This window comes from Bradyrhizobium centrosematis, assembly GCF_045571495.1.
In the GTDB taxonomy this organism is placed as follows: Bacteria; Pseudomonadota; Alphaproteobacteria; order Rhizobiales; family Xanthobacteraceae; genus Bradyrhizobium; species Bradyrhizobium centrosematis.
In genome coordinates this window covers 5790798-5846103 of the sequence record NZ_CP120703.1, presented here as the reverse complement: position 1 = coordinate 5846103, position 55306 = coordinate 5790798, and the positions used below count along the sequence as shown (strand labels likewise).

Below are 55306 nucleotides of genomic sequence, written 5' to 3'. Positions count from 1 at the left end.
GCCGGGCCTCGTCATCGGCGCCACGCTGTCGCGAGATCCGCCGGGGGATGCGCTGGTGCTGCGCGATGGCGTGACATTGCAGGCGCTGCGCCAGTCCGGCGGCAAGGGGTTCAAGATCGGCACCAACGCGGTGCGCCGTGCCGCCTATGCGCGGCGGCTGTTCCCCGACGTCGAGGTGATCCACTTCCGCGGCGCGGCCGACACGCGCGTGCGAAAGCTCGACAATGGCGAGAAGCAGCGCCTGCCGGATGGCGGCGCCGTCGGCCCGGCCGATGCGCTGATCATGGCGCGGTCGGGCCTCGACCGCGTCGGTCTTGCAAGCCGCATCGCCTATGAATTCACCCCTGCCGAGATGCTTCCCGCCGCGGGGCAGGGCATCGTCGCGGTCGAATGCGCAGCGCAGGACTGGCAAACGCGACAAATCCTGTCATCGATCGACGATCCAGCCGCGCATGCCTCTGCGGATGCCGAGCGCGAGGTGTTGTGGGTGCTGAACGGCCACTGCAATTCGCCGGTGGCGGGCTTCTCGACCATCACCGGCGATCAGATGTCGCTCACCGCATCCGTGCTCGACCTCTCCGGCAACACCATCATCGAAGCCTCGCGTACGGGGCCCGCCGACCGCCCGCGCGAGCTCGGCCGGGCGGTGGGGTTGGATCTGCTGGGCAAGGGCGCCGCCGAGATCATCGAGCGCAGCCGGCCGCGCTAAGGCTTGTTGCGGGCACCACCTGTTTTGCCCGACACGTCAAACGCGCGTCTGAGCCGCGTCATGCCGGCCCAGCCTTTTCAATGACTTGTCTACTGTGCATGGGGTTGTTTTCGCGTTTTCTATTTCCGCCCCCTTCGAGGGCGGGACGAATCAGCCCCGCACGCGCTTGATCATCCGTTCGACATGGGCGATCGGCGTTTCCGGCTGGATGCCGTGGCCGAGGTTGAAGATCAGCCGTCCCTGCGCAAAATTGGCCAGCACGTTGTCGACCGCGCGGTCGAGCGCAGCGCCCCCCGTGATCAAGACCAGCGGATCGAGATTGCCCTGCACGGCGACCTTGCTCTGCACGCGCTCGCGGATGAAGGCCGGCTCCGCGGTCCAGTCGATGCTGACCGCATTGACGCCGGTCGCTTCGACATAGGCCGGCAGCAGCGCGCCGGCGCCGCGCGGAAAGCCGATGATCTTGGCATCCGGCACCCTGGCCCGCACGCCTTCGACGATGCGCCGCGTCGGCTCGACCGACCAGCGCGAAAATTCGGCCGGCGGCAGCACGCCGGCCCAGGTGTCGAAGATCTGCAAGGCATTGGCGCCGGCTTCGAGCTGCGCCAGCAGATATTGAATGGAGCTCTCGACCAGCACGTCGATGATTTTCGAAAACGCTTCCGGATCGCGGTAGGCCATCATCCGTGCCGGTGCCTGGTCGGGCGTGCCCTGGCCGGCGACCATGTAGGTCGCGACCGTCCACGGTGCGCCGCAGAAGCCGATCAGCGCGACCTTCGGATCGAGCGCCCCGCGCACGATCCGGAGCGCTTCGAACACCGGTTCGAGCTTGCCGAAATCGGCGTGCGCGGCGAGCGTCGCGACCTTGGCGGGATCATCCAGCGGATCCAGCCGCGGGCCCTCGCCGACCTCGAACCGCACCGAGCGCCCGAGCGCGTAGGGGACGACGAGAATGTCCGAGAAGATGATCGCGGCATCGAGGCCGAACCTGCGGATCGGCTGCAGCGTCACCTCGGCCGCAAGCTCCGGGTTGAAGCAGAGATCGAGGAAGCCGCCGGCCTTGGCGCGCACCTCGCGATATTCCGGCAGATAGCGGCCGGCCTGCCGCATCATCCACATGGGCGGGATGCTCTGGCGCTGGCCGGAGAGCACGTCGATGAAGGGCTTATTTGCAGATTGGGGCACGAACGGTCCTGACCAGGGTTATGGCTCCTGATACACCGCCTCGGCCCTCAGCGGAACAGGGGAACCAGCGCTATCGGGCCGCGTTGACCAGCCAATGGAGGAGATCATGGCTGAGACATTCAATCCCGCGCCGCACGACAAGCACGCCGACGATCTGCACGAGGCGCTCGCCGCCGATCGGCACTCCAAGCTCGACGCCGGGCTGAAGGACACCTTTCCGGCGTCTGATCCCGTGAGCGCGGCCCAGCCGACGCCCTCGAAGGCCGATGCGGATGCCGACCATCCTTCGCTCTGGGACAAGGTCAAGGCCATCTTCAGCTAGCGGAACGCGGCGCCGGATTCCGATCGGCTTGCTAATACCTTGTTAGCGATGCGCTGATCGCGGCGTCCGTAGGACTACTGGAAAACCGAGAGATCGCTGCGTATTGGGGTAGCGATTTCAGAGTTCACTAATAGAAGCGGCAGAGGTTCCGGGACATCGGAGAACTCTGCCGCATGAGCGCTGCTACCCAACGAGCCGGATGGAGCCGCCTGCCGCTGCGCGCGGCGGCGTTCGTCGTGTTGACCTGTGCGACCATTCTCGGCGTCAGTGGCTGGCGCGAATGGGCCGCGCGCGATGCGGTGCTCCGGGGCGCCGAGACCGAGATGGCGAACCTCGCCCGTTCGCTGACGCAGCATGCCGAGGACAGCTTCGATCTCCTGGATTCCGGCGTCGTCGGCGTCGTCAGCCGGCTCGAGATGGACGGCACCGACCCCATCACCGTCGCCAAGCTCGGCAAGGTCATGGAGGCGCGCAGGAAGGCCGTCCCGCGCATCAACAGCTTCGCCATCATCGACGATCAGGGCAACTGGCTGACCTCGCCCGGCACGATCGGCTCGACGCTCAGCGACGATGCGTTCTTCCGCTATCATCAGCTCTCCCCGAAACGGGAGGCCCATGTCGGCCGTCCCGTGAAGAGCCTCCTCGAAGGCGAGTGGGTGGTTACCTTGTCGCGCCGCTTCAACAAGCCGGACGGCAGCTTCGGTGGCGTCGTGCTCGCCACCATCAGCTCGAATTATCTTGCGCACTTCTACGAGCAGTTCGAGATCGGCCGCAACAGCTCGGTATCGCTCACACATGGCGACGGCCTGATCATCGCACGCAACCCAAGCAATGAGACATTCGTTGGACGCAGCGTTTCCGACAAGCCGTTGTTGCGCGACGCCGGCTTGCAACGGCCGAGCGGCGCCTATCATTTCAAGTCGTCGCTGGACGGGGTCGAGCGCGTCAGCTTCTTCAAGCGCAGCAGCCGCTTCCCCCTCCTTCTGCTCGCCACCGTCGACAAGGACGAGTTGCTCGCGCCTTGGCGCGCTGCGGCAATCTCCCGCATGCTTTACGTGCTCGCGCTGGTGATGCTGATTGCGGTCATCGGCGCCGTGCTGGTGCGGCAGTTGCAGCGCGGCCAGCACATGGCTGCGGCCCTGATCGAGAAGGAGGCGCATTTCCGCCTGCTCGCAGAAGGCTCCAGCGACATGGTAACCCGTATCGGGCTCGACGAGCGGCTGCGCTATGTCTCGCCTTCCTCCGTGCGCGTCGTCGGCTGGCGAGCCAACCAATTAATCGGCACGCCGGCGCTGGCAGGCATCAATCCGGAGGATCTGCCGGAGGTCCAGGCGATTGTCGACGCCATGAAGCGCGGCGAGCGTGAGGAGGCGCGTCTCACCTACCGCAACGCGCACCGGGAGAACGGCGAAGTCTGGCTGGAATCGACCATGCGGGTGACGCGCAAGGACAATGGCCGCGTCGACGGCGTCGTTGCAATCTCCCGCGACATCACCGAGCACAAGAAGCTGGAAACCAGGCTCGAGACGCTTGCGATCGAGGACAGCCTCACCGGCCTTGCCAATCGCCGCCGCTTCGACGACCGGCTCAGGGAAGAATGGGCGCGAGCCTATCGCGACCGCTCCAGCCTCGCTTTGCTGATGATCGATGTCGATCACTTCAAGGCCTATAACGACGAATACGGCCATCCCGCCGGCGATGCCTGCCTGCGCCTCGTGGCAAAGATCATCGCGGCCGAGACGCAGCGCGCCGGCGATCTCGCGGCGCGCTACGGCGGGGAGGAATTCGCCATGCTGCTGCCGAACACCGATGCCGCCGGCTGTGCCCTGGTCGGCGAGCGGATTCGCGCGGCCATTCACGCGGCGGGCCTCGTTCACAGCAGCAATCTGGCATCCGGGCGCGTCACCGTCTCGGTGGGCGGTGCGACTTGCCGGCCGGCGCTGGAGCGAACGGCCGGGGTCACCTCGCTGGTCGAAGCTGCCGACCGTGCGCTCTATGCCGCCAAGGATGCAGGCCGCGACCGCCTGATGATGTCCGGCGAGGTCATGAACCTGCTGCCCAAGGCGTCCGGCCAGTAGCAGCGCTCAGTAATGCGGTGGAGGCTCGTTGGCGGGGCCAGGCGCATTGGCCTCGGCCTCCCGCAGCCGCTCGCCGAGTTCTGCGATCTTCCGCGTCAGCAGATCGATCTGCTTCCACTGTGCGGTGATGGTCTGGTTCAGCGTCTCGATCGTGTCGTCCTGATAGGCGAGCCGCGTCTCCAGCGTGTCGATGCGCTCGCCCAACGTCTTGATCTCATTCGTCACGCGTTACGTCCTTGTTCCGCTCGCGCAAACCGTGGCCGAGCGCGACGCGCTCGTCGAACACGAAGCATTCGCCGCGCCAGCGGCTCTGCGCCTCCGGCACCTCTTCCAGATATCTAAGGATGCCGCCCTTGAGGTGATAGACCTCGGCAAAGCCGCGCGCGAGCAGATGCGCGCTCGCCTTCTCGCAGCGGATGCCGCCGGTGCAGAACATCGCGATCCTGCGGTGCTTGGCGGGATCGAGCGCGATTGCGGCAAAATCCTTGAACTGGCCAAAGCTCCTGATGCCGGGATCGACCGCGCCTTCGAATGTGCCCATCGCCACCTCGAAGGCATTGCGGGTGTCGAGCAGCAGCGTATCCGGTGCCGAGATCAGTGCGTTCCACTCGCTGGCATCGACATAGGTGCCGACCTGACGGGCCGGATCGGCCGCCGCATCACCGAGCGTGACAATCTCCTTCTTCAGCCGCACCTTGAGCCGTCCGAACGGCATTTTCTCGGCCGTCGAGAATTTCAATTCGAGATTGTTCAGCCTGCCGCCGAACATCTCGCCATGCGCCAGCTCACGGGCGAGGGCGTCGATCGCTGCCGGCGCTCCGGCGAGCGTGCCGTTGATGCCCTCCTGCGCCAGCAGCACGCTGCCCTTCAGCTCAAGGCCGGCGCAGAATGCGCGCAGCGGCTCGCGCAGCTCGCGGTAATCCGGGAGGGCGGCAAATTGGTAGAAGGCGGCGACCTTGGTGAGCGAATTCGGATCAGGCATGGCGGCTCGTTTAGCAGGCGACTGCCGCTCAGAAAACCCGCATGGCCGCGGGTCTCGAAAGGTCTATACGCTCCGCGGATGGCAGGCATTTTCCTGGTATGCCAGCATTGCCCCGGCGGGCGGGAATGTGCCATGTAGACCGGGTTTTTCCGAGATGGCGCAACATCTGCGTCCACGGCCAAGAGAGCAGAATTCGATGAGAAACTTCCATTTTCCCGGCAGGTCCACGGTCCACGCCACCAACGCAATGGTTGCGACCTCGCACCCGCTGGCCTCGCTCGCGGCGATCGAGGTGCTGCGCGAGGGCGGCACGGCGGTGGATGCCGCCGTGGCAGGCTCGGCCGTGCTCGGCGTGATCGAGCCGCAATCGACCGGCATCGGCGGCGACTGTTTCGCGCTGGTCCAGCCGCGCGGCGAAGGCAAGATCGTCGCCTATAACGGCTCCGGCCGCGCACCGAAGGCGGCGAATGCCGACTGGTATCTCGAGCGCAAGATCAACTCCGTGCCGTTGACTTCGGCGCATGCGGTCTCGATCCCCGGCGTGGTCGATGCCTTCGCGACCGTCTTGCGCGATCACGGCAAGTTCGGCTTCGACCGGCTGCTCCAGCCCGCGATCAAGGCGGCCGAAGAAGGCTATGTCGTCGCCCCCCGCATCGCCTTCGACTGGAAGAATCAGTTCGAGAAGCTGAAGGCCGGCACCAACACCGTGCGTTATCTGTTACCGGGCGGCAAGCCACCGGTGGCCGGCGACGTCATCCGCCAGGTCGAGCTCGGCAAGACCCTGCGCGCAATCGCCAAGGACGGCCGCGATGCCTTCTACAAGGGCCCGATCGCGGAAGACATGGTCGAGACTCTGCGCGGCATCGGCGGCCTGCATACGCTCGACGATTTCGCCGCGCACACCACCGAGACCACGACGCCGATCGGCACGATGTACAAAGGCTACGACGTCTGGCAGTGCCCGCCGAACGGGCCCGGCCTCACCATGCTGCTGATGCTGAACATCCTGTCGCGGTTCGACCTGACGAAATATGCGCCGCTCAGCGTCGAGCGCTTCCATCTTGAGGCGGAAGCCGCGCGCATCGCCTACATGCATCGCGAGCTGCATGTCGCCGATCCCGAGCACATGCAGATCGAGGTCGCCAAGATCCTCGCGAAGGAGTTCTGCGACGAGCACATCGCCAAGATCCGTATGGACGGGATGCTCGATCTGCCCAACGTGGCGCCGCCGATGAACCCATCGACGATCTACATCACCGTCGTGGACAAGGACCGTAACGTCTGCTCGTTCATCAACTCGATCGCTCATTCTTTCGGCTCGGCGATCGTCTCCAGCAAGACCGGCGTCTTGTTCCAGAACCGCGCCGGCGGCTTCCGCATCCAGCCGGGGCACCCCAACTGCATCGCCGGCGGCAAGCGTCCGCTGCACACGATCATGCCGAGCCTGCTCACCAAGGCCGGCCGCTCCGTGATGCCGTTCGCGGTGATGGGCGGACAGTATCAGCCGGTCGGTCAGACCCACGTGCTGACCAACATCCTCGATTACGGCTGCGACGTGCAGGAGGCGATCGACATGCCGCGCGGCCTGCACTACGAGGGCCAGTATCAGCTCGAGGACAGTGTGCCGGCCGCAATCGTCGAAGGCCTGAAGAAGCTCGGCCACAAGACCACCAGCGTGGTTGGCCCGCTCGGCGGCGCCCAGGCGATCTGGATCGATTGGGACAAGGGCACGCTCACCGGCGGTTCCGATCCGCGCAAGGATGGCTGCGCGTTGGGTTATTGATCGTAGCGCCAGTTCCCGGCGCCAGATCAGGAAAAGTTGACGAAGGGCGATGCGGCATTTGCTGCATCGCCCTTTTCTTTCGGAACGGAGCTCATTGCTTCAGGTTAAGGGGCGATGGGCGGTGCAGGCGTGCGCTGCTTTGAGGATCAGCGGCGGAGGCGTCGATGTCCGGCACATCAGGTTCCAAACAATCAGTATTCGATCGGCGTGCCTTCATGGCCGGGGCGGCCGGCAGCGCGCTCGTCCCGCTCACGGCGCGCGCGACTGCAGAGGAGGCCAGAGCGCCGGTTGCACAGGACGCGGCCCTTCCCGTCGATGTCACGTTGCGGGTCAACGGCAAGGACAAGCGCCTGCACATCGACGCGCGCACCACGGTGCTCGATGCGTTGCGTGAACATCTCAAGCTCACCGGCAGCAAGAAGGGCTGCGATCATGGCCAATGTGGCGCCTGCACGGTGCTGATTGGCGACCGGCGCGTGGTATCGTGCCTGACGCTCGCGCTCGCGACCGAGGGGCAGGAGATCACGACGATCGAGGGGCTTGCCACCGACGAACGCTTGCATCCGATGCAGCAGGCCTTCATCGATAACGACGCGTTCCAGTGCGGCTATTGCACGCCGGGCCAGATCATGTCGGCCGTCGGCTGCGTCAAGGAAGGCCATGCCAACAGCGAGGCCGACATCCGCGAATATATGAGCGGCAACATCTGCCGTTGTGCCGCCTATCCCAACATCGTCGCCGCGGTGAAGCAGGCCGCGCCCGAGATCATGAAAGGCTAGGCGCATGCGACCGTTTTCGTATCAAAGGGCAACAGACCCCGATATGGCCGTGCAGGCGCTCGGTGCCGCGGCGGCCGCGAACATTCCTCTACCACAGGCCCTCGCGCAGCCGCTGGCGGGCGGCACTACGCTGATCGACCTGATGAAGCTCGACGTGATGCGGCCTGCCGCGATCGTCGACATCAATCCGCTCGCGCGCGGCTGGTCGGCGATCGAGCCGAGCGGCGATGGCGTGCGCCTCGGCGCGCTCGCGAAGATGTCGGATGTCGCCGCGAATGAGGAAATCCAGCGCAACTATCCGGTGATCGCCAATTCCCTGAAGCTTGCGGCCAGCGCCCAATTGCGCAATATGGCGACGCTCGGCGGCAACGTGATGCAGCGAACGCGTTGCAGCTATTTCCGCGATGTGTCCTACGAGAATTGCAACAAGCGCAATCCCGGCTCCGGCTGCGCCGCCATGGACGGCGTCAACCGCATGCATGCGGTGCTCGGCGTCTCCGACCAGTGCATCGCGACCTATCCCGGCGATTTCGCGCAGGCGCTGATTGCGCTGGATGCAACGGTCGAAATCACCGGAAAATCCGGGGTCCGGAGCCTGCCGTTTGCCCAGCTGCACAAGGCGCCCGGCAACACGCCGGATATCGAGACCACGCTGCAGCCGGGTGAGCTGATCTCCGCGTTCTCCATTTCCGGACGCTGGCCCCGTTCGGTTTATCTCAAGGCGCGCGACCGGCAGTCCTATGAGTTTGCGCTGTCCTCGGCTGCGGTCGCGCTCGACCTGCAGGACGGCACGATCCGGGACGCGCGCGTCGCGCTCGGTGGTGTCGCCACTGTGCCCTGGCGGGCGCGCGAGGCGGAGGCGCTGTTGAAAGGACAGAAATTCGACGACGGCCTGGCGCAGAGCGTTGCCGACGCCGCTTTCGCAGGCGCCAAGGGGCGCCGGCACAACGGCTTCAAGATCGCGCTCGGCAAGCGCGTCGTGGCCCATGCGCTCCAACAGGCCGTAACGATGGAGGTCTGATCATGACCGCTGCTGCTCCCGAGCCGAAGACGAACATGGGCCAGCCTGTGCCGCGCTATGACGCGGTCGTAAAGGTGACGGGACGCGCGACCTATGCGTCCGACATGCCGCTCCCGGACCCCGCCTACGCGTTCCTCGTCACCAGCGCGATCGCCAAGGGACGGATCGACAGCTTCGATCTCGAGGACGCAAGGCGCGTGCGCGGCGTGATCGACATCGTCACCCATGAGAACGCGCCGAAGCTGAAGGACTCCAAGCTCTTCAGCAATGGCGGCTATGCGGGCACGACGATCCAGCCGCTGAAATCGGCCGACATCGCCCATGACGGCCAGATCATCGCGGTGGTCATTGCCGAAACCTACGAGGCGGCGCGCGAGGCCGCCAATCGCGTCAAGGTCAGCTACACCGCCACCACCCCAAGCGCGACCTTCGACTCGCCAGGGACGACCACGGCGCCCGCGAAGGGGCAGAATGCCCAGTTCAAGGAAGACCCGAACGTGGGCGATTTCACCAAGGCGTTCGACGAAGCCGAGGTCAAGCTGACCGCCTCCTACGAGACGCCGACGCAGCATCATAATCCGATGGAGCTGTTCTCCACGAGCTGCGCGTGGATGGGCGACAATCTCGTCATCTACGAGCCGAGCCAGTTCGTCCACGGCCTGAAGCACGGCGTTGCCGAGCAGCTCGGCATCGACGCCGACAAGGTGCGCGTGGTCAACCCCTATGTCGGCGGCGGCTTCGGCTCGCGCGGATCGATGACGCCGCGCACCGCCATCATCGCCGGCATTGCCAAGCGTTTGAACCGGCCGGTCAAGCTGGTCCCGACCCGCGATCAGGGCTTTACCATCGCCACCTATCGTGCGGAGACCCGCCACGAGATCAAGCTTGGTGCGCGTCGCGACGGCAAGCTGGTCGCGCTCAGACATGAGGGCGCCGAGGTCTCTTCACGGCCCGACGCCTATTGCGTCGGCGGCACCAAGACGACGACGCGGCTCTATGCCTGTCCCAATGTCGCCAGCCTCGTCTCGATCGTGCGCGCCGACCGCAACACGCCCGGCTTCATGCGCTCGCCACCGGAGGTGCCATACCTGTTCGCGCTGGAGAGTGCGATGGACGAGCTCGCGGTCAAGCTGAACATGGATCCGGTCGAGCTCCGCCGTATCAACGATACCACCAACGAGCCCATCAGTGGCAAGCCCTACACCTCGCGCGCGCTGATGGCCTGTTTCGACGAGGCCGCCAAGGCGTTCGGCTGGGCGCAGCGCTCGCCGCAGCCGAGGTCGATGTCGGACGGGGACTGGTTGATCGGCTATGGCTGTGCCGCCACCTGCTATCCGACCCAGATGGGACCCGCCGCAGCGCGCGTACGGCTGCAGCGCGATGGCCGCACCCGCGTCGAGATTGCCGGCCACGAGATCGGGACTGGCGCCTACACCGTTATTGCTCAAACGGCAGCCGAAAGGCTCGGCGTACCGCTCGAGAAGGTTGCCGTCTTCATCGGCGACAGCGACCTGCCGCCGGCGCCCGTCGCGGGAGGCTCGAACTCGACGGCCAGCACCTGCTCGGCCGTCATGATGGTGTGCGATCAGATCCGGCAGCGTCTGTTCAAGGCGGAGATGCCGGGGCAAAGCCTGACCGACAAGGCTAAGGAGACCGTTGGCATCGGCCAGACACCGGCCACGCAGGCGGCGAAGGGGGACCGTCCGCTCGACCTGCAGAAGGCGTTCGACGCACTCGGTGTCGGCGTCGTCGAGGAATATGGCGAGTGGAAGCCGGAAGACGCGCCGCTGGATTCTTTCCGGGCCCTGCATAGCGGGCAGGTGCGGCTCGTGGGCGGCCACGCGATGAAGGACCAGATCGCCTATGCGTTCGGCGCGGAATTCGTCGAGGTCCGCGTCAACCGCTTCACGCACGAGATCCGCTGCCCCCGCCTCGTCGGCGCCTTCGCTGCGGGCCGCATCATGAACCCGCGTACCGCGCGCAGCCAGCTGATGGGCGGACTGATCTGGGGCATGTCGTCGGCGCTGCTGGAGGCGACGGAGATCGACGAACGCAATGCGCGCTACGTCAACGACAATCTCGCCGACTACCTCGTGCCTGTGAATGCGGACGTGCCCGACGTCGAGGTCATTTTGCTGTCCGAGCAGGATGATCACATCAATCCCGTCGGCGCGAAGGGCATCGGCGAGCTCGCCAATGTCGGCACCAATGCGGCGATCTGCAATGCGATCTATCACGCCACGGGCCAGCGCATCCGCAAGCTCCCGGTCCGGCTGGAAAATATCGAAGCGTGAGGGGTGGAAACCTCTCTCGCGTTGCGCTAGACACCTTCCGCCCCAAACGGAAGGTGCCTTATGCAGCGTTTTCAGCGCGCGCTCCTCGCCCTGATGTCGGCGCTCGCGATTACCGTGATCGCCGGCGTGTCGCATTTCGTTTCCACCACGGCCTCGGCCCAGACCGCAGGAAAGACCATGACCACAGCTTCAGGCTTGCAGATCATCGATTCCACCGTCGGCACCGGTGCCTCGCCGCAGCCCGGCCAGATCTGCGTGATGCACTATACCGGCTGGCTTTACGAGAACGGCCAGAAGGGCAAGAAATTCGATAGCTCCGTCGATCGCAAGGAGCCGTTCGAATTCCCGATCGGCAAGGGTCGCGTCATCGCCGGCTGGGACGAGGGCGTTGCCACCATGAAGGTCGGCGGCAAGCGCACGCTCATCATCCCGCCGCAGCTCGGCTACGGCGCGCGCGGCGCCGGCGGTGTGATCCCGCCGAACGCGACGCTGATGTTCGATGTGGAATTGCTCGCGGTGAAGTGACGGCGCAGCCGTCATTCCGGGATGGTCCGAAGGACCAGACCCGGAATCTCGAGATTCCGGGTTCGGCTCTTCGCGCCCCGGACAAACAAAAAGACCGGCCTTTCGGCCGGTCTTTTGCTTTCAACTTGCCCCGCGTCATTCCGCCGCGCGCTTTGCGCCAGCAGCGGCGCGATCGATCGCATCCTTGGCGGCGTCCTTGGCATCGCCCATGGCCTGCTGGCCCTTGCCCTTCACTTCCTGGACCACGCCTTCGCCCTTCATGCGATCGGATCCGGTGGCCTCACCGATGCCCTGCTTGGCCTTGCCGATCGCCTCGTTGGTCGTGCCCTTGATCTTGTCGGTCGTGCTGCCCATGAAACTCTCCTTTCATCTTGCTCGCAAAGACAACGTCCCGCAGCTACGAGGGTTCCGAATTTGGTATGGCTCGCGGGCGCCGCTTCGGGTTAGTTTGCCGCGCAAGGAACCAACAGGAAGCAAGTCCCATGACCGGTCATGACCATTCGCACTCCCACCATGATCACGATCATCATCATGATGATCGCTGGAAACATGACGGCGTGCGCGTCATTCCCGGCAATCAGCTCGACACCAACGTGCCGTCGACGGCAGGCATGGACCGTGCCGCCGCCATCAATTTCGCCCGTGTCGGCGCGCAGAAATTGTGGGCCGGCACGGTCAGCATCAAGCCTGACGCCAAGACCGGCGCGCATCACCACGGCCATCTCGAGAGCGTTATCTATGTCGTCAAAGGCAAGGCGCGGATGCGCTGGGGCGAGAGCCTGCAATTCACCGCCGAGGCCGGCCCCGGCGATTTCATTTTCGTCCCGCCTTACGTGCCGCACCAGGAGATCAACGCCAGCCCGGACGAGGTGCTGGAATGCGTGCTGGTGCGCAGCGACGGCGAGGCGGTGGCGATCAACCTCGACATCGAGCCGGTCGAGAAGCCCGAAACCGTGCTGTGGATCGATCCGGTGCATCGGGACCCGAACGAGAAGAAGTAGGTTTGACGGCTCGCCAGGGCCGCCACGACAGACCCGGGCAAGCGAAGGGCTGAAAAAAATTTCGGAAGCCGTGTCGGATGGCCGCAAGGCCATCCGTCCTTGGGCAGAACCCCCAAGGAGCCTCCGATGCCCAGGATGATCTTCCTCACTCTGCCCGTGACCGAGCTCAGGCGTGCGACCGCCTTCTACGAGGCGATCGGCGCGACCCGGAATCCGCAATTCAGCGACGATACGGCGAGCTGCATGGTCTTCTCCGAGACCATCCACGTGATGCTGACGACCCACGACAAATTCCGCCAGTTCACGCCGAAGCCGATCGCCGATGCCAAGACCTCGAACCAGGCGCTGTTCTGCCTGTCCGCCGACAGCCGTAACGAGGTCGACGCCATGGTCGGCAAGGCCGAGGCGGCGGGCGGGGTCGCCGATCCCAGCCCCAAGGACGAATACAGCTTCATGTACGGTCGCAGCTTCGAGGATCCGGATGGTCACATGTGGGGTGTGAACTGGCTCGACATGGCGGCAGCCCCTCTGCAGCCTGCCATGGCGAATGCCTGATCGCCGTCACCGAACGCCAAATTCAAAGGAGCATTCACGATGTCCAAGGTCGTACCCTGCATGTGGTTCAACGGCGATGCCGAGGAAGCTGCGAAATTTTATACCTCGCTCGTGCCGAATTCGGCGATCACGCACGTTCAGCGCAATGTGTCCGATGGTCCGTCCGGCAAGGAAGGCTCCGTGCTCGTCGTCGAGTTCACCGTCGCCGGGCAGCCGCTGGTCGCGCTCAACGGCGGCATGAAGATGGAATATACCCACGCGATCTCGCTGATGATCCATTGCGACGACCAGGCCCAGGTCGACAGCGTCTGGGATGCATTCCTGGCCCATGGCGGCAAGGAGGAGCAGTGCGGCTGGCTCAGGGATCGCTGGGGCGTGGCCTGGCAGGTGGTGCCAAAGGTGATGTTCGAGTTCCTGTCGAGCCCCGACAAGGCGGCCGCCGCACGCGCGATGCAGGCGATGATGAAGATGGTCAAGCTGGATGTCGACGTCCTGCGCCGCGCGTTCGAAGGCAAGTCGGCGGCGTGACATCAGCACAGGCGCCATAGGGGGCAATGGCTCTTGCGTCGTGCCCAGCATCTGTCTCCGATTGAGAGAGGTGGTGGGCACGCTATCGCTTTGCCCACGCTACGGGACCCCGCCAGCCGCTAGTAATTGATCCTTAGCCCGACGCCGCCATGGATGGTGTTGCCGACCGGTTGCGGGCCCAGCGTGCCGTTGGCGAAGAGATCCACGATCCAGCCCTTCTGCACCCGAAATCCGAGCCGGCCGCCATATTCGAACCAGCCCTGGTTGCCCATGGTCGGCACCACCATGCCCTGGCCGGTCACGGTGGCGACAATGCCGCTATGGCCAGCAAACGACTGCACCCAGCCGCCATTGATGTTGGCCTCGATATTGCTGCCGTAGAGATGCGTCCACTGGCCGCCGATCTTGACGAGGCTGGTGCGGTCGGTGCCATCAGCGATGGCGGCGTCGAACGGATTGAAGGCCACCGCATTGTCGCTGTAACCGGACACGCGCTGCCAGAGCTGCCAGAGCTCGATCGACGCGGCCACCTCGTCGCGCGGTGACACGCGGCTGATCCAGCCGGCGCGGCCGTAGACCGCGTAGTTCGAGGCGTTGGTCGAGCTCGTCACGCTCACCCGGCCGAGGCTGGTGTCGTAGCTGCGGGTGTAGCGCGCCTTCTCCCAAGGCGTCAGGATCGTGCCGACGTCGAAGAACGGACGCGACGAGCCCCAGTCGGTGAAGTCATAACGCAGCGCGAAGGCGCCGATCGGCGCGCTGGTGATCTTGTAACCGCCCTCGTTGTATTGCGTGTAGGCGATGCCGGCGAGCAGCGACAGATTATTGGTGAGCTCCTTGCGGCCGTGAATGCCGGCCGAGAACGAGCCGGCCGAGCCGAACGCGCTGATGCAGTCGCTGCAATTGATCTGCTCGTTGACGCCGAGCAGCACCGTGCCCAGCACCCGGTTGGTGATCATCTGGTTGAAGCGCTGATTGGCGAGACCGCCGATCGAATTGCCGCTGGAATCCGCGCCGGTCGGCGTCGGGCTGGGCGAGGGCGAGGGATCGGGGCTCGGCGAAGGGGAGGGGTTGGGCGACGGAGAAGATGTCGGTGATGGTGACGGCGAATAGGTCGGCGTTGGCGACGGCGAATAGGTCGGATAGGGGGTCGGCTCGCCGCATTCGGTTTCGCAGGCGGCCTGGGCCGCTGCTCGACGAACATCGAGCGTGACAAAGGCAAGCGCAGCGGCCACGGCCAGCAGGCCCGTGAGGCAGAGCCGGAAAGTGACTTTCGCCATCGTCAGCGACCGCACAGCATGCCGTCATCATGGACGGCGGGCGTAATGGTTGGCGAGGCGTCGGCATACTGGTTCACCGCGCACAGACCGGCGCTTGCGGCGCAGTTGGCGGCGAAGGTCCAGGGCGGCGTGTTGGTCTTGGTGATGCTGACCTTGCCGCCGGTCGAGGTGATGACCGCGGTGTCGCCCGGCTGGGTCAGCTGCACGCATTGCAAGCTCTTCGTGCAGACGCTGGCCGCGCCGTCCTGAAGCACGACGACGGAGCGTCCGCGCTGCGAGAGGATATCGAGCGTGGTGCCGCGCACGCCGATGGTCGCGAGCGGCGTCGTGATCTTGTAGGCGGTCTTCTCCGAATGTCCGGTGACGAAACGAAATGCGCCTGTCGTCATGCGGATCGCGACGTCGCGATAGCTGTGCTCGTCGTTGAACACGGTGCGGTCGAGCTTCAGCGTGGCGCTGGGTCCGAGCGACAGATTGGTGCTGTCGGCCATCACGAAACGCGCCGCGCTGTCGGCGCCGGTGCGCACGGTCTCGTCGCGCAGCATGCTGTCGCCGACATTGATCGGCGTGGAGGTCGCGGCCACGCGCACAACTTCATTCTGGATCAACACGGCTTGGCCGACGCGCGTCTGCGCCATTGCGCAGGGCGCGCCGCAGAGTGCCGCCGACAACAGGGTGGGGAAAAGCAAGAAACGCAAATTCATTTCGCAACCGATCGATGTGTCCCTGATCGTACCGGATCGCGCATGCTTGCGATGTGGCGAAATTATCACAAGCGGCGCGGGACGTGCGTCATGCTTAGTGACAGTTGCGGCAGAATGCGTTCAATGAAAAACGAAGCTTCTATTTTTGTCCGCGGTGACGCAGATTTGCCACGCAAAACAGCCTCCCAGCAGCCGCTCGAATTGTCCGCGGTTCCGATGATGTCGCGAAGCGCAGTGATCGCTGTCGTGATTTTCCTGGTCGCGCATCTCGCGTTGCTGATCGGACTGGCGACGCCGGAGAAGTTCGTCTTCGACGAGGTGCACTACGTGCCTGCGGCGCGGCAGATGCTGGCGCCGGCGATGTCGCAGCCGATGCTCAATCCGATGCATCCGCCGCTGGCCAAGGAGCTGATCGCGGCCTCGATCGCGGCCTTCGGCGACAATGCGTTCGGCTGGCGCTACCCCGCGACACTGTTCGGCGCGTTGGCGATCGTCGCGATCTATCTGTGCGGCCTCGCGCTGTTCTCCGCACAAGGGCCCGCGGTCGCCGCGGCGCTGATCGCTGGCCTCAACCAGATGCTGTATGTGCAGGCGCGCATTGCCATGCTCGACATCTTTGCGCTCGGCCTCGGTCTGCTCGCGACCGCCGCTTTCATGCACGGTTTTCGAAGAGAGCGGCCGCACGCATTGTTCGCGCTCGCTGGCAGCCTGTTCGGCCTCGCTGCCGCCTGCAAATGGAGCGGCCTGTTTCCGCTCGGCGTCTGCATCGTCATCGTTGCGGTGATCCGCCTGATGCAGGGCTGGCGCACGCTGTTCGCCGACGCAAGGCCGCTCGACTGGTATCGGCCGGACCTCTGGCCGGGCTTGAGGCTGTATCATGTCGCGCTGTGCTTCGCGGTTCTGCCTGGGGTGGCCTATCTTGCCGCTTTCGTTCCGCTCTACGGAGTCTCGCTGCCTGACCTGATCGAGGCGCAGCGCCGGATCTTCGCCGACAACACCACGACTGCGATTGCCGGGCACACCTATATGAGTTCATGGCCGTCCTGGCCGCTGCTCGCGCGCCCGGTGTGGTTCCTGTTCGACAAGACCGCGGAGGACAACGTCTCCGCGGTCGTCTTCCTCGGCAATCCGCTGGTGTTGTGGCCGGCTCTGGTCGCGCTCGCCCTCGTGCTGCGCGATTTCGTCGTGGCGCGCCGCTGGGATGCGTTCCTGATCGCGGCGTTCTATTTCGGCCCCTGGCTCGCCTGGGCATTGCTGCCGCGCACGCTCGGTTTCATCTATTATTATCTGCCGGCCGCCACCGCAGCGTCGCTCGCACTGGTCTATGTGCTGCGCCGGGAGGGCCTGCCGCGCTGGCTGCTGTGGGCCTATGTCGGCGTTGCGGCGATCGGCTTTGCGCTCATGCTGCCGATCTCGGCGGCTTTCGTCGGCGTGTCGATGCAGACCTTTGGCCGGCTGATGCTGTTCCAGAGCTGGATATGACACCGCCGCCTGCCGGGCGCGCAGGCGGCGTGTTTGTGGTTGCGATCAGTTCGGCGTCACTTCGACACGGTCTTGGTGTCCATGTTCACGACCTGGACGCGTCGGTTGATCGGGTCGGCGCCGTTGGCGGTATCCTTCAGCTTGGTCTTGCCGTAGCCGACGGTAACCAGATCGGTGTCGTTGATGCCGTAGTTCTGCACCAGGTACTTCTTGATGGTGTCAGCGCGACGCTCGGAGAGCCCTTGATTGTACTCTTCGCCGCCGATCGCGTCGGTGTGGCCAGCGACCACGAAGGTCGAGCCCTTGAGCGCCGGATCGGACAGGGCCTTGCCGAGCGCCTGCACCGAGGGCACCGAGGTCTTGGCGATATCGGCCGAGTTGTAATCGAACTGGATCTCCAGATCGATCTTCGGCTTGGTCGCGGCGAGTTCGGCGATCTGCTCGCGCTCGCCCGTCGACAGCGACCGGGTCGCGCGGTTGCGCACCGTATTGAGGAACGCCGCTTCCTTGGCCTGCGCGGTGGTGTCGGCCTGCGGACTGACGGACAGGCCGCGGGTGGCCGGCTTCGGCTTCAATGCATCCAGGATCTGGCCGCTGGAGACGTTGTTGTCGCCGGCCAGAGCCAGGCCCGCCGTCATCGACAGCGCGGCGGAGAGAGTTATCGCCTTCAGTCCAAAGAACTTATCAAAACGGGTCATTGTCGTATCCTCGCTGTAACACCTGTTAGCGATTTGATGCTGCAAGCATAGGGCGGGTTCAAAGGCCCTGATGTGATCTTGGTCACGTCGCAAAGCCGACGCTGCGCGGCCCGGTCGTGAACAAGAAATCGGCAAGATGCGCGCCTAGCAGGGCATCTATCCCCCACCAACCGCAAAAGAAAGGAGCAGAGTTCCGTCCGGTGCCGAGGCCAAGCGACTATCAACGCGACTATCAGTTCTATCGCAGTGGCCCGCCGGATCGGACAGTGTCCCTGAGCTCAATGCCCATCTATATCGGTGCAGCCATGATCGCCGTGGCGATCCTGCTGTCGACGCTGATCGCGGGGCTGACCTCCCGCTATATCGGGCTGGAAGGGCCGACCGACGAGAATATGTGGCTGGTCGACCGCCTCACCGGCAACGTCTATCGCTGCCAGGCGGAGGGGCGCGGCAAGGCCTTGTGCGAGCCGGATGTTGCCACCGGAAGCCTCGGTGACCGGCCCAAGGGGCCGAAGGACGGCCACTGAGCCTCCCCTCATTGCATCGCAGCAAGAAAATTATCTTCTCCACGAAACGTCGGCGCGAGAGAATACGTAATTGCGAAGGCCGGCACGACGCCGGTTTCGTTTTACGGAGGAGACGTTTCGATGAAGACCTTGCTCACCGCCACTGCCTTTGTTGCGTTCGCGCTGTCGCTGTCGCCCGCATCCGCCGCGATGATGGCGTGCACCAAGGACAATATGATGAAGTCCGCCGCGATGATGGGCGGCACGCCCGACACGCCGGCCAAGATGGCGGCGAACAAGGAAATGGCCATGGCCAACGCCGACATGAGCAATGGCAAGATGAAGGGCGCCTGCATGCACTACATGAAGTCGCAGAAGGCCATGATGGCGAAGTAGTCCTCAGCCGCGTGATCAGGCCGCGTTGTCAGCAGATGGCAGTGCGGCCTTTTTCTTCTTCGGTACTGCTCAGGTTCTTTCTCCCGGCGCGAATCTCGCTACATTCCTCCTCGCAATGTCTCGCGCGCCCAAACCACTCCCGCTCACCACGACACAGGCCCGGCAGATCTGGTTGCATGCCCAGCGGCTGGATCAGCGCGCCCCGTTCGGCGCGGGAGCGCGGGCCGTGGCGGATGCGGTCGCTCATCTCGGCTATGTGCAGATCGACACCATCAATGTCATCGAGCGCTGCCATCACCACATCCTGTTCAGCCGCATCCCGTCCTACCGCCGCGCCGACCTGCGCCAGGCCCAGAGCGTTGACAAAAGCGTGTTCGAATACTGGACCCATGCGCTGTCCTACGTGCCGACGCGCGACTTCCGCTTGTTCCTGCCGGCGATGCGCGCGCATGGGCGCGAGGGGCACAAATGGTTCGCCTCGGTGAAGCCTGCCGACACGCGCAAGGTGATGCGGTTGCTGCGTGCCGGTCCGCTGACGATCCGCGACATCGAGGATGACGTGCTCGTCGAGAAGGAACATCTGTGGCAGAGCCGCAAGCCTTCGAAGCGGGCGCTGCAGCTCGCCTTCTATACCGGCGCCGTGACCATCAGCGAGCGGCAGGGCATGCTCAAGACCTATGAGCTGATGACGCGCCATTTCGGTTGGGACAAGCTGCCGAGGCCTGCCACGGCTCGGGAGATCACGGCCTATCTGCTCGATCGCGCAGTGCGGTCGCAGGGTCTCGTGAGCCTCGATTCCATCTGCCATCTCGACGCGCCGCGCAAGAAGGCGGTGGCCGGCCTGATCGCTTCTCGCGTTCGCCGCGGCGAGCTCGTGCCTGTCGCGATCGACGGCGCCGGCAAGCAGGAGCATTGGACGACGCCGGCCGCGCTCGAGGCGAACGGTGAGGCGGTCCCGCCCGATCTCGTCCACATCCTCTCGCCTTTCGACCCTCTCATCATCCAGCGCAAGCGCACTAACCTCATCTTCGGCTACAATCATCTGTTCGAAGCCTATGTGCCGAAGGCCAAGCGCAAGTTCGGCTATTTTGCGCTGCCCGTGCTGGTCGGCGACGAGATCGTCGCCGCGCTCGATCTGAAGACCGACCGGCAGGCGAAGAAGCTGTTGATGCAGAAATGGACCTGGGTCGGGCAGGGCAAGAAGACTGCGGGCCGCAAGGACCTCAAGCGTGCGATCGAGGAAGAGCTCGATCGCTTCGAGCAGTTTCAATTGGCGGAGTAAGACAAGGCGTCGGTCCCGCAGGGGGGACAAAGCGAAGCGTGCCCACCATAAGCAGATGGTGGGCACGGCGCTAACGTGCCCTTGCCCGCCTTACGAGACCGCGCTCCGCGGTCAGACCGTCGATCCAGACGCCGAACACGATCCCGATCGCGTAAGCCATCAGATTCCACGGCGAGAAGATGCGCCCGAGCAGCAGCGCGCCGGCGGTGGTCAGCCGGAATGCATCGAGCCATGGTGCGTGGACCAGGCGGGAGAATTCTACGACGACGGCGATGACCGCCGCGACGGCTGCAATCTGCGTCGGTGTGAGCCGCGGCAGCACGGCTCCGACCAGCAGAAACACCATCGTGGCCCACAACAGCGAGCCGCCATACTTGACCACGAAAGCCGGGAGGCCGAGCGGAAAGCCATACCAGCGCAGGGACAGCCCGCAGGTAATCACGACCAGCGAGAGGGCGGCGCGGGTCAGCGATGTCCGCAGCGGTGCAATCGAGTTGACTGCTTGCGTCCCGTGCATTGCTCGCTCCATTGACTCTTTGCCCGCGATGCTCAAAACCGCCACTCAGCCCTAAAAAACAACAACCCCGGGGGAAGCCATGAGCCAGACCACCACCTATGCCGGTTCCGCCGGCGGCGCGAGGAACGCCAAGAGCGACATCGAAACGTCAACGATCCGTGCCATCTCCTGGCGCCTGATCCCCTTCCTGGTGCTGGCCTACTTCTTCTCCTATCTCGACCGCGTCAATCTCGGCTTTGCCGCGCTGACCATGAACGCGGAGCTGAAGTTCACCCCGCTGATCTTCTCCTGGGGCGCCGGCATCTTCTTCATCGGCTATTTCATTTTCGAGGTGCCGAGCAATCTCGCGCTGGAGAAGTTCGGCGCCAGCCGCTGGATTGCCCGCATCATGGTGACCTGGGGCGTCATCTCGGCGCTGATGGCGATGGTCAGCGGCGTCACCAGCTTCTACGTCCTGCGCTTCCTGCTCGGGGTCGCCGAGGCCGGTTTTTTCCCCGGCATCATCCTCTATCTCACCTACTGGTACCCGGCCGAATATCGCGCCCGCTTCCTTGCGGCCTTCGCCATTGCGGTGCCGGTCTCGACCGTGATCGGCGCGCCGATCTCGGGCCTGCTGCTCGGGCTCGACGGCTTGATGGGGCTGAAGGGCTGGCAGTGGCTGTTCATCATCGAGGGCATCCCCTCGGTGCTGCTCGGCATCGTCACCTGGTTCTACCTCACCGACAAACCGGAGAAGGCGGACTGGCTCTCGGCCGAGCAGAAGGCATGGCTCAAGGCGAAGCTCGATTCGGAGATCGCGGCCAAGCAGGCGGTGAAGCATGTCTCGCTTGGCGAGGCGCTGTCCTCGCCCAAGGTGATTGCGCTCAGCCTGATCTATTTCGGCTTCGTCGGCGCGCTCTATGGCATGCAGTTCTGGCTGCCGCAGATCGTCAAGGCGTTCGGCCTCACCAACGCCCAGACCGGCTTCGTCACGGCGATCCCGTATCTGTTCGGCACCATCGCCATGATCCTGTGGGCGCGGCACTCCGATGCGACGCGCGAGCGCGTGATGCATGTCGGCGCGCCGCTGCTGCTCACCGCCGTCGCGCTCGGCGTCTCCTCCTATCTCACCGATCCCGCCATGACGATGGTGGTGCTGACGGTCGCGGCGATCGGCGTGTTCTGCTGCTTCGGCGTGTTCTGGACGCTGCCGACCGCCTGGCTCTCCGGCACCGCGGCCGCCGGCGCCATCGCGCTGATCAACTCGATCGGTAACCTCGCCGGTTTCGGCGGGCCTTATCTGATCGGCTGGGTCAAGGAAGCCACGGGCCAGACCTCGACCGGTCTACTGGTGCTCGCGGTGCTGCCGCTGCTGGCCGGCATCCTGGTGTTCGTCGGCGGCCACGACAGCAAGCACGAGTTCGCTGACCAGGGGCGGTAGGAATTGGCTGCTATTCCGGGGTGGCCTTTCTGGACCATCCCGGAAGGACGATGCTGCTGTTGCATAAGGGCTGCTAATCTGCGCCACGGGCTTTTTGTGAACCGGCTAGTCCGAGAAACACCAGCAAGGCGCGATTGAGGCGTAAGAGATCCTCGTCATCGAGCCGCCCGATCGACGTCCCCATCTTGGATTTCGGCACTGTGGTGATCTTGTCGACCATCAGGCGGCATGCCAGCCGGAGGCCATTACGATCGTTCGGTTCAAGCAGCAGGCGGAAGATCGGCGCCTCCGTTTCGGATGTTGTTATTGGGCAAACCGTGATCGACTCTGTTGCGTCGAAATCGTCGTCCTGCACGATGACAACCGGACGTGGTTTCCCTGCATAGTCCTTTCCGCCGGCTGCTGTCCAAACTTCGCCTCTGCGCATTGCTCGATGAACCGCCATCTTGGGCGTGCTCCGTTGCTGGACGTCCGTCCGCGCGTGGACGGGTTTATTGGGGGCGAGTTTTGGACAAAGCTTCCTGCGAAAATGTTGGTACCTGAGACCCTGCCGACTGGATTCTGGGATCTGTCTACAGGTCATTCCGGTTCGCCAGGCCAATCGGATATCGCATCAACGAAGGCCTGATCCTCTTGCTCGTGGGGGCTGGTCGCGACCGCCAGTGACTGGCGGTGCGCCTCCGCCTTGAAGGACGCTGAACGGACATCTGGAACCCAGATCTGGATCGGACGCAGTCCCTGAGCGCGCAGTCGCTCTCGATGCTCGCGAACCTTCGCTCGAGATGACTTTGGCTTAGACGAGGACGGCATGGATTTCCCTCCCATCGGTTACATGTAACCATATCAAGATAGGAGAGCTCTGCCAATCCGGTATGAGCCTCACCCCCTCTTAACGATCACGCTTTCCTGATGACTGACGATTATTGACTTTTATCAGTGATTATTCGACATTCCTCTCATCCGAGATGCAGGAGTGCCCTTCGATGTTCGTCCGGTCGGTTTTGTCGAGCTATTCCAGGCTGTTGGCAGGTGTGTCGCTGGCCCTGATGGCCGTGAGCCTGGCTGGGTGCAACGATACCGTCGCTGAAAAGGCCGAGCCGCCGCGGCCGGTTCTGGTCGCGACCGCGCATTATGATGCCGAGACCCCGGAGCGTAGCTTCGTCGGCACCATCAGGCCCCGGATCGAGAGCGACCTCGGCTTTCGCGTCGCCGGCAAGGTCGCCAAGCGGCTCGTGGAAGTCGGCCAGACCGTCGACATCGGCCAGCCGCTCGCCACCCTCGACGAGGTCGACTTGAAGCTCCAGGCCGAGCAGGCCGTTGCCGAGCAGACCGCCGCAACCGGCGTGCTGGCCCAGGCCGCCGCCGCCGAGCAGCGCGCCAAGGACCTCAAGGCCAAGGGCTGGACCACGGACGCCCAGCTCGACCAGAGCCGCGCCGCCGCCGATGAAGCCCGCGCCCGCCTGAACCGGGCCGAGCGCTCGGTCGAGCTGACCAAGAATTCCCTTTCCTACGCGACGCTCGTTGCCGACGCCCGCGGCGTCGTCACCGCAACGCTGATCGAGCCCGGCCAGGTGGTTGCCGCGGGCCAGGCTTCGATCCGTGTCGCCCGCTTTGCCGAGAAGGAAGCGGTCGTCGCGATCCCTGAGACGCTGGTTGGACGCGCCAAGTCGGGCGTCGCCAGCGTCACTCTTTGGTCCGAGCCGGACAGGAAATACACGGCCAAGCTGCGCGAGATCGCGCCGGCGGCGGATCCCGCCACGCGCACCTATCTCGCAAAGTTCTCGCTGCCCGAGGCCGACGACAAGGTCGCGCTCGGCATGACCGCGACGCTGACGCTGTCGGATGCCGCGACCGAGCGCGTCGCGCGGCTGCCGCTGTCGGCGCTGTTCAACGAAGGCGGCAAGCCGTCCTTCTACGTCGTCGACGACAACGGTGCGCTCACGCTGAAGCCGGTGGCGGTGAAGTCCTACGAAAGCAACGACGTCGTCATCACCGGCGGCGTGGAGGAGGGCGCCAAGATCGTCGCCCTCGGCGTGCAGAAGCTCGATCCCGGCCAGCGGGTGCGGGTCGTGTCGTCACTGAGTTTTTAGCTTGGTCATTCCGGGGCGCGAAGCGAACCCGGAATCTCGAGGTTCCGGGTTCGCCTTCCGGGCGCCCCGGAATGACGAGGAAATTGAGTTACGTCGTGTGAGGTGAGTTTCGGCCCTTGTCCCTAAGCAAAGGCTGAAGCGGCGAAGCGATCCAGAACCTGCCCAGCCCCCTGGATTGCTTCGCTGCCTCGCGACGACGGTGTGAACAGAGCGGCTGTCGTTGTTTGCAACTGGATCGTCCTTCGGAGAGTGCGATGAAGCGCTTCAACCTTTCGGCCTGGGCCGTCAGCCATCCGACGCTGGTGCTCTTCCTGATGATCGTGCTCGGCGTCGCCGGCTTCTTCTCCTATGAGAAGCTCGGCCGCGCCGAGGATCCGTTCTTCACGGTGAAGGTGGTCAACGTCTCGGTGATCTGGCCGGGCGCGACCGCGCAGGAGATGCAGACGCAGGTCGCCGATCCCATCGAGAAGAAGATCCAGGAGCTGCCCTATTTCGAGAAGGTGCAGACCTACTCCAAGCCTGCTTTCACCGCGCTCCAGGTCACCTTCCGCGACAACACGCCGCCGAAGGACGTGCCCTATCTCTTCTACCTGCTGCGCAAGAAGCTGGTCGACGTGCAAGGCCAGCTGCCGTCCGGCATTCTCGGGCCCATCGTCAACGACGAGTTCTCCGACGTCGATTCCATCCTCTACATGATGACGGGCGACGGCGCCGACTATGCCCAGCTCAAGAAGGTTTCCGAAGGCTTCCGTCAGCGCCTGCTGAAGGTGCCCGGCGTCACCAAGGTCGACGTCTACGGCAATCAGGACGAGCGCATCTTCGTCGAGTTCAGCCACGCCAAGCTCGCCACCCTCGGCATCACGCCGCAGGCGCTGTTCGATTCGCTCGCCAAGCAGAACAACGTGACGCCGGCCGGCACGGTCGAGACCTCCTCGCAGCGCGTGCCGCTGCGCGTCACCGGCGCGCTCGATGGCGCCAAGGCGGTGGCCGAAACGCCAGTCGAGAGCAACGGCCGCGTGTTCCGTCTCGGGGATATCGCCACCGTCACCCACGGCTATGTCGATCCGCCGAGCTTCGTCGTCCGCCAGGAAGGCAAGGCCGCGATCGGCATCGGCGTCGTCACCGCCAAGGGCGCCAACATCCTCGAGCTCGGCAAGGAGGTCGAGAAGGCCACCGCTGATTTCATGAAGGCGGTGCCGCAGGGCATCGACGTCAAGCTGATCGCCGACCAGCCCAAGGTGGTCGAGCATGCCGTCGGCGAGTTCGTGCACTCCTTCATGGAAGCGCTCGTCATCGTGCTGTTCGTCTCGTTCCTGGCGCTCGGCTGGCGCACCGGCATCGTGGTCGCGCTGTCGGTGCCCTTGGTGCTCGGCATCGTCTTCATCGTCATGAACACGATGTCGCTCGACCTGCATCGCATCACGCTCGGCGCGCTGATCATCGCGCTCGGCCTGCTTGTCGACGACGCCATCATCGCGGTCGAGATGATGGTGGTGAAGATGGAGCAGGGCTGGGATCGCATGCGTGCCGCGTCCTTTGCCTGGGAATCGACTGCGTTTCCGATGCTCACGGGAACGCTGGTCACGGCCGCTGGCTTCCTCCCCATCGGCTTTGCCAATTCCGCGGTCGGCGAATATGCCGGCAGCATCTTCTGGATCGTGGCGATCGCGCTGGTCGCGTCCTGGTTCGTGGCGGTGATCTTCACGCCCTATATCGGCGTCAAGCTGCTGCCGGAGATGAAGGCGCATCACAATCACGACCCGCACGCGGTCTACGAGACCCGCATGTACCGGGGCCTGCGCGCCATCGTACAATGGTGCGTCAGCCACCGCATCACCGTGGTGGCGGCGACCGTCGGCGTCTTCGTCGCCTCGATCGTCGGCTTCGGCCATGTCCAGCAGCAGTTCTTCCCGCTGTCGGAGCGGCCCGAGCTGTTCCTCCAGCTCCGCCTGCCGGAGGGCACCGCCTTCAACGTCACCGAGAAGGCGGTGAAGAAGGCCGAGACGCTGCTCAAGGACGACAAGGACATCGAGACCTATACGTCCTATGTCGGCCAGGGCTCGCCCCGCTTCTGGCTCGGCCTCAATCCGCAGCTGCCGAACGAGGCCTTCGCCGAGATCGTCATCGTTGCCAAGGGTGTCGAGGCGCGCGAGCGCATCAAGGCCAAGATCGAGAACGCGGCTGCGGAGGGCTTCCTGTCCGAGGCGCGCGTGCGCGTCGACCGCTTCAATTTCGGTCCCCCCGTCGGCTTCCCCGTCCAGTTCCGCGTGATCGGCCCCGACGCCAACAAGGTGCGCGAGATCGCCTACCAGGTCCGCGACGTCATGCGGCAGAACAAGAGCGTCAAGGACGTCCAGCTCGACTGGAACGAGCAGTCGCCTTACCTGAAGCTCGTCGTCGACCAGGACCGCGCCCGCGCCATGGGCCTGACCCCGCAGGATGTCTCGCAGGCGCTCGCGATGCTGATCTCCGGCTCGCAGGTCACCACCGTGCGCGACGGCATCGAGAAGGTCGGCGTGGTCGCCCGTGCGATCCCGTCCGAGCGCCTCGACCTCGGCGGCGTCGGCGATCTCACCATCACCTCGCGCAATGGCGTCGCCGTGCCGCTGCAGCAGATCGCCAAGATCGAGTACGCCCACGAGGAGCCGATCATGTGGCGGCGCAACCGCGACATGGCGATCACCGTGCGCTCCGACGTCGTCGACGGCGTGCAGGCGCCTGATGTCACCAACCAGATCGCGCCGAAGCTGAAGCCGATCAAGGATCACCTCGAGCCGGCCTACCGCATCGAGGCGGGCGGCGCGTTCGAGGAATCCGCCAAGGGCAATGCCTCGATCTTCATCCTCTTCCCGGTGATGGTCATGGTGATGCTGACGCTGCTGATGATCCAGCTGCAGAGCTTCTCGCGCCTCATCCTGGTGTTCCTGACCGCGCCGCTCGGCATCGTCGGTGCCTCGCTCGGGCTCAACGTCGCCAATGCCCCGTTCGGCTTCGTGGCGCTGCTCGGGCTGATTGCGCTCGCCGGCATGATCATGCGCAACACGGTGATCCTGGTCGACCAGATCGAGACCGACGTCTCCCACGGCCTGACCCGCCGCGAGGCGATCGTGGAAGCCACCGTCCGTCGCGCCCGTCCGGTGGTGCTGACGGCGCTGGCCGCCATCCTCGCCATGATCCCGCTGTCGCGCTCGGCCTTCTGGGGCCCGATGGCGATCACCATCATGGGCGGCCTGTTCGTCGCGACCTTCCTGACGCTGCTGTATCTGCCGGGCCTCTACGCCCTGTGGTTCAGGAAGAGCCTGGACGAGGCGGGTACGCCGGAACAGCCTGCCGCGCCGCAGCATGGGAGCGATGACCAGCACGCAATTCCGCTTGCTGAAGCGGCTGAATAAATGAGAAGACTACCGACGAACGAGTCCTGACTGATGGCCCTTATTTCGGAACATATCGAAGTCGACACCCGGGATCGGATCCTCGAGGTGGCCGAGCGGCTGTTCCGCCAGATCGGCTACCAGAAGACCACCGTCGGCGACATCGCCAAGGAGCTCAGGATGAGCCCCGCCAACGTGTATCGCTTCTTCGAATCGAAGAAGGCGATCCACCAGGCGGTGGCGCGTTCGCTGATGGGCGAGGTCGAGCTCGAGGCGCAGCGGATCGTGGCCCGGGCCGGCCCGGTCAAGGAGCGCTTCCGCGAGTTGCTCACCACCATCCACCGCATGAACAGCGAGCGCTATGTCGGCGACAACAAGCTGCATGAGATGGTCGCGATCGCGATGGAGGAGGACTGGGACGTCTGCGTCGCCCATATGGAGTGCATCGCCGGCGTGGTCGGCCAGATGATCGCGCAAGGTGTCGCCTCCGGTGAGTTCGAGGCGCCGGACCTGCAACTGGCCTCGCTCTGCGCCTGCACCGCGATGATCCGCTTCTTCCACCCCCAGATGATCGCCCAGTGCGCAACCAAGCCGGGCCCGACCATCGACCAGATGATCGATTTCGTCATCGCGGGTCTGTCGCCGCGCCACTGACGGGTGGGGGCGTTTTCTCTTATAAGCACCACCGCAGTCATTCCGGGGCGCGCGTAGCGCGAACCCGGAATCTCGAGATTCCGGGTTCGATGCGGCGCATCGCCCCGGAATGACGGAGAGCGGAGAAGCAAGCGCGTGACCGACAAAGACCTGTACTTCTACGAGCCCTCCAAGGGCCACGGCCTCAAGCACGATCCCTTCAACGCTATCATCGCGCCGCGGCCGATCGGCTGGATCTCCTCCCGCGACGCCAAGGGCCACGTCAATCTGGCGCCCTACAGCTTCTTCAACGCCTTCTGCTACGTGCCGCCGATCATCGGCTTCTCCTCCACCAACTGGAAGGACACGGTCGCGAACATGGAGCAGACCCGCGAGTTCGTCTGGAATCTCGCCACGATGGACCTTGCCAAGCACATGAATGCGACCGCCGCGCATGTCGCGCCCGAGGTGGATGAGTTCAAGCTCGCGGGCCTCACCGCCGTGCCCGGCAAGCTCGTCAACGTGCCGCGCGTTGGCGAAAGCCCGGTCGCTTTCGAATGCAGGGTATCCGATATCGTCCGCCTCAAAGGCGCCGATGGCAAGGAGGCCGACGCCTGGCTGACGCTAGGGGAGGTGATCGCCGTGCACATCGACAAGGCCATGATCAAGGACGGCGTCTACCAGACCGCCGCCGCCCGCCCGATCGTCCGTGCCGGCCGGCGCGGCGATTATTTCGAGATCAGGCCGGAGAACATGTTCGAGATGGTGCGGCCGGATTAGGCCCGTCTCCCTCAACGCCGTCATTCCGGGGCGCGCCGTCAGGCGCGAGCCCGGAATCCATTCCTCCACTGACACTGCCGCATGATGGATTCCGGGCTCGACGCTACGCGTCGCCCCGGAATGACAGCCGAGAGACATTCAGCCTGCCATCCCCTCCCGGAACTGCACCCACGCCCCCGCCGTTATGGCTCGGGCGGCCGCCCGGCCGCGTCAATGTCGCAGGCGAGATGCTCGCCTCCGCCAGCCGATTTCCGCTAAAATGCCCCGTCACCGCGCCGATGCATGAGGTCAGCCATGAGCTTCCGCCGCGACACCCTGACAAAGCCGATCTTCTCCTGGGCGCGCGGCGTGCTGCCGGCGATGTCCGCCACCGAGCGCGAGGCGCTGGAGGCGGGGGACGTCTGGTGGGACGCCGACCTCTTCACCGGCAATCCGGACTGGTCGAAGCTGCTCAACATTGCGCCAGCCCAATTGACCGAGGAGGAGCGCGCCTTCCTCAGCGGCCCAGTCGACGAGCTCTGTGCCATGCTCGACGAGTGGAAGATCTTCTGGGAATGGCGCGACCTGCCGCAGGACGTCTGGCACTTCATCAAGCGCGAGAAGTTCTTCGGCATGATCATCCCGAAGGCGTTCGGCGGCCTCGGCTTCTCGCCCTACGCCCATTCCGAAGTGGTGCGCAAGATCTCGACCCGCTCGATTGCGGCGGCCGTCACCGTGATGGTGCCGAACTCGCTCGGGCCTGGCGAGCTCCTGATGCGCTTCGGCACCAAAGAGCAGCAGGAGCGCTGGCTGCCCCGCCTCGCCGATGGCCGCGACGTTCCCTGTTTCGGGCTGACCAGCCCTGAAGCGGGCTCCGATGCCGCCTCGATGGTCGACAGCGGCGTCATCTGCAAGGGAGAGTTCGATGGCCGCGAGGTCGTCGGCCTGAGGCTGAACTGGCACAAGCGCTACATCACGCTCGGTCCGGTGGCGACACTGCTAGGCCTTGCCTTCAAGGCCTACGATCCTGACCACCTTGTCGGCCCCGACGAAGAGCTCGGCATCACCGTGGCGCTGATCCCGACCAATCTGCCCGGCGTCGAGATCGGCCAGCGCCATCTGCCGTCGATGCAGGTGTTCCAGAACGGTCCGAACTGGGGCCGCGACGTCTTCATCCCACTGGATTATGTCATCGGCGGACAGCAGCGCCTGGGGCAGGGCTGGAAGATGCTGATGACGGCGCTCGCCGCCGGCCGCGGCATTTCGCTGCCGTCGCTGTCGGCGGCCGGTGCCGCCTATGCGGCGCGCACCACCGGCGCCTATGCGCGCATCCGCGAGCAGTTCGGCATCTCGATCTCCAAGTTCGAAGGCGTCGAGGAGCCGCTCGCGCGCATCGTCGCGACCGCCTATCAGCTCGATGCGGCACGCCGGTTGACCTGCGCGGCGCTCAATGCCGGCGTCCATCCCGCCGTCATCTCCGGCATCATGAAGCTGCACGCGACCGAGCGGATGCGCACCGCGATCGACGACGCCATGGACATCCATGGCGGCAAGGCGGTGATCGACGGTCCGCAAAACTATCTCGGCAATCTGCATCGCGCCGTTCCGGTCGGCATCACGGTCGAGGGCGCCAACATCCTGACGCGCAACCTCATCGTGTTCGGGCAGGGCGCGATTCGCGCCCATCCCTATCTGCTCGACGAGATGAATGCGCTGGCGGACACCGATCGTGAACGTGGGCTTACCGCCTTCGACAAGGCGTTCTGGAAACACGTCGGCCACAGCTTCCGGACCCTGCTCCGCGCCTTCGGCCGGAGCTGGACCTTTGGCGCCTTCGCGCTTGCGCCTGACGCCGGCGATGCCACGCCGTTCTACCGCCACCTCTCGCGCTACTCCGCGGCGTTCGCGCTCTGCGCCGACATGGCGCTGCTGACGCTCGGCGGCGCGCTCAAGCGCAAGGAGATGCTGTCCGCGCGGTTCGGCGACATCCTGTCCGAGCTGTATCTGCTCTCGGCCGCACTGAAGCGCTGGCAGGACGAAGGGCGGCAGAAGGAAGATTTTGCCGCGCTGGAATGGTGCATGGCGACGGGCTTCAGGACCATCGAGAGCCGGTTCGCCGAAATCCTAGCCAACCTGCCCAACCGCTTTGTCGCCGGCTTCCTCAAGCTCGTGGTGCAGCCGTTCGGCGCCCGCGTGCTCGGCCCGTCGGACCGCGTCGTGCACCAATGCGCTGCCATCGTGCTGGAGCCGTCGGCGGCGCGCGAGCGCCTGACGCCGGATCTCGCTCATGTCGATGACGACGGCGGCTTCGCCCGGCTGGAGCGTGCGTTCAAGCTGGTCGCGGCCACGGAAGCCATCGCCAGGCGCATGCGCGCGGCGCAGTTGCGCGACTGGAAGGATGCGGTCGCCAAAGGCGTGATCACGCAGGCCGAAGGCGAGCAGCTTGCTGCGGCCCGCCAAGCCGTCACTGAGGTGATCGAGGTCGACGATTTTGCGCCGGAGGCGCTGTCGCCGATTTACAAGAAAACCGTCAATGTGCATCAGTTCTTTCAGGAACTCGGTGAGCAGAGAGCGGCAGGCTGATGGCACGACCGGTATTCATCGTCGACGGCAGCCGGACGCCGTTTCTGAAGGCGCGGTCTGGGCCCGGGCCGTTCACGCCGGTCGATCTCGCCGTGCAGTGCGGCCGCCCGCTGCTGGCGCGCCAGCCATTTGCGCCTGACAGCTTCGACCAGGTCATCCTCGGCTGCGTCAACGTGATCGCCGACGAGATGAACCCGGCCCGCGTCGCCGCGCTTCGGCTCGGCATGGGCGAGGACATGGTCGCCTTTACCGTGCAGATCAACTGCGGCTCCGGCATGCAGTCGATCGACACCGCCTACCGCTACATCCGCGAGGGCCATGCCGACATGATCCTCGCTGGCGGCACCGAGGCCTTGAGCCACGCGCCGCTGGTCTGGCCGAATTCCGGCGTGCGCTGGTTCGCCGGTCTCGCGACCGCCAGGGGCGTGGCCGCCAAGCTCGCCGCCGCGTTCAAGCTGCGTCCGCGCGATCTCAAGCCGATCATCGGGCTGGAACGCGGGCTGACCGACCCCGTCACCGAACTGAACATGGGCCAGACCGCCGAGGTCGTCGGCCATCTCTTCGGCATCACCCGCGCGCAGTCCGATGCCTATGCCGCCGAGAGCCATCGCCGCCTCGCGCATGCGCAAGCCGCGGGATTTCTGAAAGGCGAGGTCGAGACCGCGTTCTCCCGCGACGGCAAGTTCTTCGACCATGACGACGGCGTGCGCCCGGACTCGACGGCCGAGACGCTGGCGAAGCTGAAGCCGGTGTTCGAGCGTCCCTGGGGTCAGGTCACGGCCGGCAATTCCTCGCAGATCACCGACGGCGCGTCCTGGGTGATCCTCGCTTCCGATGCGGCGGTGGCAAAGCACAAGCTCACGCCGAGGGCAGTTATCGTCGACAGCCATTGGGCGGCGCTCGATCCCGGCATCATGGGGCTCGGCCCCGTGATGTCGGCGACACCGCTGCTCCGGCGCAACGGCCTCAGGGTTCAGGACGTCGAGACCTGGGAGCTGAACGAGGCCTTCGCCACCCAGGTGCTCGGCTGTCTTGCGGCCTGGAACGATGAGAAATTCTGCCGCGAAATTCTCGGTCTCGACGGCGCGGCCGGCGAGATCGACCGTGAGAAGCTCAACGTGGATGGCGGCGCCATCTCGCTCGGCCACCCCGTCGGCACCTCCGGCAACCGCATCGTGCTGCATCTCGTCAATGCGATGAAGCGGCTCGGCACGCGGCGTGGCGTTGCCACCGAATGCATCGGTGGCGGGCTCGGCGGGGCCATGCTGATCGAGGCGGTGTGACCATGGATTCCAAGATCATGACCGCGCTTGAAAACCGCGTCCTCGAGCTCGGGCCCAAGCCCGCGCCAGACAGTCCATACAAGCACTTCAAGCTGACGCGCGATGAAGACGGCGTCGCCTGGCTGCTGTTCGACCGCGCCGATGCAAGCGCCAACACGCTGTCCTCCGACGTGATGGAGGAGTTCGATGCTGTGCTTGCGGCGATCGAGACCGAGCGCCCCGCGGGTCTTGTGATCCGCTCGGCAAAGCCGTCGGGCTTCATCGCCGGCGCCGACGTCAACGAATTCCGCGGTGCGTCCGATCCCGACATGGTGGAGACCCGTATCCGCGCCGCGCACGCCGTGGTCGACCATCTGGAAGCGCTCAAGCTGCCGACGGTCGCGGTCATCCATGGCTTCTGCCTTGGCGGCGGCCTCGAGGTTGCGCTCGCCTGCCAATCGCGCATCGCGATCGATGGCGCGCGCTTCGGCTTCCCCGAGGTGATGCTCGGCCTGCATCCCGGCCTCGGCGGCACCGCGCGTTTCACCGCGCTGGTCAATCCGACCCAGTCGATGGCGCTGATGCTGACCGGCCGCACCATCGATGCGCGCCGCGCCAAGGCGCTCGGCCTCGTCGATGCCGTCACCCAGGAGCGTCATGTCCGGGGCGCGGTGAAGGATGCGGTGTTCGGCCGCCTGAAACGGGCGCGCCCGCGCTTGCTGACGCGCGCGGCGAACCTCGGTCCCGTGCGCGGGCTTCTTGCCAAACGCATGCGCTCGGAGGCGGCGAAAGCGGCGTCCCGTGAGCACTATCCGGCGCCCTATGCGCTGATCGACCTCTGGGAGAGCCATGGCGGCAGCAAGGCGGCGATGCTGAAGGCCGAACAGGCGTCGTTCGCCAAGTTGATGGTGACGCCGACCGCGCAGAACCTGATCCGGGTGTTCTTCCTGCGCGAGCAGATGAAGAAGGCGTCAGGCTCCGGCAACGCGGTCAAGCATGTCCACGTCATCGGCGCCGGCGCCATGGGCGGCGATATCGCGGCTTGGTGCGCGGGGCAGGGCCTGCGCGTCTCGCTTGCCGACATGAAGCCGGAGCCGATCGCGGGCGCGGTGAAGCGCGCGGCCGAGCTCTACGGCAAGATCATCCGCAAACCGACCGAGGTGCGCGACGCGCTCGACCGCCTGATTCCGGATATGGACGGCGAGGGCGTCCGCAACGCCGATCTCATCATCGAGGCGGTGCCGGAAAAGCTCGAGCTGAAACAGAAGGTCTATGCCGGGCTCGAGCCGCGGATGAAACCGGGCGCGATCCTTGCGACCAACACGTCCAGCATTCCGCTGCAGGACTTGCGCACCACGCTGGCGCGGCCGGAGCGGCTGGTCGGCCTGCATTTCTTCAATCCGGTGTCGCGGCTGCAATTGGTCGAGATCGTCAGTCACGACGGCAGCGATGCGCAGGTGCTGAAGCAGGCGCTCGCCTTCGTCGGCGCCATCGACCGTCTGCCGCTTCACGTGAAGAGCTCGCCCGGCTTTCTCGTCAACCGCGCGCTGACGCCCTACATGCTGGAAGCCATGGTGATGCTGGACGAGAAGATCGACCAGCGCCTGATCGACGCCGCGGCCGAGCAGTTCGGCATGCCGATGGGGCCGATCGAGCTCGCCGATCAGGTCGGGCTCGACATCTGCCTCGACGTCGGCGACATGCTGCGTACCAAGTTCGGCGATCTGCTACCGCCGACGCCCGCCTGGCTACGTGACAAGGTTGCCAAGGGCGAGCTCGGCCGCAAGACCGGCAAGGGTTTCTACACCTGGAATGACGGCAAGGCGGAGAAGGCGCCGCTGCCCGAGACCGGCCCGCGCGTCACCGACCAAATGATCGACCGCCTGGTGCTGCCGATGTCCAATGTCTGCGTTGCCTGCTTGCGCGAAGGCATCGTCGACGATGCCGATGTGGTCGACGGCGCCATGATCTTCGGGACTGGCTATGCACCGTTCCGTGGCGGTCCCTTGAACTATGCGCGCACGCGCGGCGTGGAGAATGTCGTGTCCACCTTGCGCGGGCTCGCTAATCGATTCGGCGGGCGTTTCGCGCCGGATCCGGGCTGGGACAGTTTGCAATAAGGCTGTCGGCAAGAAAGATGCTATCCTGGGTGGTGGAGCCCTTCGGGAGTATCGCCGATGCCGACGATCCCGTTCTTCAAGCATGCGACCCTGCGCGAGATCATCATCACGCGGCTATGCTGCGCGGCCGATGTCGTCGTGATCCTGTGTTGCGCAGGCTATCTCGTCGGGCGTTATCCCGAGGTGGGATTGCCCTTGTCGTGGTTGATCGCGGCGCTCCTCGCCGGATATTTCCTCGCTGACCTTTTTTCGGGGCTGGTGCATTGGGTGGTCGACACCTGGCTCGACGAAGGGATGCTCGGCCGCGGCATCGCGATCACGCGGGAGCATCACACCCACCCCAGCCATGTTCTGCTCTACGGCTTCTTCGACCAGGCGTCCCTCGGTGCGGCGCCGAGCGCGGTGGTGGTCGGGGTCGCGGCCGCCGTCACGGCGTTGTTTCCGGTTTTCGCGCTCACCTATGCGCTGATGATCGTCTGGTTCGTGATCGCGACCTGCATGCTGTTCGGCATGGGCTTCCACAATCTCGCGCACCGGCCGGTCCGCCCGCCGCTCCTGCGCATGGCTCAACGGCTGCATCTGGTCTGCTCACCCGAGCATCATTGGTGTCATCACCGTGACCACACCATCCGCTATTGCGTCATCAATGGATGGGCCAATTATCCGTGCGACCGTTTCCGGCTATGGAGCAGGCTGGAACGGCTGGTCACGGCAACGACCGGACGCGCGCCGCGGGCCGACGATGCGGAGTGGCAACGCAGGCTGAACGATACCGGGATCGTCGTCGGGTCGCCGCGGCCGAATGGATAGCGCAAGCTCGCCTCGCCTCGATGTTGCGCAAGGCGCCGCGGCTTTGTATCCAGAGCCGAGAGCCGCGGGAGATCAACATATGACCGACACGCACGTGCACGCCCCTATCACCTCCGACACCGGGCCGAGCGGCGACCTTTGCATCCGCACGCTGGCAATGCCCGCCGACACCAACGCGAATGGCGACATCTTCGGTGGCTGGCTGCTGAGCCAGATGGATGTCGGCGGCGGCGTGTTTGCGTCGAAGGTCGCGAAGTCGCGCACCGTGACGGTCGCGATCGAGGCGATGAATTTTCGCAAGGCGGTCTATGTCGGCGACCTCGTGTCGGTCTACGCCAATCTCGTACGCGTGGGCCGCACCTCGCTCACCGTGCATCTGGAAGCATGGGCGCTGCGTCGCGGGGAGGAGCATCCGTTTCTCGTCACCGACGGCAACTTCACTTACGTCTCGATCGACGAGCACGGCCGCCCGCAAGCGGTTCGTTCGTCGGCAACGATCGCGACGTAATCGCGCGCGACGCCCTGTCTCATCTCGCGAAAGCGTGGCAGGCGCTGCCAAACGCGGCGCGAGTAAGTCATCTTCGTCGCCGCTTCGCCAAGAACCAGTCATAAAACGGATGAGGTCCCGGCGTACTCAATTGCGTGTCGATTCGGGGTGGAAACGGCCTCAAATGCCTGGGGAACCTTTGGGCAGGAGTACCGTTATTTGCCCGCACTGAGGAATCCACGGACCATGCCGGACAGCTACATCATCGAAGTCGATTCGCAGACCGCGGGTATCGTCGTTCGTTCTTCTGGAGGCTACTGCTTCTTCGCCTCGTCCCACCGATTCAACCGTCTCGAAGGTCAGCTTTTCCGCAACGCCCGCGAAGCCGAGCGCGCTGCGCGCAGGCTGGTGAATGGCGAGGTGAAGGAGGCGGCGTAAGCGCCTGCTGGGCGTTCCGGGCGCGCGGGACGGGGGCGGAATTTTTTGCCGAGCACACCGCTCCCCTTCTCGAGAAGGTGGCGCGAAGCGCCGGATGAAGGGTCTCTCTCCGCGAATTCTTTGGCATAAGGACTCGCGGAGAGAGACCCCTCACCCGTCTCGCCGCTTCGCCATAGCCGATGCAAAGCATCGGCGTTCTTAAGAACGGCGGCCGGAGGCCGCCTATGCCACCCTCTCCCACAAGGGGAGAGGGTTAGAAGTCATCACAATTTCGTCGCGGCTCGTGACAAGAGCTTCCACTCGTCGCCTTGCTTCTGCCAGTTCATCAGGATGTGAAGATTGGTCGATACTTTCTTCCCATCGGCCGCCATTTCCTGCTCCCCCAGCCAGTGGAAGCGCACGATTGCGGCGGGACCGACGACTTTGATGGTCGGATCCTTGTACTCGATCGACAGGAATTTGGATTTGCCGTCGGTGGCGTTGGCGATGAACGTCGCCTTGTCCTCGACCTTGCCGCTGGAATGGCTGTAGCTCAGATCGTCCCAGCACAGCGCCCCAAGCGCCTTCGGGTCGGCCGCGATCTGGGCGAGGCGGAAGGCCTCGACCTTCTTCGCCACCGCTTCCTCGTCTGCTGAGGCCGCCAGCGCCGGTGTCGTGAATGCCAGTGCAGAGACGGCCAAAGTCGAGAGAGCCAGATCGCGTCGGTTGATCGTCATCGTTTCCTCCTTTTTGATCTTGCGCCGAGTGTTACAGCCGCGCGCGGCTTTGTCGAGTGTCGCGTGAGGGACGTGTGGATGCGTCATTGCGCGATCGAGGCTGTATTGATACGTCTTCCGCATCGATGCGTCGCGCATTTGGGAAAGTACGGAAATGATCGAGGCCAAACACGATGCGATGGGCAAGGCGTTGCTGTTCGACATCGACGGCACGCTCGCCGACACCGACCCGTTGCACCTGAAGGCCTTCAACCAGGTGCTCGGTCCGCACGGTCATGTCTTCGACCACGCGCGCTTCTCCCGGGAGCTGCAAGGCTTCGCCAATGTCGCGATCGGCGAGCGCTTTCTGTCCCACGAGGCGCCGGAACGGCGCGCCCTGATCCTCGATGCGAAGGAGGAAGTCTTCCGCACGCTGGTGGCCGGCCAGATCAGGCCGCTGCCGGGCCTGATGGCACTGCTTGACCGGGCCGACAGCGCGGGCGTTCCCATGGTCGCCGTGACCAATGCACCGCGTCTGAACGCCGAGCTGCTGCTCTCCGGCCTCGGCATCACGCATCGCTTCAAAGCGCTCGTGATCGGCGCCGAGCTGCCGCACGGCAAGCCTCACCCGCTGCCCTATCAGGAAGGGCTGCGTTTTGTCGGCGCAAGGCCGGAGACCTCGATCGCATTCGAGGACTCCCGCACGGGTGTGCAGTCCGCCACCGCGGCCGGCATTCCGACCATCGGCATCCGGACCAGCCTCAGCCATGCTGACCTGGTTGCGTCAGGCGCGGTCGCCTCCGCCAGCACGTTCGACGATCCCGGCCTGATCGCACGTCTTGCGAGCGTCATGGCTTGGTAGGAAATGGCGCGGTGAGGCCTTCATCCATTAACCGTGATCGGCGCGCGCATTGACCGAAGGCGCGAACCGCCGCACCATGCACCATCCTGATTTGAGGCCCTCGCCGTGACTGGACTGACCCATCGCCAAGCCGAAATCCTCAACATCGCGCGCGCCTCCGGCCGTGTCATGGTCGAGGAGCTCGCGCGCCGCTTCGAGGTGTCCGCGCAGACCATCCGCAAGGATCTCAACGATCTCTGCGAGCGGAGATCGCTGACCCGTATCCATGGCGGCGCCATCATCGCCTCGGGCGTCGAGAATCTCGCCTATGAGGCGCGCCGCTTCGTCGCAGCGGACGAGAAGAAGGCCATTGGCGCCGCGGCCGCATCGCTGATCCCGAACGGCTGCTCCCTCTTCATCAATATCGGCACCACGACGGAAGAGGTCGCGAGCGCGTTGACCTCGCACGAGGATCTGCTCGTCATCACCAACAATCTCAACGTCGCGATGCTGCTCTACCGTCATCCCCGCATCGAGGTCGTGGTCGCCGGCGGAACGGTCCGACGCGCCGATGGTGCGGTCGTTGGCTCGACAGCGACACAGTTGATCGGCCAGTTCAAGGTTGACTATGCCATCATCGGCGCGTCGGCGATCGATGAAGAGGGCGCGCTGCTCGACTTCGACTATCGCGAGGTGCAGGTGGCGCAGGCCATCATCGCCAATGCCCGCAGTGTCATGCTGGTCGCCGATTCCACCAAGCTGCGTCGCAGCGCGCCGGTCCGCATCGCGCACATCACCCAGATCCAGACCTTCGTCACCGATCAGGAGCTGCCCGAGCGCCTCGCCACCATCTGCCACAGCAAGGGCATCGAGGTGGTTGAAGCGCTGCCGAAGGGCGCGGACATCGACGATGCGCCGGCCGAGGTGCAGGATGCGGCACCCGAAGCCGCGCCGGTTGTGCGGCTGAGATAGCAGCGGCTAAGCGTCGTCCCACGGGTTGAGCAGCGCGACGCCGAAGGCCGCAAAATCCTTCACGTTGCGTGTGACGAGCGTGAGATCGTTGACGAGCGCAGTCGCCGCAAAGAAGCCACCCATGACGGACAACGCGACGCCGATCCTACGGCTCTCTGCCATGAGGTCACCCCAGCGCTCGGCCACCGCGTGATCGATCGGCAGGACGCGTCCGGCAAACCGTGCCGGCAGATCGTGGGCAAGCCAGGCGGCGAGCGCGGTGCGCCGGCGCCCGTCCTCCAGCAAGGCGACGCCGCGGCGAAGCTCGGCAATCGATGCAACGCTGATGAACGCGCGGTCCTCGTCGATCGTATCCAGCCACGTCAGGACGTTCGGCGAAGGCGTGGGCCGCTGAACTTCCGACAGCACGTTGGTGTCGAGCAGAAGATTCACTGCATTTCGTCGCGTGGCGTGTCGTGCATGCGCTCGAGTTCAACGTCGGCGCCACGTAGCGGTGAGGCCAGCAGGAATTCCGCGAGCGTGCCCTTGCGCGCGGTCTTGCGAGCCCATTCCTCGGCGGAAACGACGACGGCGCTGGGCTTGCCGTGTCGGGTGATGATCTGCGGGCCGTTTTCGGCACGGTCGATCACCTCCGACAGTCGCGCCTTGGCGTTGGCGAGCGTCCAAGTGTCATCAGTCGGAAGCGCGTCCGGTGCAGTGTTTCGATCGGCCATGCAAGTTGTAAACCAATATGACTAACGTGACTATAATTTTGGATGCTGGATCATTCAAGGGCCCGCTGCTTCTGGGATGGTCGTCAATGCTGCTCATTCCCGCGGCCCTTTGCCCCTCAAAAAGTTCCTCTTTCACTTCCTTTCGCCTCTCTTTCATCTTGCTTTCGTTTTTGGGTGTGATCTAATCAAAAGCGAAAGTAGCCGCTCGAAGGAACGGGCGGCCGTCGGGGGATGCGTCTGTTGGAGCGTATTTTCGACCTCGCCATCATTGGAGGCGGTGTGAACGGCTGCGGCATCGCGCGCGATGCGGTGGGCCGGGGCAACACGGTTTTCCTGTGCGAAATGAACGACCTGGCGTCCGGGACCTCCTCCTGGTCGACCAAGCTGGTGCATGGCGGCCTGCGCTATCTCGAATATTACGAGTTTCGCCTGGTCCGCGAGGCACTGATCGAGCGCGAGATCCTCTGGGGCATCGCGCCCCATATCATCCGCCCCTTGCGTTTCGTGCTGCCGCATCATGCCGGCCTGCGCCCGGCCTGGCTGCTGCGCCTCGGCCTCTTCCTCTATGACCACATCGGGGGCCGTCATCTGTTGCCGGCCACGCGATCGGTCGATCTCGGGCGTGACGAGGTCGGCAAGCCGCTGATCCCGAATCGCTACAGCCGCGCCTTCGAATATTCCGACTGTTTCGTCGACGACGCCCGCCTCGTCGTGCTCAACGCGCGCGATGCCGCCGACAAGGGCGCCGAGATTCGCACCCGCACCCGTGCCACCGAGATCCGCCAGTCAGGCGGCCTCTGGACCGTCGGCATGATCAACACGCTGACCGGTGAGCGTTCGCAGATCCAGGCCCGCGCGCTGGTCAATGCTGGCGGCCCCTGGGTCGAGGACGTGCTCGGCCGCGGCGCCGGCGTCAATGCGAAGGCCAAGGTGCGCCTGGTGCAGGGCTCGCATATCGTGGTCAGGAGGCTCTACGACCACGACCGCGCCTACATGTTCCAGAACGCGGACGGCCGCATCATCTTCGTGATTCCCTATCAGGACGATTTTACGCTGATCGGGACCACCGACCGCGACTATGACGGCGATCCCGCCAAGGTGAAGGCGACACCTGAGGAAATCCAGTATCTCTGCACGGCGGCGAGCGAATATCTGGCCAAGCCGGTGACACCGCAGGACGTGGTCTGGACCTATTCCGGCGTGCGCCCGCTCTATGATGACGGCGCCAGCGAAGCCAAGGCCGCAACGCGCGACTACGTGTTCGAGCTCGACACGCCCGGCGGGGTGCCGCTGCTGTCGATCTATGGCGGCAAGATCACGACCTATCGCCGCCTTGCCGAAGAGGCGCTGGAGCGTCTCGCGCCCTATCTGCGCAGCGCAAAGGCGCGCGAGGGCTGGACCGGCAAATGGCCGCTGCCCGGCGGTGACATGAACGTCTCCGACATTGACGGGCTGATTGCCGAGCTCCAGCGCGGCTATCCCTTCCTCAGTCACGCGCATGCGCGGCGACTTGCGCGCGCCTATGGCACGAGGGCCATCAAGCTGCTGGGCGATGCCAAATCGGCCGCCGATCTTGGCCAGTCCTTCGGTGCGACGCTGACCGAACGCGAGGTCCGATATCTCATCGCCAACGAATGGGCCGTGACCGCCGAAGACGTCGTCTGGCGCCGTTCCAAGCTCGGCCTGCGACTATCTGACGACGAGATCGCCGTGCTTGACGACTGGATCAGAACCCACGCGGTGCCGCAAAGTCCCCTGCTGGAAGCGGGAGGACGCTCATGACCGTGACACTCGAACACGTGACCCGAACCGTCGATGGCGTCGCGCACATCCGTGACGTCTCGCTGACGCTGGAGAGCGGGACCCTCAACGTGCTGCTCGGGCCGACGCTGTCGGGCAAGACCTCGATCATGCGGCTGCTCGCCGGCCTCGACAAGCCGACCACGGGCAAGGTGGTGGTGAACGGCAAGGACGTCACCGGCGCCGACGTGCGCCAGCGTTCGGTCGCGATGGTCTACCAGCAGTTCATCAACTACCCCTCGCTGACGGTCTACGAGAACATCGCTTCGCCCCTGCGCGTGCAGGGCAAGCCGCGCGACGAGATCGAGGCGCGCGTGGCCGAGGCCGCAAAGCTGCTGCGGCTCGAGCCGTTCCTGAAGCGCACCCCGCTCCAGCTCTCCGGCGGCCAGCAGCAGCGCACCGCCATCGCGCGCGCGCTGGTCAAGGGTGCCGATCTCGTGCTGCTCGACGAGCCGCTCGCCAATCTTGACTACAAGCTCCGCGAGGAGCTGCGCGCCGAGCTGCCGCGCATCTTCGAGGCCTCGGGCGCGATCTTCGTCTATGCCACCACCGAGCCGACCGAGGCGCTGCTGCTCGGCGGCAACACGGTGTGCATGTGGGAAGGCCAGGCGCTGCAGATGGGCGAGACCACCAATGTCTATCGTAGGCCGCAGACGCTTCGCGTCGCCCAGGTGTTCTCCGATCCGCCGCTCAACCTCGTCGGCATCGAGAAGAAGAATGGCTCGGTGCAATATGCCGGCGGCACCGCGTCGCCGGCCTCCGGCCTCTATTCGTCGCTGGCCGACGGCGCCTATCGCGTCGGCTTCCGTGCGCATCAGCTTGCGCTGGCCAATGGCGAGGCCGACCGCCACGCCTTCCACGCCACTGTCACGGTGACCGAGATCACCGGTTCGGAGAGCTTCGTGCATTTGACCCGTGACGGATCGAACTGGGTTGCGGTGCTGCACGGCGTGCACGAGTTCGAGCCCGGCCAGATGCTCGATGCCGTGCTCGATCCCAATAACGTTTTCGTATTTGACGCGGCGGACCGTCTGGTCGCCGCGCCTGGCTCGTAAGAGGGAGGTGCGCATGGCCCGCATTGACCTCGTCGATCTCGCCCATTCCTACGGCGGCAACGACGCGCCGCAGGAGAGCTTTGCACTGAAGCCGGTGACCATGACCTGGCGGCAGGGCGGGGCCTACGCGCTGCTCGGCCCAAGCGGCTGCGGCAAGACCACGCTGCTCAACGTCATCTCCGGCATCATCACCCCCTCGCGCGGGAAGATCCTGTTCGACGGCAAGGACATCACACCGCTGTCAACCCAGAAGCGCAACATCGCCCAGGTGTTCCAGTTTCCGGTGATCTACGACACCATGACGGTCGGACAGAACCTGGCATTCCCGCTGAAGAACCGCGGCGTGCCGAAGGCCGAGATCGACAAGCGCGTCGCCGAGATCGGCCGCCTGCTCGATCTCGAACCCTATCTGAACCGCAAGGCGACGCGCCTCACCGCCGACGCCAAGCAGAAGATCTCGCTCGGCCGCGGCCTCGTCCGTTCCGACGTCGCCGCCGTGCTGTTCGACGAGCCGCTGACGGTGATCGACCCCGAGCTGAAATGGCAGCTCCGCTCGAAGCTGAAGGCGCTGCATCGCGAGCTCGACCTCACGATGATCTACGTCACCCATGACCAGACCGAGGCGCTGACTTTCGCCGACACCGTCGTCGTCATGCATGACGGCCGCGTGGTGCAGAGCGGCACCCCGGCCGAGCTGTTCGACAAGCCCGCGCACACTTTCGTCGGCTATTTCATCGGCTCACCCGGCATGAACATCCTGCCGGCCGAGGTGAGGGGGCGCGAGGCGCGCATTGGCGGCCACGTCATCGCGCTCAACCGCGCTTACGACAATCTGCCTGCCGGCGCGAAGATCGAGATCGGCGTCCGTCCCGAATTCGTCGAGATCGTGGCGCCTGCGCCGGGCCTGCTCACCGCGAAGATCGAGCGCATCGACGATCTCGGCCGCATCCGCTTTGCGCGGACGCGCCTCGGTGACGCCAAGCTCGCGGCGCGTGCGCCCGCGGGCTTCACGTCATCCGACGGCGACGCCGGGCTGAAATTCGATCCGTCGCATGTTCACGTCTATGCCGACAGCCTTCTGGTGGAGGGAGCCGCCTGATGGACAAGACCGTCAACCAAAAAGCCTGGTTCCTGGTGCTGCCGGTGTTCCTGGTGGTCGCCTTCTCGGCGGTGCTGCCGCTGATGACGGTGGTGAACTATTCGATGCAGGACACCTTCGGCAACAACCAATTCTTCTGGAACGGCGTCGGCTGGTTCAAGGAATTGCTCGATCCTTCGACCGATCTCGGTGGCCGCTTCCTCGCCTCGCTCGGCCGCAACCTGTTCTTCTCGCTGGTGATCCTCGCGATCGAGGTGCCGCTCGGCATCGTGGTCGCCTTGTCGATGCCGCGCCAGGGCTGGACCGTGGCGGCCTGCCTCGTCATCCTCGCGCTGCCGCTGCTGATTCCGTGGAACGTGGTCGGCACCATCTGGCAGATCTTCGGACGGCCGGACATCGGCCTGCTCGGCTATGTGCTGAACGCTGCCGGCCTGGACTACAATTACGTTTCCAACGATATCGATGCCTGGGTCACCGTCATCGTGATGGACGTCTGGCACTGGACCAGCCTCGTCGCGCTATTGTGCTATGCCGGCCTGAAATCCATCCCGGAAGCCTATTACCAGGCCGCGCAGATCGACGGCGCCTCGCGCTGGGCCGTGTTCAAGGCGATCCAGCTGCCGAAGATGAACCGCGTGCTGCTGATCGCGGTGCTGCTGCGCTTCATGGACAGCTTCATGATCTACACCGAGCCGTTCGTCGTCACCGGCGGCGGACCCGGCAACTCCACCACCTTCGTGTCGATCGAGCTCGTCAAGATCGCGCTCGGCCAGTTCGACCTCGGCAAGGCCGCGGCGCTGTCGCTGGTCTACAACCTCATCATCCTGATCGTCTGCTGGATCTTCTACACCGTCATGACCAATGCGGGCACCGAACGTAAACAGCAGGAAGGAGCCGCGTGATGCATTCGATTCCCGGCCGCCGCCTCGTCATGGGGCTGTTCCTGATCTTCCTGCTGCTGCCGATCTACTGGCTCGTCAACATGAGCTTCAAGACCAACAGCGAGATCGTCTCGACGATGACGCTGTGGCCGCACACGCCGACGCTGCAGCACTACAAGCGCATCTTCACCGACGAGAGCTGGTATTCCGGCTACATCAATTCGCTGGAATACGTCGTCCTCAACACCATCATCTCGATCTCGGTGGCGCTGCCGGCAGCCTATGCGTTCTCGCGCTACCGCTTCCTCGGCGACAAGCACCTGTTCTTTTGGCTGCTGTCGAACCGCATGGCGCCGGCCGCGGTCTACGCGCTGCCGTTCTTTAACCTCTATTCGGCGATCGGCCTGTTCGATACGCCCTGGGCGGTGGCGCTCGCGCACTGCATCTTCAACGTACCGCTGGCGGTCTGGATCCTCGAAGGCTTCGTCTCCGGCGTGCCGCGCGAGATCGACGAGACCGCCTTCCTCGACGGCTACTCGTTTCCGCGCTTCTTCATCAAGATCCTGGTGCCGCTGATCGCGAGCGGCATCGGCGTCGCGGCCTTCTTCTGCTTCATGTTCTCCTGGGTCGAGCTGTTGCTGGCGCGCACGCTGACCTCGGTGTCGGCCAAGCCGATAGCGGCGATCATGACGCGCACGGTGTCGGCCTCGGGCATGGACTGGGGCCTGCTCGCGGCCGCCGGCGTGCTCACCATCATCCCGGGCGCACTCGTGATCTGGTTCGTCCGCAACTACATCGCGAGCGGCTTCGCGCTCGGTCGCGTGTGAGGAGGCATAAATGGAATCCATCGCATGGATGGCCTGGACGCTGCCGACGGCGATCTTCTTCGCCGCGCTCGCCTGCACGCTTGCCGTGATGACCTGGCTCGCAGCCGTTTATCCCGAAGCCGAGCGCGTCGGCGTGCTGCGCATTCCGACCACGCGCGGCGACCGCCTGTTCATTTCGCTGATTTCAGCGGCGGTGATCCATCTGCTCTGGATCGGCTTGTTCGGTACCGACGCGATCGCAACGCTGCCGATCGGCGAGGAGGGCGTCGAGATCTCGCGCCTGTGGCTCGCAAGTGGAATTTCGCTGGTGATGGCCGTGCTCATTTTCCGCACGGTCTGAAGCTTGCGAAGGGACGGCCAGATCCGGGGGGCAACCCGGGCCTGTATAAAAGTTTGTCGCTGCAACGGAGGAACAACATGCGACAGTTTAGGAGAAGGAAAGGTCCATTGACCAAGAGCAGTTTTCTGACCATGTCCAGCGCCGCCGCCATCATGGCGGTGTCGTTCGCCGTCTCGGCGCCGGTCCGCGCCGCCGACGACGCCGTGATCCAGAAGTGGATCGCGGAATTCCAGCCCTCGACGCTGTCGAAGGAAGACCAGAAGAAGGAGCTGGAGTGGTTCGCCAAGGCCGCCGAGCCGTTCAAGGGCATGGAGATCAACGTCGTCTCGGAGACCATCACCACCCACGAATATGAATCGCAGACGCTGGCCAAGGCGTTCTCCGAGCTGACTGGCATCAAGCTCAAGCACGACCTCATCCAGGAAGGTGACGTCGTCGAGAAGCTGCAGACCCAGATGCAGTCCGGCAAGAACGTCTATGACGGCTGGATCAACGATTCCGATCTGATCGGCACGCACTTCCGCTACGGCCAGACGGTCGTGCTGTCGGACTACATGGCGGGCGAGGGCAAGGACGTCACCGATCCCATGCTCGACGTCAACGACTTCATCGGCAAGTCGTTCACGACCGGTCCGGACGGCAAGCTCTATCAGCTGCCCGACCAGCAGTTCGCCAACCTCTATTGGTTCCGCTACGACTGGTTCACCAACCCCGACTACAAGGCCAAGTTCAAGGCCAAGTATGGCTACGAGCTCGGCGTGCCCGTGAACTGGTCCGCCTATGAGGACATCGCCGAGTTCTTCACCAACGACATCAAGGAGATCAACGGCGTCAAGATCTACGGCCATATGGACTATGGCAAGAAGGACCCCTCGCTCGGATGGCGCTTCACCGACGCCTGGCTGTCGATGGCCGGCAACGGTGACAAGGGCATTCCGAACGGTCTGCCGGTCGACGAATGGGGCATCCGCATGGAAGGCTGCCGCCCGGTCGGCTCCTCGGTCGAGCGTGGTGGCGACACCAACGGTCCGGCCGCGGTCTACTCGATCACCAAGTACCTCGAGTGGCTGAAAAAGTATGCGCCGCCGCAGGCCCAGGGCATGACGTTCTCCGAAGCGGGCCCGGTGCCTGCCCAGGGCAACATCGCCCAGCAGATGTTCTGGTACACCGCCTTCACCGCCGACATGGTGAAGCCGGGCATCGCCGTGATGAACGCGGACGGTACGCCGAAATGGCGTATGGCTCCGTCGCCGCATGGTGCGTACTGGAAGGAAGGCATGAAGCTAGGCTACCAGGACGCCGGCTCCGTGACGCTCTTGAAGTCGACCCCGGCGGATCGCCGCAAGGCGGCCTGGCTCTATCTCCAGTTCATCATCTCCAAAACGGTGAGCTTGAAGAAGAGCCATGTCGGTCTCACCTTCATTCGTGAATCCGACATCTGGGACAAGTCGTTCACGGAGCGTGCGCCGAAGCTCGGCGGTCTGATCGAGTTCTACCGCTCGCCCGCGCGCGTGCAGTGGACCCCGACCGGCAACAACGTGCCCGACTATCCGAAGCTGGCGCAGTTGTGGTGGCAGAACATCGGCGATGCGTCGTCCGGTGCGAAGACGCCGCAACAGGCGATGGACGCGCTCGCCGCGGCCCAGGACTCGGTGATGGAGCGCCTGGAGAAGTCCGGCGTGCAGGGCGCCTGCGGTCCGAAGCTGCACAAGAAGGAGAAGCCGGAGTACTGGTTCGCGAAGGCCGAGAAGGACGGCACCATCGCGCCCCAGCGCAAGCTGGCCAACGAGAAGCCGAAGGGCGAGACGGTCGACTACGACACCTTGATCAAGTCGTGGCCGGCGACCCCCCCGAAGCGCGCGGAAGCGAAGTAACGTCGTGAGACGTTATGGCCGGGCTTGACCGGGACATCCATCCAAAACGAAAGGCCGGGAGCGATCCCGGCCTTTTCTTTTGCGCCTGTGGGGCGCCGTCTCCCCACGTCATTGCGAGCGCAGCGAAGCAAACCAGAGTCGTTCCGCGGATGTAGTCTGGATTGCTTCGTCGCAAGGGCTCCTCGCAATGACGGAGGATAGAGCGACGACGCGCCGCTATTCCGCCGGCTCGGCCGCGAGCGTCGGATAATCCGTGTAGCCCTTGGCGCCGCCGCCATAGAACGTATTCTTGTCCCAGTCGTTCAGCGCGGCGCCCGTCTTCAGCCGCTCGACGAGGTCGGGATTGGAGATGAACGGCTTGCCGAAGGCGATGAGATCGGCCGCGTTCGCGTCCAGCACCTTGGTGGCGAGATCGAAATCGTAGCCGTTGTTGGCGACGTAGGCGCCGGAGAAGCGCTTGCGCAAGGACGCATAGTCGAACGGTGCGATGTCGCGCGGCCCACCGGTGGCGCCTTCGACCACGTGGAGATAGACCAGCTTCAGCGCGTTGAGGCCGTCGACGATGTGGTCGTACAGGGCCTGCGGGTTGGAATCCGAGATGTCGTTGGCGGGCGTGACCGGCGAGATGCGGATGCCGGTCCGCTCGGCGCCGGCCTCGGCGGCAACGGCCTTGGAGACCTCCAGCATCAGCTTCGCGCGGTTCTCGATCGAGCCGCCATAGGCGTCGGTGCGCTTGTTGGTCCCGTCCTTGGCGAACTGCTCGAGCAGGTAGCCGTTGGCGCCGTGGATCTCGACGCCGTCGAAGCCGGCCTCCAGCGCGTTCTTGGTGGCACGCTTGAAATCGTCGATAATCCCAGGAATCTCGGAAAGCTCGAGCGCGCGCGGCTCGGAGACATCGGCGAAGCCGCCGTTCACGAAGGTCTTGCCCTTGGCGCGGATTGCGCTCGGCGCCACCGGGGCTGCTCCGTTCGCCTGCAGATCGACATGCGAGATGCGGCCGACATGCCAGAGCTGGATGAAGATCTTGCCGCCGCGCTCATGAACCTTGTCGGTGACCTTGCGCCAGCCGGCGACTTGGTCCTTGCTGTAGATGCCGGGGGTGTCCTGATAGCCCTGGCCCTGCTGCGAGACCTGGCTCGCTTCGGTGATCAGCAGGCCTGCGGAGGCGCGCTGGGCGTAATAGTCGGCGGCGAGCGCGCCGGGTACGAAGGTGCCGGGAACGGCGCGGTTGCGCGTTAGGGGCGCCATGACGAGGCGGTTGGCCAATGTGATCGGGCCGAGCTTGTAGGTCTCAAACAATTTGGTCGAACGGCTCATGGGAGATGTTTCCAGACGGTGGGAGGTCAGGAACACTTGTGCATCGCGCAATCAGGCGCAAGAGACGAGCCATACGGAAATGCAGGCGAGCTACGCGGCAGCGCCCGCGTAGCATAATTCATGTGCAATTTCGGCCGCGACAGTGGATTTCGACTGTCGCGGCCGTGCGATTCTGCAAATCAGTTCAAGCCCATGAAATCGCGCTTGCCGATCTCGACGCCGTTGTGACGCAGGATGCCGTGGGCGGTAGCGCAGTGGAAATAGAAGTTCGGCAGCGAGAACGCGCTCAGGAACTGCTGGCCCTTCAGGGTCGTGGTCTTGTCGGGCCCGGTCGGGAAAGTGACGTCCTTGCTCTCGGCACCTTCGAACTGCTCGGGCTTGAACGACTTCACATAGTCGATGGTCTTCGCCAGCCGCTGCTTCAATTCCGCAAAGCTGGTCTCGGTGTCGGGCGTCGAGGGCACGTCGCTATGGGTCAGTCGCGCGCAGCCCTTGGTGGCGAAATCGCTCACGAGCTGGATCTGCCGCGACAGCGGCAGCATGTCCGGGTACAGGCGGGAGCCGAGCAACACGCCCGGGTCGATCTTCTTGGCCGCGCAATGCGCCTCGGCCTTGGTGAGCAGCCCGGTCATGCTGTTCAGCATCTGCAAATAAGCGGGGACGACGGCGTCGTAGAAGGACATGTGATGCTCGCTGGTGAATGGGGAAAATCTCAGGAGAAAACCTGAGCCACTCACATGGGAGGCTCATGAAAAAATACAATCGCGCGAGGCGGTTTGTGCGATGCGAAAATTCTACGGTGCCCACCTGCGGCGTCGTCGCCTGCGTAGGCGGGCGATCCAGTACTCCGAGGCAGCAGGGATTGAGCCGATAGGCCGCGGCGTACTGGATTCCCCGCCTTCGCGGGGAATGACTACGGAAAGACTATTTACCGCACCACTCCCGCCGGCTGGGCCTGCGCCGTGCCGCCGCGCATGCGGGCGAGCAGCTCGGCGGTCGGCCAGGAATCGGCAGGCAGGCCGAACTTGATCTGCATCGCCTTCACCGCGGTCCGGCTCTGCTGGCCCAGCACGCCGTCGATCTTGCCGACATTGAAGCCGGCGCGCGCCAGGAGCTGCTGTAATTCCTTCAGCTCGCTGAACGGCAGCTGCGGCACCGGTTGGGCCGGCTTGCGCATCGGCGCCGCGCCCGCAATCCGCGAGGCGAGATAGCCCGCCGTGGTCGAATAGATCAGCGAGTTGTTCCACTCGGTGTAGGCCGCGAAATTCGCATAGGCCATGAAGGCCGGCCCAAAGCGCCCCATCGGCAGCAGCACGGAGGCCGGCAGATTGTCGTTTGGTAGCGGCCGTCCGTCGGGGTAGGTCACCCCTAGCTGCGCCCATGTCGAGCGCGGCTCGCGCACCGTGAGATCGGTCTTCTCCCACTGCAGGTTCGGCGGCACCTTGATCTCCTCCAGCCACGGCTCGCCGCGCCGCCACTTCAATCCGTTGGCGATGTAGTTTGCGGTCGAGCCGATCACGTCGGCTGGTGAGCGCAACAGGTCGCGTCGTCCGTCGCCGTCGTAATCGACCGCGTAGTTGACGTAATGCACGGGCAGGAATTGCGTCTGCCCGAGCTCGCCGGCCCAGGAGCCGATCATCTCGTCGGGAGAGAGATCGCCGCGGTCGATGATCTTCAGTGCGGCGATAGTCTCGTTCACGAACATCTCCGAGCGGCGGCAATCATAGGCCAGCGACACCAGCGACTTCAGTGTCGGCAGATTGCCCATGTTGGCGCCGAAGTCGCTCTCCAGCCCCCAGAACGCGGCGATCACCGCCGGCGGCACGCCATATTCCTTCTCGGCGCGCGCGAACGCCGCCGCATATTGCTTGATGTGCTGCTGGCCGTTCTGCATGCGATAGGGCGCGGCCATGCGGCCGGCGAATTCGGTGAAGAGTTGGCCGAACACGCGTTGGCCGCGGTCGCGGTTGACGATGCCCTGGTCGTAGACGAGATAGGGCGAAGCCTCCGCGATCGTCCGCTGCGACACGCCGGCCGCCACCGCCTGTTGCTTCACGTCGGCCAGGAAGCGGTCGAAGCTCGCGCCGTTGTGGCACGACGCCGCGCGCGGCGAGGGCGCGATGGCCTTTGGAGCCGCGGGCCTGGCGGGTGACGGCGCAAGCTGGGCGGAGGCGGGAATGGCGAGGGCAAGAACAATGGCGGCCGCGATCGCAAATCGGGTCAGGAGCATGAGGTTTCCGCGAGGGGGAGACGTTGGGGATTCCCGCTAAGTTTAGTGGAATGATCGATCTCAAACCATCCCCTCGTCATTCCGGGGCGATGCGTAGCATGAACCCGGAATCTCGAGATTCCGGGTTCATCCTTCGGGCGCCCCGGAATGACGGTGCTTGACCGCGGCTCCGCGACGCACCTTGAAACCTTGCATCCGGGCCGGGGTCATCCCTACCTCATGTCTGCCGGCCTGCTGGCGCCTCCAGCCTGCCGCAGCCGGCTCAGGAGACGGCCATGAACTACCGCAATTCTGCTCGCAGGCCTCACCGCCCTGTTCATGGGCGTCGGCTATCTGATCGGCGGTGCGTCCGGCGCCATGATCGCGCTCGTCATTGCCGCCGCGACCAATCTTTTCACCTACTGGAACTCCGACCGCATGGTGCTCTCGATGTACGGCGCCCATGAGGTCGACCGTTCGACCGCCCCGGAGCTGGTCGGGCTGGTCGCCGAGCTCGCGGGCCGTGCAGGCCTGCCGATGCCGCGGGTGTTCCTGATGGACGAGGCGCAGCCGAACGCGTTCGCGACCGGACGAAACCCGCAAAATGCCGCGGTCGCCGTCACCACCGGCCTGATCCGCCAGCTCAGCCGCGAGGAGCTCGCCGGCGTGATCGCCCATGAGCTTGCCCATATCAAAAATCACGACACGCTGCTGATGACGATCACCGCGACCATCGCGGGCGCGATCTCCATGCTGGCCCAGTTCGGCATGTTCTTCGGCGGCAATCGCGAGAACAACAATGGTCTCGGCATCGTCGGCTCGATCCTGATGATGATCCTCGCTCCGCTCGGCGCCATGCTGGTGCAGATGGCGATCAGCCGCACCCGCGAATATGCCGCGGACAATCTCGGCGCGCGCATCGCGGGGCAACCGATGTGGCTGGCCTCAGCGCTGGTGAAGATCGAGGGCGCTGCGCACCAGGTCCCGAACTACGAGGCCGAGCGAAATCCAGCGACCGCGCATATGTTCATCATCAATCCGCTGTCGGGTCATGGCGTGGACAATCTGTTCGCCACCCATCCCTCGACCCAGAATCGCATCGCGGCGCTGCGAGAGCTCGCGGCGGAGCTCGGCGCGCGGGCGGCACCGTCGGTCGGCGCCAACGAGAACTATCCGCCGGCGAGCCCATGGGGACGCTCGTCCTCGCGCGGTCCTTCACGGGGGCCCTGGGGCTGACCGAACCGGTCGGAGATTTGCGCCCGGCTTTGTGACCTGGCGCACACAGGATCGACGGTGCCGGTGTTAACACCCGGCCAGAGACTTCCTTCGAAAGGGGATGCGTGGCCGGCCAAATGCCGGCCGCCGTCGAAGATGACCAGAACTGCTGTACCTTTGCTGATCGTCCTGTGCGTGCTCGTCGGCCTGTCCACGCACATGGTCGTCAATTGCGGTGACGAGGACGATCCCGATATCTGCTCGGCCGTGATCGGTTTCTCGCCGCTGCGCGGCTCGCTGATCGCATTCGCCTATGAGGGACGCGGGCGGATCGCGCTGCGCCATGGCGACTTCAAGCGGGCGATCGCCGATTTCGACGAGGCCATTCACCTCAATCCGAACCGTGCGGCGCTCTATCGCGACCGCGCGCTCGCACGCCGTCAGAACGGCGACCTCGAGCTCGCCATCGCCGATTACGACGAGGCGATCGCGCATGATCCCAAGCTCGCTGCGCCCTATTACCAGCGCGGACTCGCGCTCGCCGCCGCCGGCGATCTCGATCGCGCCATCCTGAGCTACAACACCGCGGTCCGCCTCGATCCCTCCGATGCCGAGGCCCGTCTCGACCGTGGTCTTGCCTTCCTCGCCCGTGGCCAGGCCGACGATGCGCGCGCCGATTTCGAGGCGGCGCTGGCGCTGCCCGCCGGCAAGGACAGCCGTGCCCGCGAAGCTGCGCGCGCCAAGCTCGCCGAGCTCGCGAGTGCCGAGCCGACACAGGTGTCGATGCCGAGAAGGTGAGGTACCTAAAGCGGCATTCGCCGCTGTACCCTCTCCCCTTGTGGGAGAGGGTGGCTTCGCTGCAAGCGAAGCCGGGTGAGGGGTCTCTACCCTCACGAATAGTCTTGCGAGTGGAGAGAACCCCTCATCCGGCGCCATAGCCGAAGCTTCGCTTCGGCGTTCTTAAGAACGGCGGCCGAAGGCCGCCTATGCCACCTTCTCCCACAAGGGGAGAAGGAAAGAGCGCACTTACTTCGCCTTCTTGGCTTTCGTCTTCTTGGCCTTGGGGGCCTTCTTCGCCGGCTTCTCGTCCTTCGCCTTCTTCTCGGCCTTCACCGCGATCGGCGTGCTGGCGGCAATGCGCATGGACCGCGCGTAGCTGTCGGCGACGTTGTCGGCGGACATTTGGAGGCGCTTGGCGGCGGCTGTGGCCTGCTCCAGGGTGGCCTTGGCCATCATCTTGAAGCGGTCGGCGGTCTCCTTGCTCTTGGCCTTGGCCGCGAGGCCGTTGAAGCGATCCCGCCGCTCCTTGGCGCGGGTCATCAGGCCCGTATGCAGCTGTCTGGCCAGTTGCCGAATCACGACATCCAGGTCGGCGTCCGCCATGTCAGTCTATCCCCTTCGAAAAACGGTATCGATGCGGGCGGGACTATGCAGATCGGACCCTGTCTTGGCAATTCCCGCCGGGGCGTCATCCGCAGCTTCTGGCCCGCACAACGAGAAAGAGCCGCGCATGTCGCGCGGCTCTTGGAAACGTTCGGGCGAGGGCCTTATTTCAGCGAGGCAACCGGGCCGTTCGAGGCCGTCGGCTCGGGGTCGAATCCGAACACGCCGACCAGATATTTGTAATAGTCCGGCATCTTCTCCTTGAGCGCCTCGCGCGACTTCGGATCGTGAAATTCGCTCTTTCCGGAGAGGAAGATGCTGGCGGTCACGGCGAAGAACTCCATCGGGTTCTTCAGCGCGTAGGATTCCTTGGGCAGCTGATCCTTGGACTTGGCCAGGGAGTAGTAGGCGATCACGCCCTTGTTGGCGTAGCCGTCCGGCAGCAGCCGCGCATGATAGGCATGGAGCAGCTCGTGCAGCAGCACGGCCTCCTTCTCGTAGCGCATCATGTCGGGGCGCAGCATGATCACGCCGAGCCCCGAATCGACCGCGAGGTCGACGGCGTTCGGATTGGTCCAGCGCTGCTTGTCCGGGTCCCACACCGTCAGCGTCCGCGGGGCGGTGCGGCGGATGTCCGGCGTGACCCGGCCATAGCACGCGGTCGCGGCGCCTTCGTCCAGGCAGGCCAGCTCGCTGGCGACGATCGGTACGGTATGGAAGAAGCGCAGCACGCGCGGCGAGAGGCCGGCGCCTTCGACGAGATCGATCTGCTGCTTCAGATTGTCGGTCAGCTTGTCGACGTCCTTGCGGTCGGAATTCTCCGACAGGTCGAACATGTAGCCGCGGTAGCTCTGGAAGCCCGGCGGCAGCGGCTGCGCTGCATCGACGTCGAGCGATCCGGCTTGGGACGGACTGGCGAAGAGCGCGCCGACAATGGTTGCGGTCAGCAGTAGCGCAATGCGCATGATGAACCCCCTGATGTCACTTCGCCCGGCAGGATAGGCCACCGTTGTTTGCGAAAAGTGAGTGGGGCAAGACTAAGGCACCGATGTTGAGGCGTGCTTAACCGCTGGTTGCAGATCGCTGCAATGGATTAGTGCGGGGTTAACCAAGCGTGGATCGGGAGCGCACTTCGGCGTAACATCCACCCGGGGCTCAAGGCCCGACATCCAGACAGCCGGAAGGGAGGATGCCATGTATGCCGCCATCCGTCAGGCCAAGGCGAAAAGCGGGAGCGCGGAGGAGCTGGCGCGCCGCATCAAGGACGGCGCCGTTCCGATCATCAGCGACGTCGACGGTTTCCGCGCCTATTACGTCGTCTATGCCGGCGACGACACGGTCACCGCGATCTCGATCTTCGACAAGTTCGAGCAGGCCGAGGAAGCGAACAAGCGCGCGATCGCCTGGATCGAAAAGGATCTCGGCCCGCTGCTCGCCGGGCACGCGAGCGCCGCGGCCGGGCCCGTGATCGTGCACACGCTGGCGTGA

At 64.7% G+C, this 55306-nt stretch carries 57 protein-coding genes (1 of these 57 running past the window's edge); 38 read left to right on the top strand and 19 right to left on the bottom strand.

Annotated features, from left to right (window positions below; genetic code table 11):
- Positions 1-709 carry the 3' portion of a hydroxymethylbilane synthase gene (gene hemC / locus P6U31_RS27950; protein ID WP_407184954.1) on the top strand. It extends 272 nt beyond the left edge of the window, so 709 of the gene's 981 nt are visible here — the last part of the coding sequence; its start codon lies beyond the left edge, outside the window; it ends in the stop codon at positions 707-709.
- Positions 710-859: 150 nt separating this feature from the next.
- Here hemC and hemE read toward each other — a convergent pair whose 3' ends face one another.
- A complete protein-coding gene (gene hemE / locus P6U31_RS27945; protein ID WP_407184953.1) occupies positions 860-1894 on the bottom strand; it encodes a uroporphyrinogen decarboxylase in 1035 nt (344 codons plus the stop codon).
- Between the two features lie 106 nt (positions 1895-2000).
- Between hemE and P6U31_RS27940 the strand changes: the two genes are divergently transcribed.
- Together P6U31_RS27940 and P6U31_RS27935 are read left to right on the top strand one after the other, a co-directional pair.
- Entirely contained in the window at positions 2001-2216 is a 216-nt protein-coding gene (locus P6U31_RS27940) for a hypothetical protein (RefSeq protein WP_407184952.1), read from the top strand.
- 173 nt (positions 2217-2389) lie between these two features.
- Positions 2390-4294, top strand: a complete 1905-nt coding sequence (locus tag P6U31_RS27935) for a diguanylate cyclase (protein WP_407184951.1) — start codon at positions 2390-2392, stop codon at positions 4292-4294.
- Positions 4295-4300: 6 nt separating this feature from the next.
- On the opposite strand, the gene P6U31_RS27930 is transcribed toward P6U31_RS27935, so the two are convergent.
- Both P6U31_RS27930 and P6U31_RS27925 read right to left on the bottom strand, forming a co-directional pair.
- On the bottom strand, positions 4301-4519 hold the full coding sequence (locus P6U31_RS27930; protein WP_271589828.1) for a SlyX family protein: 219 nt from the start codon (positions 4517-4519) through the stop codon (positions 4301-4303).
- Positions 4509-5276 (bottom strand): rhodanese-related sulfurtransferase, encoded by a 768-nt coding sequence (locus tag P6U31_RS27925; RefSeq protein WP_407184950.1) that lies wholly within the window; start codon positions 5274-5276, stop codon positions 4509-4511. The genes P6U31_RS27930 and P6U31_RS27925 overlap by 11 nt, the downstream gene beginning before the upstream one ends.
- Before the next feature lie 196 nt (positions 5277-5472).
- On the opposite strand from P6U31_RS27925, the gene ggt reads away from it, so the two are divergent.
- The 5 genes from ggt (at position 5473) to P6U31_RS27900 (ending at position 11678) form a co-directional block, all read left to right on the top strand.
- Entirely contained in the window at positions 5473-7059 is a 1587-nt protein-coding gene (ggt, locus tag P6U31_RS27920) for a gamma-glutamyltransferase (RefSeq protein ID WP_407184949.1), read from the top strand.
- A gap of 164 nt (positions 7060-7223) precedes the next feature.
- On the top strand, positions 7224-7838 hold the full coding sequence (locus P6U31_RS27915) for a (2Fe-2S)-binding protein (protein ID WP_407184948.1): 615 nt from the start codon (positions 7224-7226) through the stop codon (positions 7836-7838).
- 4 nt (positions 7839-7842) lie between these two features.
- Positions 7843-8859, top strand: coding sequence for an FAD binding domain-containing protein (locus P6U31_RS27910; protein ID WP_407184947.1), 1017 nt, complete (start codon positions 7843-7845; stop codon positions 8857-8859).
- A gap of 2 nt (positions 8860-8861) precedes the next feature.
- Positions 8862-11153, top strand: a complete 2292-nt coding sequence (locus P6U31_RS27905; protein WP_407184946.1) for a xanthine dehydrogenase family protein molybdopterin-binding subunit — start codon at positions 8862-8864, stop codon at positions 11151-11153.
- A gap of 60 nt (positions 11154-11213) precedes the next feature.
- The gene (locus P6U31_RS27900; RefSeq protein ID WP_407184945.1) at positions 11214-11678 is read left to right on the top strand and encodes an FKBP-type peptidyl-prolyl cis-trans isomerase; all 465 of its coding nucleotides are present in this window, start codon (positions 11214-11216) and stop codon (positions 11676-11678) included.
- 135 nt (positions 11679-11813) lie between these two features.
- Here P6U31_RS27900 and P6U31_RS27895 read toward each other — a convergent pair whose 3' ends face one another.
- A complete protein-coding gene (locus P6U31_RS27895) occupies positions 11814-12032 on the bottom strand; it encodes a CsbD family protein (protein WP_407184944.1) in 219 nt (72 codons plus the stop codon).
- Positions 12033-12160: 128 nt separating this feature from the next.
- Here P6U31_RS27895 and P6U31_RS27890 point away from each other — a divergent pair, with 128 nt between their 5' ends.
- From P6U31_RS27890 to P6U31_RS27880, 3 genes are all read left to right on the top strand, one after another.
- Positions 12161-12679 (top strand): cupin domain-containing protein, encoded by a 519-nt coding sequence (locus P6U31_RS27890; protein WP_100176376.1) that lies wholly within the window; start codon positions 12161-12163, stop codon positions 12677-12679.
- A gap of 126 nt (positions 12680-12805) precedes the next feature.
- Positions 12806-13234: a VOC family protein gene (locus tag P6U31_RS27885; protein WP_407184943.1), complete on the top strand. Its 429-nt coding sequence runs from the start codon at positions 12806-12808 to the stop codon at positions 13232-13234.
- Positions 13235-13273: 39 nt separating this feature from the next.
- Entirely contained in the window at positions 13274-13762 is a 489-nt protein-coding gene (locus P6U31_RS27880; protein WP_407184942.1) for a VOC family protein, read from the top strand.
- Positions 13763-13881: 119 nt separating this feature from the next.
- Here the strand turns inward: P6U31_RS27880 and P6U31_RS27875 are convergent, their stop codons facing one another.
- Both P6U31_RS27875 and P6U31_RS27870 read right to left on the bottom strand, forming a co-directional pair.
- Complete coding sequence (locus P6U31_RS27875) at positions 13882-15039, bottom strand: hypothetical protein (protein WP_407184941.1); 1158 nt, start codon at positions 15037-15039, stop codon at positions 13882-13884.
- Positions 15040-15041: 2 nt separating this feature from the next.
- A complete protein-coding gene (locus P6U31_RS27870) occupies positions 15042-15743 on the bottom strand; it encodes a FecR domain-containing protein (protein ID WP_407184940.1) in 702 nt (233 codons plus the stop codon).
- Between the two features lie 51 nt (positions 15744-15794).
- Between P6U31_RS27870 and P6U31_RS27865 the strand changes: the two genes are divergently transcribed.
- Positions 15795-17225 carry a phospholipid carrier-dependent glycosyltransferase gene (locus tag P6U31_RS27865; protein ID WP_407189961.1) on the top strand — a complete coding sequence of 477 codons (1431 nt, stop codon included), beginning with the start codon at positions 15795-15797 and terminating at the stop codon, positions 17223-17225.
- Positions 17226-17281: 56 nt separating this feature from the next.
- On the opposite strand, the gene P6U31_RS27860 is transcribed toward P6U31_RS27865, so the two are convergent.
- Positions 17282-17923, bottom strand: coding sequence for an OmpA family protein (locus P6U31_RS27860; protein WP_407184939.1), 642 nt, complete (start codon positions 17921-17923; stop codon positions 17282-17284).
- 281 nt (positions 17924-18204) lie between these two features.
- Between P6U31_RS27860 and P6U31_RS27855 the strand changes: the two genes are divergently transcribed.
- Positions 18205-18450 (top strand): hypothetical protein, encoded by a 246-nt coding sequence (locus tag P6U31_RS27855; protein WP_407189960.1) that lies wholly within the window; start codon positions 18205-18207, stop codon positions 18448-18450.
- A gap of 120 nt (positions 18451-18570) precedes the next feature.
- Positions 18571-18825: a hypothetical protein gene (locus P6U31_RS27850; protein WP_407184938.1), complete on the top strand. Its 255-nt coding sequence runs from the start codon at positions 18571-18573 to the stop codon at positions 18823-18825.
- 28 nt (positions 18826-18853) lie between these two features.
- Here P6U31_RS27850 and P6U31_RS27845 read toward each other — a convergent pair whose 3' ends face one another.
- Entirely contained in the window at positions 18854-19072 is a 219-nt protein-coding gene (locus tag P6U31_RS27845; protein WP_407184937.1) for a hypothetical protein, read from the bottom strand.
- Here P6U31_RS27845 and P6U31_RS27840 point away from each other — a divergent pair.
- Entirely contained in the window at positions 19052-20107 is a 1056-nt protein-coding gene (locus P6U31_RS27840; protein WP_407184936.1) for a winged helix-turn-helix domain-containing protein, read from the top strand. The genes P6U31_RS27845 and P6U31_RS27840 overlap by 21 nt on opposite strands.
- Before the next feature lie 70 nt (positions 20108-20177).
- On the opposite strand, the gene P6U31_RS27835 is transcribed toward P6U31_RS27840, so the two are convergent.
- Positions 20178-20624, bottom strand: a complete 447-nt coding sequence (locus P6U31_RS27835) for a DUF2809 domain-containing protein (RefSeq protein ID WP_407184935.1) — start codon at positions 20622-20624, stop codon at positions 20178-20180.
- 79 nt (positions 20625-20703) lie between these two features.
- Here P6U31_RS27835 and P6U31_RS27830 point away from each other — a divergent pair, with 79 nt between their 5' ends.
- Positions 20704-22044: an MFS transporter gene (locus P6U31_RS27830; RefSeq protein WP_407184934.1), complete on the top strand. Its 1341-nt coding sequence runs from the start codon at positions 20704-20706 to the stop codon at positions 22042-22044.
- A 73-nt stretch (positions 22045-22117) separates the two neighbouring features.
- On the opposite strand, the gene P6U31_RS27825 is transcribed toward P6U31_RS27830, so the two are convergent.
- On the bottom strand, positions 22118-22489 hold the full coding sequence (locus P6U31_RS27825) for a type II toxin-antitoxin system PemK/MazF family toxin (RefSeq protein ID WP_407184933.1): 372 nt from the start codon (positions 22487-22489) through the stop codon (positions 22118-22120).
- A 134-nt stretch (positions 22490-22623) separates the two neighbouring features.
- Positions 22624-22854, bottom strand: coding sequence for an antitoxin MazE family protein (locus tag P6U31_RS27820; RefSeq protein WP_128916572.1), 231 nt, complete (start codon positions 22852-22854; stop codon positions 22624-22626).
- Between the two features lie 173 nt (positions 22855-23027).
- Between P6U31_RS27820 and P6U31_RS27815 the strand changes: the two genes are divergently transcribed.
- The 10 genes from P6U31_RS27815 (at position 23028) to P6U31_RS27770 (ending at position 36597) form a co-directional block, all read left to right on the top strand.
- Positions 23028-24134 (top strand): efflux RND transporter periplasmic adaptor subunit, encoded by a 1107-nt coding sequence (locus P6U31_RS27815; RefSeq protein ID WP_407184932.1) that lies wholly within the window; start codon positions 23028-23030, stop codon positions 24132-24134.
- A gap of 254 nt (positions 24135-24388) precedes the next feature.
- On the top strand, positions 24389-27526 hold the full coding sequence (locus P6U31_RS27810; RefSeq protein WP_407184931.1) for an efflux RND transporter permease subunit: 3138 nt from the start codon (positions 24389-24391) through the stop codon (positions 27524-27526).
- 33 nt (positions 27527-27559) lie between these two features.
- Entirely contained in the window at positions 27560-28159 is a 600-nt protein-coding gene (locus tag P6U31_RS27805) for a TetR/AcrR family transcriptional regulator (protein ID WP_407184930.1), read from the top strand.
- 135 nt (positions 28160-28294) lie between these two features.
- A complete protein-coding gene (locus P6U31_RS27800; RefSeq protein ID WP_407184929.1) occupies positions 28295-28918 on the top strand; it encodes a flavin reductase family protein in 624 nt (207 codons plus the stop codon).
- A 294-nt stretch (positions 28919-29212) separates the two neighbouring features.
- Positions 29213-31480 carry an acyl-CoA dehydrogenase gene (locus P6U31_RS27795; RefSeq protein WP_407184928.1) on the top strand — a complete coding sequence of 756 codons (2268 nt, stop codon included), beginning with the start codon at positions 29213-29215 and terminating at the stop codon, positions 31478-31480.
- Positions 31480-32763: an acetyl-CoA C-acetyltransferase gene (locus P6U31_RS27790; RefSeq protein ID WP_407184927.1), complete on the top strand. Its 1284-nt coding sequence runs from the start codon at positions 31480-31482 to the stop codon at positions 32761-32763. The genes P6U31_RS27795 and P6U31_RS27790 overlap by 1 nt, the downstream gene beginning before the upstream one ends.
- Before the next feature lie 2 nt (positions 32764-32765).
- Positions 32766-34862, top strand: a complete 2097-nt coding sequence (locus P6U31_RS27785; RefSeq protein ID WP_407184926.1) for a 3-hydroxyacyl-CoA dehydrogenase NAD-binding domain-containing protein — start codon at positions 32766-32768, stop codon at positions 34860-34862.
- Between the two features lie 57 nt (positions 34863-34919).
- Positions 34920-35672: a fatty acid desaturase CarF family protein gene (locus tag P6U31_RS27780; protein ID WP_407184925.1), complete on the top strand. Its 753-nt coding sequence runs from the start codon at positions 34920-34922 to the stop codon at positions 35670-35672.
- Between the two features lie 79 nt (positions 35673-35751).
- On the top strand, positions 35752-36180 hold the full coding sequence (locus P6U31_RS27775; protein ID WP_407184924.1) for an acyl-CoA thioesterase: 429 nt from the start codon (positions 35752-35754) through the stop codon (positions 36178-36180).
- 225 nt (positions 36181-36405) lie between these two features.
- Positions 36406-36597 carry a hypothetical protein gene (locus P6U31_RS27770; RefSeq protein ID WP_128924065.1) on the top strand — a complete coding sequence of 64 codons (192 nt, stop codon included), beginning with the start codon at positions 36406-36408 and terminating at the stop codon, positions 36595-36597.
- 263 nt (positions 36598-36860) lie between these two features.
- Here the strand turns inward: P6U31_RS27770 and P6U31_RS27765 are convergent, their stop codons facing one another.
- Positions 36861-37313, bottom strand: coding sequence for a nuclear transport factor 2 family protein (locus tag P6U31_RS27765; RefSeq protein WP_128924066.1), 453 nt, complete (start codon positions 37311-37313; stop codon positions 36861-36863).
- Between the two features lie 154 nt (positions 37314-37467).
- Between P6U31_RS27765 and P6U31_RS27760 the strand changes: the two genes are divergently transcribed.
- Together P6U31_RS27760 and P6U31_RS27755 are read left to right on the top strand one after the other, a co-directional pair.
- Positions 37468-38154, top strand: coding sequence for an HAD family hydrolase (locus P6U31_RS27760; RefSeq protein WP_407184923.1), 687 nt, complete (start codon positions 37468-37470; stop codon positions 38152-38154).
- Between the two features lie 105 nt (positions 38155-38259).
- Positions 38260-39105: a DeoR/GlpR family DNA-binding transcription regulator gene (locus P6U31_RS27755; protein ID WP_128924068.1), complete on the top strand. Its 846-nt coding sequence runs from the start codon at positions 38260-38262 to the stop codon at positions 39103-39105.
- Positions 39106-39111: 6 nt separating this feature from the next.
- Here P6U31_RS27755 and P6U31_RS27750 read toward each other — a convergent pair whose 3' ends face one another.
- Together P6U31_RS27750 and P6U31_RS27745 are read right to left on the bottom strand one after the other, a co-directional pair.
- Entirely contained in the window at positions 39112-39537 is a 426-nt protein-coding gene (locus tag P6U31_RS27750; RefSeq protein WP_407184922.1) for a type II toxin-antitoxin system VapC family toxin, read from the bottom strand.
- Complete coding sequence (locus P6U31_RS27745; protein ID WP_407184921.1) at positions 39534-39818, bottom strand: type II toxin-antitoxin system Phd/YefM family antitoxin; 285 nt, start codon at positions 39816-39818, stop codon at positions 39534-39536. Before P6U31_RS27745 ends, P6U31_RS27750 begins: the two co-directional genes overlap by 4 nt.
- A 231-nt stretch (positions 39819-40049) precedes the next feature.
- On the opposite strand from P6U31_RS27745, the gene glpD reads away from it, so the two are divergent.
- From glpD to P6U31_RS27710, 7 genes are all read left to right on the top strand, one after another.
- Positions 40050-41600, top strand: a complete 1551-nt coding sequence (gene glpD / locus P6U31_RS27740) for a glycerol-3-phosphate dehydrogenase (protein ID WP_407184920.1) — start codon at positions 40050-40052, stop codon at positions 41598-41600.
- The gene (locus tag P6U31_RS27735; RefSeq protein ID WP_407184919.1) at positions 41597-42673 is read left to right on the top strand and encodes an ABC transporter ATP-binding protein; all 1077 of its coding nucleotides are present in this window, start codon (positions 41597-41599) and stop codon (positions 42671-42673) included. Before glpD ends, P6U31_RS27735 begins: the two co-directional genes overlap by 4 nt.
- 13 nt (positions 42674-42686) lie before the next feature.
- Complete coding sequence (locus tag P6U31_RS27730) at positions 42687-43772, top strand: ABC transporter ATP-binding protein (protein ID WP_407184918.1); 1086 nt, start codon at positions 42687-42689, stop codon at positions 43770-43772.
- Positions 43772-44674, top strand: coding sequence for a carbohydrate ABC transporter permease (locus P6U31_RS27725; protein ID WP_407184917.1), 903 nt, complete (start codon positions 43772-43774; stop codon positions 44672-44674). The genes P6U31_RS27730 and P6U31_RS27725 overlap by 1 nt, the downstream gene beginning before the upstream one ends.
- Positions 44674-45480 (top strand): carbohydrate ABC transporter permease, encoded by an 807-nt coding sequence (locus tag P6U31_RS27720; RefSeq protein ID WP_407184916.1) that lies wholly within the window; start codon positions 44674-44676, stop codon positions 45478-45480. Before P6U31_RS27725 ends, P6U31_RS27720 begins: the two co-directional genes overlap by 1 nt.
- Positions 45481-45490: 10 nt before the next feature.
- Entirely contained in the window at positions 45491-45820 is a 330-nt protein-coding gene (locus tag P6U31_RS27715; RefSeq protein WP_407184915.1) for a DUF2160 domain-containing protein, read from the top strand.
- A gap of 131 nt (positions 45821-45951) precedes the next feature.
- Positions 45952-47694 carry an ABC transporter substrate-binding protein gene (locus P6U31_RS27710; RefSeq protein ID WP_407189959.1) on the top strand — a complete coding sequence of 581 codons (1743 nt, stop codon included), beginning with the start codon at positions 45952-45954 and terminating at the stop codon, positions 47692-47694.
- Between the two features lie 216 nt (positions 47695-47910).
- Here the strand turns inward: P6U31_RS27710 and P6U31_RS27705 are convergent, their stop codons facing one another.
- From P6U31_RS27705 to P6U31_RS27695, 3 genes are all read right to left on the bottom strand, one after another.
- Positions 47911-49011 carry an alkene reductase gene (locus P6U31_RS27705; RefSeq protein WP_407184914.1) on the bottom strand — a complete coding sequence of 367 codons (1101 nt, stop codon included), beginning with the start codon at positions 49009-49011 and terminating at the stop codon, positions 47911-47913.
- Between the two features lie 179 nt (positions 49012-49190).
- A complete protein-coding gene (locus P6U31_RS27700) occupies positions 49191-49694 on the bottom strand; it encodes a DUF1993 family protein (protein ID WP_407184913.1) in 504 nt (167 codons plus the stop codon).
- A gap of 245 nt (positions 49695-49939) precedes the next feature.
- On the bottom strand, positions 49940-51241 hold the full coding sequence (locus P6U31_RS27695) for a lytic murein transglycosylase (RefSeq protein WP_407184912.1): 1302 nt from the start codon (positions 51239-51241) through the stop codon (positions 49940-49942).
- Between the two features lie 318 nt (positions 51242-51559).
- On the opposite strand from P6U31_RS27695, the gene htpX reads away from it, so the two are divergent.
- Together htpX and P6U31_RS27685 are read left to right on the top strand one after the other, a co-directional pair.
- Positions 51560-52456, top strand: a complete 897-nt coding sequence (gene htpX, locus P6U31_RS27690; RefSeq protein ID WP_407184911.1) for a zinc metalloprotease HtpX — start codon at positions 51560-51562, stop codon at positions 52454-52456.
- 135 nt (positions 52457-52591) lie between these two features.
- A complete protein-coding gene (locus P6U31_RS27685) occupies positions 52592-53233 on the top strand; it encodes a tetratricopeptide repeat protein (protein ID WP_407184910.1) in 642 nt (213 codons plus the stop codon).
- 228 nt (positions 53234-53461) lie between these two features.
- Here P6U31_RS27685 and P6U31_RS27680 read toward each other — a convergent pair whose 3' ends face one another.
- A complete protein-coding gene (locus P6U31_RS27680; RefSeq protein WP_407184909.1) occupies positions 53462-53818 on the bottom strand; it encodes a hypothetical protein in 357 nt (118 codons plus the stop codon).
- Between the two features lie 164 nt (positions 53819-53982).
- Positions 53983-54783: a hypothetical protein gene (locus tag P6U31_RS27675; protein WP_407184908.1), complete on the bottom strand. Its 801-nt coding sequence runs from the start codon at positions 54781-54783 to the stop codon at positions 53983-53985.
- 229 nt (positions 54784-55012) lie between these two features.
- Here P6U31_RS27675 and P6U31_RS27670 point away from each other — a divergent pair, with 229 nt between their 5' ends.
- A complete protein-coding gene (locus P6U31_RS27670; RefSeq protein ID WP_027575542.1) occupies positions 55013-55306 on the top strand; it encodes an antibiotic biosynthesis monooxygenase in 294 nt (97 codons plus the stop codon).

What these genes read in the sequence shown, in the direction of transcription:
- P6U31_RS27940 (WP_407184952.1), top strand. Translation starts at nt 2,001, where the DNA reads ATGGCTGAGACATTCAATCCCGCGCCGCACGACAAGCACGCCGACGAT.
- P6U31_RS27935 (WP_407184951.1), top strand. Translation starts at nt 2,390, where the DNA reads ATGAGCGCTGCTACCCAACGAGCCGGATGGAGCCGCCTGCCGCTGCGC.
- P6U31_RS27925 (WP_407184950.1), bottom strand. Translation starts at nt 5,276, where the DNA reads ATGCCTGATCCGAATTCGCTCACCAAGGTCGCCGCCTTCTACCAATTT.
- ggt (WP_407184949.1), top strand. Translation starts at nt 5,473, where the DNA reads ATGAGAAACTTCCATTTTCCCGGCAGGTCCACGGTCCACGCCACCAAC.
- P6U31_RS27915 (WP_407184948.1), top strand. Translation starts at nt 7,224, where the DNA reads ATGTCCGGCACATCAGGTTCCAAACAATCAGTATTCGATCGGCGTGCC.
- P6U31_RS27910 (WP_407184947.1), top strand. Translation starts at nt 7,843, where the DNA reads ATGCGACCGTTTTCGTATCAAAGGGCAACAGACCCCGATATGGCCGTG.
- P6U31_RS27905 (WP_407184946.1), top strand. Translation starts at nt 8,862, where the DNA reads ATGACCGCTGCTGCTCCCGAGCCGAAGACGAACATGGGCCAGCCTGTG.
- P6U31_RS27900 (WP_407184945.1), top strand. Translation starts at nt 11,214, where the DNA reads ATGCAGCGTTTTCAGCGCGCGCTCCTCGCCCTGATGTCGGCGCTCGCG.
- P6U31_RS27895 (WP_407184944.1), bottom strand. Translation starts at nt 12,032, where the DNA reads ATGGGCAGCACGACCGACAAGATCAAGGGCACGACCAACGAGGCGATC.
- P6U31_RS27890 (WP_100176376.1), top strand. Translation starts at nt 12,161, where the DNA reads ATGACCGGTCATGACCATTCGCACTCCCACCATGATCACGATCATCAT.
- P6U31_RS27885 (WP_407184943.1), top strand. Translation starts at nt 12,806, where the DNA reads ATGCCCAGGATGATCTTCCTCACTCTGCCCGTGACCGAGCTCAGGCGT.
- P6U31_RS27880 (WP_407184942.1), top strand. Translation starts at nt 13,274, where the DNA reads ATGTCCAAGGTCGTACCCTGCATGTGGTTCAACGGCGATGCCGAGGAA.
- P6U31_RS27875 (WP_407184941.1), bottom strand. Translation starts at nt 15,039, where the DNA reads ATGGCGAAAGTCACTTTCCGGCTCTGCCTCACGGGCCTGCTGGCCGTG.
- P6U31_RS27870 (WP_407184940.1), bottom strand. Translation starts at nt 15,743, where the DNA reads ATGAATTTGCGTTTCTTGCTTTTCCCCACCCTGTTGTCGGCGGCACTC.
- P6U31_RS27865 (WP_407189961.1), top strand. Translation starts at nt 15,795, where the DNA reads ATGTGGCGAAATTATCACAAGCGGCGCGGGACGTGCGTCATGCTTAGT.
- P6U31_RS27860 (WP_407184939.1), bottom strand. Translation starts at nt 17,923, where the DNA reads ATGACCCGTTTTGATAAGTTCTTTGGACTGAAGGCGATAACTCTCTCC.
- P6U31_RS27855 (WP_407189960.1), top strand. Translation starts at nt 18,205, where the DNA reads ATGCCCATCTATATCGGTGCAGCCATGATCGCCGTGGCGATCCTGCTG.
- P6U31_RS27850 (WP_407184938.1), top strand. Translation starts at nt 18,571, where the DNA reads ATGAAGACCTTGCTCACCGCCACTGCCTTTGTTGCGTTCGCGCTGTCG.
- P6U31_RS27845 (WP_407184937.1), bottom strand. Translation starts at nt 19,072, where the DNA reads ATGAGCGACCGCATCCGCCACGGCCCGCGCTCCCGCGCCGAACGGGGC.
- P6U31_RS27835 (WP_407184935.1), bottom strand. Translation starts at nt 20,624, where the DNA reads ATGCACGGGACGCAAGCAGTCAACTCGATTGCACCGCTGCGGACATCG.
- P6U31_RS27830 (WP_407184934.1), top strand. Translation starts at nt 20,704, where the DNA reads ATGAGCCAGACCACCACCTATGCCGGTTCCGCCGGCGGCGCGAGGAAC.
- P6U31_RS27825 (WP_407184933.1), bottom strand. Translation starts at nt 22,489, where the DNA reads ATGGCGGTTCATCGAGCAATGCGCAGAGGCGAAGTTTGGACAGCAGCC.
- P6U31_RS27820 (WP_128916572.1), bottom strand. Translation starts at nt 22,854, where the DNA reads ATGCCGTCCTCGTCTAAGCCAAAGTCATCTCGAGCGAAGGTTCGCGAG.
- P6U31_RS27815 (WP_407184932.1), top strand. Translation starts at nt 23,028, where the DNA reads ATGTTCGTCCGGTCGGTTTTGTCGAGCTATTCCAGGCTGTTGGCAGGT.
- P6U31_RS27810 (WP_407184931.1), top strand. Translation starts at nt 24,389, where the DNA reads ATGAAGCGCTTCAACCTTTCGGCCTGGGCCGTCAGCCATCCGACGCTG.
- P6U31_RS27805 (WP_407184930.1), top strand. Translation starts at nt 27,560, where the DNA reads ATGGCCCTTATTTCGGAACATATCGAAGTCGACACCCGGGATCGGATC.
- P6U31_RS27795 (WP_407184928.1), top strand. Translation starts at nt 29,213, where the DNA reads ATGAGCTTCCGCCGCGACACCCTGACAAAGCCGATCTTCTCCTGGGCG.
- P6U31_RS27790 (WP_407184927.1), top strand. Translation starts at nt 31,480, where the DNA reads ATGGCACGACCGGTATTCATCGTCGACGGCAGCCGGACGCCGTTTCTG.
- P6U31_RS27785 (WP_407184926.1), top strand. Translation starts at nt 32,766, where the DNA reads ATGGATTCCAAGATCATGACCGCGCTTGAAAACCGCGTCCTCGAGCTC.
- P6U31_RS27780 (WP_407184925.1), top strand. Translation starts at nt 34,920, where the DNA reads ATGCCGACGATCCCGTTCTTCAAGCATGCGACCCTGCGCGAGATCATC.
- P6U31_RS27775 (WP_407184924.1), top strand. Translation starts at nt 35,752, where the DNA reads ATGACCGACACGCACGTGCACGCCCCTATCACCTCCGACACCGGGCCG.
- P6U31_RS27770 (WP_128924065.1), top strand. Translation starts at nt 36,406, where the DNA reads ATGCCGGACAGCTACATCATCGAAGTCGATTCGCAGACCGCGGGTATC.
- P6U31_RS27765 (WP_128924066.1), bottom strand. Translation starts at nt 37,313, where the DNA reads ATGACGATCAACCGACGCGATCTGGCTCTCTCGACTTTGGCCGTCTCT.
- P6U31_RS27760 (WP_407184923.1), top strand. Translation starts at nt 37,468, where the DNA reads ATGATCGAGGCCAAACACGATGCGATGGGCAAGGCGTTGCTGTTCGAC.
- P6U31_RS27745 (WP_407184921.1), bottom strand. Translation starts at nt 39,818, where the DNA reads ATGGCCGATCGAAACACTGCACCGGACGCGCTTCCGACTGATGACACT.
- glpD (WP_407184920.1), top strand. Translation starts at nt 40,050, where the DNA reads ATGCGTCTGTTGGAGCGTATTTTCGACCTCGCCATCATTGGAGGCGGT.
- P6U31_RS27735 (WP_407184919.1), top strand. Translation starts at nt 41,597, where the DNA reads ATGACCGTGACACTCGAACACGTGACCCGAACCGTCGATGGCGTCGCG.
- P6U31_RS27730 (WP_407184918.1), top strand. Translation starts at nt 42,687, where the DNA reads ATGGCCCGCATTGACCTCGTCGATCTCGCCCATTCCTACGGCGGCAAC.
- P6U31_RS27725 (WP_407184917.1), top strand. Translation starts at nt 43,772, where the DNA reads ATGGACAAGACCGTCAACCAAAAAGCCTGGTTCCTGGTGCTGCCGGTG.
- P6U31_RS27720 (WP_407184916.1), top strand. Translation starts at nt 44,674, where the DNA reads ATGCATTCGATTCCCGGCCGCCGCCTCGTCATGGGGCTGTTCCTGATC.
- P6U31_RS27715 (WP_407184915.1), top strand. Translation starts at nt 45,491, where the DNA reads ATGGAATCCATCGCATGGATGGCCTGGACGCTGCCGACGGCGATCTTC.
- P6U31_RS27710 (WP_407189959.1), top strand. Translation starts at nt 45,952, where the DNA reads ATGTCCAGCGCCGCCGCCATCATGGCGGTGTCGTTCGCCGTCTCGGCG.
- P6U31_RS27705 (WP_407184914.1), bottom strand. Translation starts at nt 49,011, where the DNA reads ATGAGCCGTTCGACCAAATTGTTTGAGACCTACAAGCTCGGCCCGATC.
- P6U31_RS27700 (WP_407184913.1), bottom strand. Translation starts at nt 49,694, where the DNA reads ATGTCCTTCTACGACGCCGTCGTCCCCGCTTATTTGCAGATGCTGAAC.
- P6U31_RS27695 (WP_407184912.1), bottom strand. Translation starts at nt 51,241, where the DNA reads ATGCTCCTGACCCGATTTGCGATCGCGGCCGCCATTGTTCTTGCCCTC.
- htpX (WP_407184911.1), top strand. Translation starts at nt 51,560, where the DNA reads ATGGGCGTCGGCTATCTGATCGGCGGTGCGTCCGGCGCCATGATCGCG.
- P6U31_RS27685 (WP_407184910.1), top strand. Translation starts at nt 52,592, where the DNA reads ATGACCAGAACTGCTGTACCTTTGCTGATCGTCCTGTGCGTGCTCGTC.
- P6U31_RS27680 (WP_407184909.1), bottom strand. Translation starts at nt 53,818, where the DNA reads ATGGCGGACGCCGACCTGGATGTCGTGATTCGGCAACTGGCCAGACAG.
- P6U31_RS27675 (WP_407184908.1), bottom strand. Translation starts at nt 54,783, where the DNA reads ATGCGCATTGCGCTACTGCTGACCGCAACCATTGTCGGCGCGCTCTTC.
- P6U31_RS27670 (WP_027575542.1), top strand. Translation starts at nt 55,013, where the DNA reads ATGTATGCCGCCATCCGTCAGGCCAAGGCGAAAAGCGGGAGCGCGGAG.